A 41,921-nucleotide genomic window follows, 5' to 3' on the forward strand; every position below is an offset into this window, starting at 1 on the left:
GATCCGCGGCCACCACCACACCACGATGCTCGAACGTCGACCGCGACACCGCCGCCGACAACCCGATATCCGACAACGACACCTCGTCGCCGGCCACCGAGGCCGCCGAGGACTCGGAGGCCGCCAAGGACGCCAACCGTTCCGCTTGAGCCCGCAACGCCTCCGCCGACCGCGCCGACACCACCACCGGCACCACCGAGGACTCGACCGGCTCCCCCGACACCGGCTCGTCCCCCGCGGAGACCGATTCCGCGGCCGGCTCCGGGACGATCTCGGGCGCCTGTTCGAGAATGACGTGCGCGTTGGTGCCACTGATCCCGAACGACGACACGGCCGCGCGCCGGGGCCGCCCGGTCGCCGGCCACGGCCGCGTCTCGGTCACCAGCTCGACCGACCCGGCCGACCAGTCCACCGCCGGTGTCGGCGCGTCCACGTGCAACGTCTTCGGCACCACTCCGTGCCGCATCGCCATGACCAGCTTGATCACCCCGGCCACCCCGGCCGCGGCCTGGGTATGCCCGATGTTCGACTTCAACGAGCCCAACAACAAAGGCTGATCGTCCGAATCGGCCGACCGCGCCTGCCCGTACGTGGCCAACAGCGCCTGCGCCTCGATCGGGTCACCCAACCGGGTGCCCGTGCCGTGTGCCTCCACCACGTCCACCTCGGCGGGCGAGAGGCCGGCATTGCTCAGCGCCTGCCGGATCACCCGCTGCTGGGACGGGCCGTTCGGCGCGGTCAGGCCGTTGGAGGCGCCGTCGGAGTTCACCGCGCTGCCCCGGATCACCGCGAGCACCGGCAGCCCGCGCTGTCGGGCCACCGACAACCGCGCCAGTACCAGCACCCCCACGCCCTCGGAGAAGCCGGTGCCGTCCGCCGCCGCCGCGAACGCCTTGCAGTATCCGTCCGGCGCGAGCCCACGCTGCCGGGAGAACTCCACGAACACGCTGGGGCCGGCCATCACGGTGGCGCCGCCCGCGAGCGCGATGTCGCATTCCCCGCTGCGCAGCGACTGCTCCGCCAGGTGTATCGACACCAACGACGAGGAGCACGCCGTATCCAGCGTCACCGCCGGCCCCAGGAGGCCCAGCACGTAGGAGATCCGCCCCGAGGCGACGCTCGTGGTGCCGCCGGTGAGGACGAAGCCCTCCAACTCCGCCGGCGTCTCCCCCGCGCGGGGCATGTACTCCTGCGGGATCACCCCGACGAACACGCCACCCGAACTGCCCCGGAGCGACGTCGGATCGATCCGGGCGTTCTCCAGGGCCTCCCACGAGGTCTCCAGCAGCACCCGCTGTTGCGGATCCATCGCCAACGCCTCACGCGGCGAGATGCCGAAGAACTCGGCGTCGAACCGGCCGGCGTCGGGCAGGAATCCGCCCCGGGTGAGGTAGGTGGTGCCCGGCGTCTCGGGATCCGGGTCGGACAACCGGTCGATGTCCCAGCCGCGGTCGGTCGGGAATTCGCTGAGGGCGTCCTTGCCGTCGCGGAGCAGTTCCCACAGGTCCTCGGGGGTGCGCGCGGCACCCGGGAAGCGGCTCGCCATGCCGACGATCGCGATCGGCTCGCGCGCGGCGGCCTCGACATCGCGCAGTTCCCGCTGTGCTCGCTGCAGGTCCGTGGTGACCCGCCGCAGATACTCTCGAAGCTTCTGCTCGTTGGACATCCCGGGCAGCCCCCTTCCGTTCGGACGTGCAAGATCACGCGATGTCGAGTTCGCCGTCGATGAAGTCGAATAGTTCGTCGTCGGAGGCCGCGGTGAAGTCGCGCTCCTCACCACCCGCGTCCTCGGGTGCCGCGAGTCGGCGCAGCACCTCCTGCAACTGCTTGGCCAGCACCGCTCGTTCGTTCTCGTCGAGGTCGGTCACGGCGAGCCGGTCGAGTTCCGTCACGATCGAGCGCACCGTCGTCTCCTCGGTGGGCACGAGCAGTTCGTTCAGGAAGCCGGCGAGTTCGGCCGGTGTCGGGTGGTCGAACACGACCGTCGGGGGCAGCCGCAGTCCGGTGCCGTTGCCGAGTCGGTTGCGCAGTTCCACCGCGGTCAGCGAGTCGAACCCGAGTTCCTTGAACGCGCTGTCCGCGTCGACCGCTGCGGCCGTACTGTGCCCGAGCACGACGGCCGCGGACTCCCGTACCAGTTCCAGTAGTTCCCTGCGCCGTTGCCGTTCGGGCAACTCGACGAGCCGGTCCGCGTGGCTCGCCGCGGCAACCGCCGCCACGACCCTGCGGCGGGTCGGTCCGGCGGAGTCCAGCGCGAGCAGCAGGTCCGGCACCGCACGGCCGCTCTCGCGCAGCCGGGCCACGTCGACGGGCGCCGCCAGCACCACCGGACGGTGCAGGTGCAGTGCGGCGTCGAACAGGGCAGGGCCCTGCTCGTCGGAGATCGCCCCCAGGCCCATCCGGGTCAGCCGTTCCCGGTCGAGTTCGCTCATGTGGCCGGTCATCGCGCTCTCCCGGGCCCACAGACCCCACGCGATCGAGGTGCCCGGCAGGCCCAGCCCGCGCCGATGTTCGGCGAGACCGTCGAGGTAGGCGTTCGCCGCGGCGTACCCGCCCTGTCCCGCGTTGCCCAGCACCCCGGCGGCCGAGGAGAACAACACGAACAGGGCCAGGTCGTGGTCGCGGGTCAGCTCGTGCAGATGCCACGCGGACTGTGCCTTCGCCCGCAGCACGGTGTCCAGATCCGCTCGGGTCAGCGCCTCCAGCACGCCGTCCGACATCACCCCGGCCGCGTGGATCACCCCGGTCAGCCGGTGTGCCGAACCGACCAGCTCCGCCAGCGAGTCCCGGTCGGAGACATCACACGCCGGCACGGCCACCTCGGCGCCGGCCGCGCGCAGGTCCGCGACCAGTTCGGCCGCGCCCTCCGCCGCCGGGCCGCGTCTGCTCGTCAACAACAGCCGGCGCACGCCGTGTTCGGCGACCAGGTGCCGGGCGATGAGGCCGCCGAGCACTCCGGTCCCGCCGGTGATCAGCACGGTGCCGTCGGGGTCGAGCGGCGCGGGCACGGTCAGCACGATCTTGCCGATGTGCCGCGCCTGGCTCAGGTGGCGGAACGCCTCCGGCGCGCGGTGGACGGGGAACGTGGTGAGCGGCATCGGCCGCAGCGCACCCTCGTCGAACAGGACCCGGATCTCCTCCAGCATCTCGCCGATGCGCTCGAAGCCGGCCTCCATCACGTCGAACGCCCGGTACCGCACCCCGGGATACGTCTGCGCGATCTCCTGCGCGTCGCGGATGTCGGTCTTGCCCATCTCCACGAACCGCCCACCACGCGGCAGCAGCGCCAGCGACTCCTCGACGTGCTCGTGGGCCAGGGCGTTGAGCACCACGTCCACCCCGCGCCCGCCGGTGCTCTCGGTGAACCGCGCGGCGTAGCCCAGGCTGCGGGAGTCGGCGAGGTGGTCGTCGTCGAATCCCCACGCCCGCAGCACGTCCCGTTTGCCGGCACTCGCGGTACCGAACACCTCGACGCCCCAGTGCCTGGCCAGTTGCAGGGCCGCGAAGCCCACCCCGCCGGTCGCGGCGTGCAGCAGCAGGGATTCGCCCGCCCGCAACTCGGCCAGGTCCGCGAGACCGTAGTAGGCCGTCAGGTGCACCACCGGCACTCCGGCGGCCTGCGCGAACGACAGGCGTTTCGGCATCGCCACGACGAGTCGGCGATCGGAGATGGTGACCGAGCCCAGTCCGCCGGTGAACAAGCCCATCACCCGGTCGCCGGGGGCCAATCCGGTGACCTCCGCGCCGACCTCCAGCACGATCCCGGCGCCCTCGCCCAGCGACGACCAGCCGTCCTGCGCCACCATGCCCAGTTCCAGCAGCACGGCCTTGAAGTTCAACCCGCCCGCGCGCACCGCGATCCGCACCTCACCCGCGTCGAGCGGGCGCAGCACCTCGGGGCACGCGGTGAGCGACAGGCCGTCCAACTCGCCGCGATAGGTCAGAGCCAGGCGCCACGGCTGATCCTTGGGCTCCGGCAGCGCCGGCGAGGCGGACGCCCGGACCAGCCCGGGCACCGCGCCGACGCCGGCGCGGAGCACCAGCTCCGGATGTTCGGCGACCATCGCGGCCGGCAACGCCTGCTGCGTATACGGGTGTCGGTCGACGTCGAGGTGCCGCAGCCGACCCGGGTGCTCGGTGCGCGCGGTGCGCAGCAGTCCGGTCACCGCGCGATGTGCGGGCTCGTCCGCCCGGGTGAGCACGACGAGCGGGACGTCCGCGAGCCGCGGCTCGGCAAGCCACTCACGGACGAAGTCCAGCGTGCGGCCGACGACCTCCGCCGGTTCGCCGGTGGGGCACGTCCACAACCCGGCGGTCGCCGCCGTCGCCGACTCCGGACGGTCGTCGCCCGAGAGCGCGACCCAGCCCTGCTCCGCGGCCGGCTCCGGCAGTTCGACCGGCACCAGGTCCAGGCCGAACAGCGCCGAGTCGTCCACCCGGGTCCGTCCGAACGCGCCCGCGTCCACCGGCCGCAACGCCAACTCTCCCACCGAGGCCACCACTTGGCCGGCCTCGTCGGTGACGAGCACGGCCATCGAACTCGGCCCCACCGGGGTCAGCCGCACTCGGACCGTCCGGGCGCCGGTGGCGTGCAGGTGCACGTCGGTCCAGCCGAACGGCATCCGCAGCTCCTGCGCGCCGCTCAGGCCCGCCGCGTGCAGCGACGCGTCCAACAGGGCCGGGTGCAGCCCGAAGCCGGCGATGTCCTGCTCCTCGGGCAGCGCGACCGTCGCGTAGCTCACGTCGCCGTCCTGCCACGCGGCGCGCACGCCGCGAAATACCGGGCCGTAGCGGTAGCCGCGGTCGGCCAGGGACTCGTAGAACCCGTCCAACGGCACCGCGACCGCGCCCGGCGGCGGCCAGGCGGTCAGGTCACCGGGCGCGGCGGGGCTCTCGGCGGTCAATACGCCGCTCGCGTGCCGGGTCCAGTCGTTGCCTCCGCTCGGGCCGGTGTACATGCTCACCGGCCGGCGGCCGTCGGTCTCGGCGCCGATCAGCACCTGGAGGTCCAGGTCGGTGTCGAGGACCACCGGTGTCTGGATGGTCAGTTCGGCCAGGTGCCCGCAGCCGACGCGGTCGCCGGCGTGCAGGGCGAGTTCGACCATCGCGGTGCCGGGCAGCAGCACCGATTCGCCGACCCCGTGTGCGGCCAGCCAGGGCTGGGCGGTTCGGGACAACCGGCCGGTGAGTACCGTCGTGTCCGCGTCCGCCGAGCGCAACACCGCGCCGAGCAGCGGGTGGTCGGCGCGTTGCAGGCCCAGCGCCGAGGTGTCGCCGACGGCCGCGAGCTCCTTGAGCCAGTAGCTCCGGCGTTGGAACGGGTACGTCGGCAACTCCGCCGAGACGGGCGGTATTCGCCAGTCGACGTCGACGCCGTGCACGTACGCCCTGGCCAGTCCGGCGCGGAAGCGGGCCGGCCCGTCCTCGTCGCGGCGCAGCGACTCCAGCACGAGCGCGTCGGACGCCTGCGCCTCCTCGGCCGTCTCGCCGATCGCGGTGGTGAGCACGGGGTGGGCGCTGACCTCGACGAACGTTCGGTGGCCCGAGTCGAGCAACGAGCGGGTGCCGGCGGCGAAGCCGACGGTGCGGCGCAGGTTGCGGAACCAGTACTCGGCATTCAACTCCGGTCCGCCCAGCACCTCGTCGGTGACGGTGGAGTGGAACGGGACCCGGGCGGGTCGCGGTTCGATGCCGGAGAGCGCCGTGACGATCTCGTCCCGCAGGGCCTCGACGTGCGCCGAGTGCGAGGCGTAGTCCACCGGGATGATCCGCGCGCGGATCTCCTCGGCCGCGCAGGACGCGACGAGGTCGGCCAGGTCGGTGGGGGTGCCCGAGACGACCGTGCTGCCGGGCCCGTTGATCGCGGCGATCTCCACCGCGCCCGCGTACCGCTCGATCCGGTGGGCGACGTCCGCGGCCGGGAGTTGTACCGAGGCCATGCCGCCGGTGCCGGCCAGTCGCGTGATGGCCTTGCTGCGCAGGGCGACGACGGCCGCGGAGTCCGCGAGGGAGAGCGCGCCGGCCACGTGGGCGGCGGCGATCTCGCCCTGGGAGTGGCCCAGTACCGCGTCGGGCACGATGCCGTGGTGTTCCCACAGGGCGGCGACCGAGATCATCACCGCCCACAGGGCCGGTTGTACGACGTCGACCCGGTCCAGGGGTCCGGCCAGCGCGTCGCGCAGGTCCCAGTCGACGTGCGGCGCCAACGCCTGGGCGCAGTCGTCCAGTCGGGCCCGGAAGACGTCCGACTCGCGGTAGAGGTCCAGGGCCATCCCGGACCACTGCGAACCCTGACCGGGGAAGACGAACACCGTCTTGCCGCGTGCCCGAGCGGCGCCGAGCAGCACGTCCGGGGACGGCCGCCCGTCGGCGAGTGCGAGCAGTCCCGCCGAGGGGTCGGCGGCGGTCACGGCCGCGCGGTGCACCAGTCGGGGTGCCCGGGTGGCCAGCGCGCCGGCCACGGGCGCGTCCGGGTGCGCCGCGAGGTGCTCGTGCACCTGGCGTGCCCTGGCCGCGAGCGCGGTCGGCGAGGAGGCGGACAACAACAGCGGCACCGTCGCGGGCGCGGGCCCCGAATCCGGCTCGGCCGGGTCGGATACCGGCTCCGCGGGGGCTTGTTCGATGATCAGGTGGGCGTTGGTACCGCTGATCCCGAAGGCCGAGACCGCGGCTCGGCGCGGTCGGCCGGTCTCCGGCCAGGCACGCGCCTGGGTCAGCAGTTCCACCGCGCCCGACGTCCAGTCCACCGCGGGTGTCGGCTCGTCGACGTGCAGCGTCCGGGGCAGCACGCCGTGTCGGAGCGCCGACACCATCTTGATCACGCCGCCGACTCCGGCGGCGGCCTGGGTGTGTCCGATGTTGGACTTGAGCGAGCCCAGCCACAGCGGTTGCTCCCGCGGCCGGTCCAGGCCGTAGGTGGCCAGCAGCGCCTGCGCCTCGATCGGGTCGCCGAGCCGCGTGCCGGTGCCGTGTGCGTCCACGACGTCCACATCGGCGGGGGTGAGGTTCGCGTCGGCCAGTGCCTGGCGGATGACCCGCTGTTGGGACGGCCCGTTCGGCGCGGTCAACCCGTTGGAGGCGCCGTCGGAGTTGACCGCGCTGCCGCGGATCACCGCGAGCACCGGATGCCCCAGCCGCCGGGCGTCGGAGAGCCGCTCCAGTACCACCATGCCGACGCCCTCGGACCAGCCGGTGCCGTCCGCCGAGGCCGAGAACGCCTTGCACCGGCCGTCCTCGGCCAGCCCGCGTTGCCGCGAGAAGTCCACGAACGTGTCCAGCGACGCCATCACCGACGCCCCGCCGGCCAGCGCCAGCGAGCACTCCCCGATCCGCAGGGCCCGGCTCGCCAGGTGCATGGTGGCCAGCGACGACGAGCACGCCGTGTCGACCGTCAACGCCGGCCCCTCCAGGCCGAGCAGGTAGGCGATCCGGCCGGACGCGACGCTGGCCGCGCTCCCGGTGCCGCCGAAGCCGTCACCGCCCTGCCCGGATTCCTCCGCGCCGAGTCCGTAGCGCTGGCCGCCGTGGCCCATCAGTCCGACGAACACCCCGGTCTCGCTGCCCCGCAACGACTGCGGGTCCATCCCGGTCCGCTCCAGCGCCTCCCAGGACGTCTCCAGGAGCAGTCGCTGCTGCGGATCCATCGCCAACGCCTCGCGGGGCGAGATCCCGAAGAACTCGGCGTCGAACTCGGCGGCTTCGTACAGGAATCCGCCGCCGCGCGCGTAGAAGCTGCCCGGCACACCGGGATTGGGGTCGTACCGGCCGTCGATGTCCCAGCCGCGGTCGGTGGGAAAGTCGCCGACCGCGTCCCGGCCTTCGAGCACCAACTCCCACAGCCCGTCGGGCGAGACGACACCTCCCGGGAAGCGGCAGGCCATGCCGACGATCGCGATCGGCTCGCCGGCCGCCCGCTCCAGTTCCTGCAGACGCTCGCGTGTGTCCTGCAGTTCCCCAACCGCCTGCTTGAGGTAATTCCGCAGCCTGCCCTCGTTCTCCATCGTGTCGTCACTCCTCCGGCCGAGTACTCAACTGGGCCAGTCAACCCTGCGGGGGCGGTGGGCAGCCGGGTTCAGGAAACCCATACCGGGCCGCGAATCTGGCTCCCCGAACCAAGGAATCGGGTCCGTGCTCAGCCGGCGGCGTGGCAGAGCGTCGGCATGGTGTGCTCGTACGGTGCTTCGACGGGTGGGTCGAGCGTCACCGGTTCGAGCGTCATCCAGCTCGCCTGTCGTTGACCGTCGCCCCATCCGGGGCGGCGGCGGAACAACTCCGGCCGGGCCGCGGCGACCACCAGCAGCGGCATCGGCTCGGGCAGCCGAAGCAGGTCCTCGATGGTCTCCAGGGTCGCGCTGTCGGCCAGGTGCAGGTCGTCGGCGAAGACCACGAGCGGGCGGTGTTCGGCGAGCTTGGCCACGTTCGGGGTGGCCACCGGCCCGCCGGGTTCCAGCCGCACGGTCGCCGCGTCCTGGACGCGACGTTCGAACGCCGCGAGCAACCGCGACTTGCCGATCCCCGGGGCACCCAACACCAGCACCAGGTGCGGCCGGGCACGACGGCGCACGCGCTCCAACAGGCTGCTCAGCACGTCGAGTTCGGGCTCGCGGTCGAAGACCTCCGGCTGGGCGAAGGACTCGCGGCAGCGGCCCTTGACGGTCCAGCGCGGACGCAGGCCGCCCTCGCGGCCGTACCGGATCGCCGACCCGGTCAGCCTTCTGGTCCGACCGCAGACCACGATCTCGGCGTCCTCGCCGAACTGGAGCAGCGACTCGCAGTCGGCGAGCAGCGCGCCGTTGACCGGCAGTGGCTCCAGCAATGTCTGGCCGGGACGGACCGGAACCTCGCCCGTGGACACCGCCACCCGCAGCGCGGGCCGCTCGCCGTCCGGTACGTCGAGGCAGATCCGCTGTCGCAACGACATCGCGGCGTGCACCGCGCGTTCGGCGACCTGCTCGGCGCCGTCCTCGTGCGGCGAGGTGGGCCGGAACACGGCCAGCGTCACCGAGCCGGTCGATCCGGCGACCACGCCGCCGACCCGCTCCACCTCCTCGTGCACGGTCGTCGCGGTGCGCTCCAGCGCCTCGCCGATGTCGGTGACCCGACGGCCGGCCCCGAAGTCGGCGCGGATCAGCACGGCGCTGACCGTGCTGCGCACGCCGGGGGTCGGCGGGGCGACGAGCTGGACCGCCCTGCGCACCGGTGGCTCGGGCCGCTCCGCCGGCTGCCCGAGCCCGGAGATCACCACCGGTGGCGGCGGCCCCGCAGGTGCCGCGATGGCCGGGTCGTGCACCAGGATCGAGTGTTGCAACAGCCGTAGTTCGCGGCCGGGTTCCAGCCCGAATTCCTCGGCCAGCCGCAGCCGCACCAGCCGGTAGACCGCGAGCGAGTCGGCCTGACGACCACTGCGGTACAGCGCGAGCATCAGTTGGTGGCAGGCCCGTTCGCGCAGCGGCTCGGCCTCGACCATCGCCTCCAGCTCGCCCAGGACGGCCTGGTGGCGCCCGTTGGCCAGCTCGGCCTCGTAGTAGTCCTCCATCACGTCCAGGCGGGCGTTCTGCAACGCCGTCAGCTCCGCCCAGGAGTGCCCGCTCTCCACCAGGTCGGCCAGCGCCTCGCCGCGCCACAGGGCGAGCACCTCCCCCAAGGTGACCGCCGCGGCGGCGGGGCGGCCGGCCGCGAGTTGCGCCCGGCCGGCCTGCGCCAGGCGGTGGAACCGGAACATGTCGACCTGTTCCGGGTCCACCTGCAACTGGTAGCCGTGCGAACAGGTCAGCAGCGCCGGCGGACGCGCGTCGTCACGCGCGTGCTCGGCGAACATCACCCGCAGGCCGCGAACCGCGTTCTGCAGGATCTTGCGCGCCGTCGCCGGTGTCTCCTCCGTGCCCCACAGACCTTCGAGGAGCTTGCTGGTCGCCACTTCGCGATTGGCGTTGAGCAGCAACAGGCCGAGTGTGGCTCGGCGTCGGTCGCCACCGATCGCGATCGGTTTCTCGTCGTCCATCAGTTTTAACGGGCCGAGCACCAAGAACTGCAAGAGATCCCCCGTAGATCGTTCCTGTTCAGCGGTCGACCGAGCGATGAGCCCCGGTTACAGCCATTCCGCTTCACGGCCGTCGACGTTCGGTTCCGGCGTAAGGACGCGCATGGTGGTGGGCGCGTCCTGCCGGACCGGCTCCAGATGCAGGCACTCGGTTCCCTCGGGCGGCGAGAACGAGTCCAGGCAGGCACAGGTCGCGGTGGTGAACCCCGCGAACCGGTAAGCCACTTCCATCATTCGGTTGCGTTCGGTGCGCCGGAAGTCGGCGACCAGGTGCACCTCGGCCCGGGCGGCGGCGTCGGTGAGCCAGCGCAGCAGTACCGCGCCCGCGCCGAACGAGACGACCCGACACGAGGTCGCCAACAGTTTGATGTGCCAGGCACTCGGGGTCTTCTCGATCAACATCACCCCGACCGCGCCGTGCGGTCCGAAGCGGTCGCTCATCGAGACCACCAGCACGTCGTGGCTCTCGTCGGACAGGAACGAACGCAGCGCGGCATCCGAGTAGTGCACGCCGGTCGCGTTCATCTGGCTGGTCCGCAGAGTCAGTTCCTCGACCCGGGTGATCTCCTCGTCCCTGGCCTTGCCGATCCGCATCACCAGGTCGAGCGAGCGCAGGAACTCCTCGTCGGCGCCGTGGTATTGCTCCCGCTCCCGGTCCCGCTCGAACCCGGCCTGGTACATCTGCCGGCGCCGGCGCGCGTCGACGGTGACCACCGCCGGGCTGAACTCGGGCAGGCCGAGCAACACGCCGACCTGTTCGGCCGGGTAGCAGCGCACTTCCGGCAGGTGGTACTCGACCTCGGCGCGCTCGGTCGGCAGGTCGTCGATGAACGCGATCGTCTTGAGCGAGAAGTTCAACTGCTCGGCGATCCGGCGCACCGACTCCGACTTCGGGCCCCAGCCGATGTGCGGCAGGACGAAGTACTCGGCGAGGCCGAGCTCCTCCAGCCGCGCCCACGCCTCGTCATGGTCGTTGCGGCTGGACACCGCCTGTAACACGCCCCGCGCGTCGAGTTCGACGATCACCTTGCGCACGACGTCGTCGACCTCGACATGGCCGTCCTCGACCAACGTGCCGTTCCACAGTGTGTTGTCGAGATCCCACACCAGGCACTTCACGACCGGTTGTGTTTCGGACATCTTCGCCCCCGTTTCTGCGACCGCTCAGCCCGCCGCCGAGGCGGCGTGCTCAGCGAGGATCAACTGGCAGATCTCGTTGCTGCCTTCGATGATTTCCATCAACTTCGCGTCCCGGTACGCCCGCTCCACCACGTGCCCGCCCGCCGCCCCCGCGGAGGCGAGCACCTGCATCGCCGAGGCCGCGCCGCGCGCGGCGTTCCCGGCCGCGACGTGCTTGGCCAGGACCGACGCCGGTACCTGCTCCGGCGAACCCGCGTCCCAACTGCGGCTCGCCTGCTCGCAGGCGAACGTCGCCGTTCGTTCCGCGGCATAGAGCTCGGCCAGGTGCCGGGCGACGAGCTGGTGTTGCAGCAGCGGCTTGCCGAACTGCTCCCGGGTCGCCGCGTGTCGAGCGACGGCCGCCAGGCACGCGCGCAGGATTCCCACGCAGCCCCAGGCCACCGACAGCCGGCCGTAGGTCAGCGCGATGGTGGTCAGCATGAGCGCCGGTTGGCCGGCCACCGCGAGCAGGTTCGCCGCGGGCAACCGCACCTCGTCCAGCTCCACGGTGGCGTGCCCGCCGGCCCGGCAGCCGAGCGGTTCGGCCACCCGGGTCACCCGGACACCGGGCGCCGACGTCGGCACCACGGCGACCGCGGCGCCGCGCTCGTGGCGACCGAACACCAGGATCCAGTCGGCGTACGCGGCGACCGTGATCCACGTCTTGGTGCCGTCCACGACGATCTCGTCGCCGTCGCCCCGAATCTCGGTGGCCATCGCGGCGAGATCGCTGCCCGCGCCCGGCTCGCTGAACGCCACCGCGGCCAGTTCGCCGCCGGTGAGCCGGCCGATGTACTCGGTGCGCTGTGCCTTGTCACCGAACCGTTGGATCGTCCACGCGGCCATCCCCTGGGAGGTCATCACGCTGCGCAGCGAGCTGCACAACGCGCCCGTGTGCGCCGCGAGTTCGCCGTTGGCCGCGCCGGACAGGCCCAGCCCGCCGAAGGTCGGGTTCGCCTCGGCGCACAGCACGCCCTTGGCGCCGAGTCCGCGCAGGACGTCGATCGGAATCTCGCCCGCCACGTCCCACTCGCCCGCGGCATCGGCGACCGTCTCGGTCACCAGGGCGGTCAGGGCGTCAAGCACCGTCACCACCGGTGCGCAGCCGGGTCACCAGCGAACTCATCGAGCGCACGGTGCGGAACTTGTCCATGGCGAGGTCGGCACCCTCCACCGCGACGCCGAACGTGCTCTCCACGAACACCACCAGCTCCATCGCGAACAGCGAGGAGACCGCGCCCGAGGCGAACAGGTCCACCTCCGGCTCCCAGGTCAGCCTGGTCTTCGCCTGGAGAAACTCGCCGATCCGCTGCTCGATGTCGGCGACCGTCAGATCCGTTGTCTGGTCCGTCATGGGAAAAGTCCCTTCCTATTGCACCTTGTTCTTGCGTGCCAACGTGATGCCGTCCGCCATGACGAGCATGGACAGTTCGACCCTGCTGTCGACCAGGAGCGCGGCGTTGAGCGCGCGGATGGCCTCGGTGTCGGCGTCGTCCGCCTCCGGGTCCGCGACCCGCCCGAAGTAGAGGGTGTTGTCCAGCACGATCAGGCCGCCGGGCCGCAGGTGGGTCAGCGCCTCTTCGTAGTAACGCGCGTAGCCGGTCTTGTCGGCGTCGACGAAGACCAGGTCGAAGGTCTCCGGCCCGTGCTCGGCGAGCAGGTCCACCATGGTCTGCGCGCCGTCCCCCAGCCGCAGTTCGATCCGGTCGCAGACCCCGGCCCGTTCCCAGTACCGCCGGGCGATCCTGGTCCAGCGCTCGCTGATGTCGCAGGTGACGATCCGCCCGCCGGGCGGCAGCGCCCGGGCCATGCACAGCGTGCTGTAACCGGTGAAGGTGCCGATCTCCAGCACCCGGCCGGCGCCGGTCAACCCGACCAGCATGGCCAGCAGTTGCCCCTCTTCGGGCATCGTCACCATGGCGCTGAGCGCGGGCATGAAGGCGGTCTCGGCGACCAGGTCGCGCAGGATCTCGTCGTCGCGCAGGGACACCGACCGCACGTAGTCGAGCAGGCGCTCGTCCACTTCCACCTGGCCGGCCATCAGCGGACGCCGTACTCGTAGAAGCCACGCCCGGTCTTACGGCCGTGGTTGCCCTCGGCGACCTTGCGCAGGAGCAACTCGCTGGGCCGGCAACCCTCGTCCCCGGTGCGCTCGTAGAGCACCACCAGGGAGTCGACCAGGTTGTCGATACCGATCAGGTCGGCGGTGCGCAGCGGGCCCGTCGGGTGTCCGAGACAGCCCTCCATCAGGGCGTCGACGTCCTCGACGCCGGCCCGCCCCTCCTCGACGATGTTCGCCGCGTCGTTGATCATCCGGTGCAGCAGGCGGCTGGTGACGAAGCCGGCCCCGTCCCCGACCACGATCCCCTTGCGATCCAACGTGGCCAGCAGGTCTCGCACGGCCGTCATCGCCGCCTCGCCGGTCCGCGGCCCCCGGATCACCTCGAGCGTCCCGATCAGGTAGGGCGGATTCATGAAGTGCACGCCCAGCAGGGAGTCGGGGTTGGGTACCTCCCCCGCCAGTTCGTCGACCGGAATGGACGAGGTATTGGTGATCCGCAGCGTGCCCGGCGCGACCACGGAGGCGATCTCCCGGTGCACCTTGGCCTTCAGCTCGGCCACTTCGGTGATCGCCTCGATCACCCAGGTCGCATCCGCCGCCGCCACCGCGGAGTCGGCGAGTTCCAACTCGCCGATCGGCCCGCCGCGCGGGAGCGCGCCCATCATGTGGGCGAGCCGAAGCTCGTCCCGTACTCGCTCGCGGGCGTTGCCCAGCCGTGCCGGATCCACGTCGACCAGGACGACCGGCACCCCGCGCCCGACCGCGAGGGTCGTGATCCCGATTCCCATCACTCCCGCGCCGAACACCGCAAGCTGCGGCGCGCGCCCGTTTTCGGTCATCGGTCGACCACGCCCGCCCGTCCCGGAACGGCGAAGGGCTTTCTGAACCCCCGACCGATATCACGAACGACAGACCCGCTCATAACCACCCCCGGTTTGCGTGTGGAAAGTTTGCGTGCGGAAAGATCGCGTGCGGAAATACTTTCGGAAGGAATTGTGCACATCAAGAGAGTGTCCACTCGTCGAGACAAGCGAACACGAGAATAATGGATCGTCAGGTCGACCGAGTCGCATCTTTGCGACGCCGACTGCAAGGCCGCCCTGGGTACGAAATCCTATGCCACCCCGCACCCGGGGAAAATGACCAGTGAATGAATTCGAGCAGGATTCTCCATGCGCAACCTACCTCGCCGCCGTGCCCCCGAAACCCCGCTTGTAACGCTCGGGTGGACCGGTGACGCAAGGGATGAACGGATCGACGCGGCCCCCTTGGTGTTCGGCTGGTGTTCGGCGAACATCCCGCCGTTGTGCGGTTGCGACTCCCTACAGTGTGTGACAGAAGCGCTGCGGACTCCACCCCCCGACCCGCTCATCAAGCTGCACTTCCACTTGAGGAAACTCACGCACCCTGCACTTGACCAGCACACGGGTACCCGGTCATGCGCCGAACGGTCCCCGCGGCGGGCGCGCGCCGACGGACGGGTCGAGGGGAGGGCGCGGCCGCGCCGCAGCCGGCCAAGGGGTGGACGGAACCGGCCACCGCTACACGTCCTCCGCCAGGTTCGCCTCCTTCACGAGGTAGCCGAACTGGAACCGGCTCGTCGCGCCGAACATCTGCATAACCTGGCCGATATGTTTACGGCAGGTGCGGACCGACACGCCCAGACGCCGGGCGATGGCTTCGTCCTTCGCGCCGGAGATCAGCATCTTGACGATCTCCTTCTTCATGTCGCTGCTGATGACTTCGGTTTCGGCCCGTCGACTGTCGAAATCCTTCGCGGTCGCCCAGACGTGCTCGAAACAGGAGTAGAGAAAGTCGATGAGCGAGCGCTCCTGCACGACCACGGCACCGCCCTCGTCGCCGCTCGCGAGGATGTACGCCGAAGAGCGGTCGAAGATGTATATCTCGCCGAACAGCGCTCCGGCCGTCCGCAACTCGGCACCGGCGTCGACCAACTTCCCCGCATACTCGCGGATCGGTATGTCGAACCGGGCCGCGTGCTGGTACAGGACACGCAGGCGCACATCCCGGCCGAGCAGTCGGAAATTCCGGGTCTGCGCCTCGATCGACTCGTCGATCGGCCGCCCGCCGCGGGGCTGCATACAGACGACCTCGTGCGAACTGTGCGCCGCCGCCTCGGAAAGCAGCAATTCGACCGTCTCGGGTTCCTTGACCACGTCGAATGAATTGACATTCCGATCGCCGAACCTGCTCGACCGAAACAGCAGCGAAAGTCGGGCCAGCTCGTTCCGGAGCTGGCCCGTCGCCATCTTCCAACCGAGCAACTCGCGCTCGCTGCGCGTCAGGAGCCGGGAGGAGGCCATACTCGGGTCCGCCGGGACGAACCAGGCGTCCTGGTGACGGGACGGTTGAATGAGCCGAAGTTCCAGGAGTTCGGCCACGATCTCCTCACCCCGGCCGGGACTCTCGAATCCGAACTCGTGCGTGACATCGTCGACCGCGAATCCGTCCTGGCCTAAACTCCATTCATAAACTTCGAATATTCCGGCACCCGGTTCGGGAAACAAAGGCACTCCCAGTGAACTAAGCATTCCTTCCATTTACCTCCCGGAAGGATACCCGAGCAGCGTTCAATGTCTCTACCATTTGGCCGGTATATAAAAATTAATCCCTAATGAGCCATTCTCCGCCATGGTGAGCGATATGCGAGAGGAAAGACCGTTCCCGCTGCCCCGTTTCCGCCATTTCCGCCGGCGGCACGACGACACGCGGCGCGGAAGGTGTGGGCAAGCATGGCGCGCACGACCTGCCGATACCAGTGCGAACGACGGTGGATCTGCCGCGGGTTCGGCCCGCGCGGCGCCGACGCCGACCCGCGTGGGGGTCGTGTGGCGGGCGATTCGGGCGGGACGAACGAGGCTGCCGGGCCGGTCCGCGCCGGTCGCGCGCCGGTGCGGGCGGGCGCCTGCGCCGCGGTACGGCGCTGCGGGGCCGCGCGTTCGGGGGCTCGGCTACGGCGGTGCGCTCGCGTGCCTTCGGGCAACGGCGAGGCGTGGTCGGCTCGCCGTGCGTCCGCGGCGCGAGATGCGGGCGGCGCGTACGCCTATCCGGCGGTACTCGGGGCGACCGACACCGTCCGGCCGCCGGCGCCGGCTCCCGCTCCGGGTGCGGCCCCGGCCGCGACCGGTTTCGCGCTCTCCCGAAAGGACCCGAACAGGCCGCGATGAAATACCAACGGCTCGGGCTCGTCCGGATTCACTCGCAGCCCGGTGACCTCGGCAATGATGATGACGTGGTCCCCGGCGACATGCTCGACGTCGATCGAACACGACATCCAGGCGAGCGCGTCACACAATTGCGGGCCGGCCGCCGACTCGCTCCACCGGACACCGGCGAATCGATCGATGTCCTTGACCGAGAACTGCCGACACAACTGCTCCTGGTCGCTGCCGAGGATGTTGACGCAGAATCCGCCGTTCTGTCGAAGATCCACCAGCGTCGCCGACGCCTCACCGACACACAACATGACCAGTGGGGGATTCAACGAAACCGACATGAACGAATTGCACGCCATACCGACGGGCCGGCCGAACGGGTCGGTGGTGGTGATTACCGTTACCCCGGTCGGCAGGTATCCGAGGGTACGCCGGAAATCCGTCGTGTCGAACGGGGCAACCATAACCGACTCCTCGCGTAGCCACTCCTCGAAGCATAATGAGCACTCCGAGTACCGCGTTGGGACGAGCCACCAAGAACTCCGCCCCGATTTGGCTCGCCGGCGCAGTCGGCGACCGGGCCGAAGGTGGACACCGGCCGACCCGCCCCGAATCCCGGTATCGCCGGAGCGGGCAGCGGGTCCCGGGAATGCGAACGGGCCGACTCGACGAATCGAGCCGGCCCGCCGCGTGCACCGAAATCACCGGTGGGTCGCTTCCCCACGTGGTGGGTCACGCTCCGGACGGCCGGTCACTTCTCCAGATCGGGACGCACCCGCAGGGTCAGTGCCGACGCGGCGTCCAACGACGTCTCGTTGATCGCGTAGACGACCCCCACCGTGTCCGCGTCCGCCCACACACACGTGGGCAGCGCCTTGCCCCCCGAGCGGATGCTGGTACAACGCACCACACCGCCGAGGGCGCCGGGAGTCATCTCGCGCACGTTGCCCATGTCCGCCGACTTCTCCTGCGCACCGTCCTGCATGCCCTCGATGATCTGATCCATCACCGTCGTCGGCGACAACAGCGGCGAGGGGTTGGCCATCACCATCACCAGCGCGGTCGGGGTGGTCGCCCCGGCCGGACCGTAGGCGGCGACCTTCGAACCGGCCACCGCCTGCCGCCGGATGCTGGTCTGGAGCGGATAGACGTCGTCGCCCATACGATCGAGGCCGCCCGCCCGCGCGGGGGTGTCCACCCGGCGCTTGGCCGTCGACGCCGTGCTCGTCGGCCGAGGCGGCGCCGGCGGCGCCGAAGTGGGCCGCGTGGTCGGCCCACCGGTCACCGGCGCGGAAACCGACGACGCGGGCTCGGCCACCGAGTCCTTGTCATCGGAGGAGAACGCCCCGGTCGCCCCCAGCACGGCGACCGTACCGACCGCCAGCACACCGACCACGGCCGTCACGATCAGAGCGACCTTGGGGCCGCGGCGCTCCGGCGGCAGCGGAGGGCCGTATCCGGGCGGCGGCCCGTACATCGGCTGCCCGGGGGCCCCGTATCCGTAGGGGTGGGCGCCCGGCTGGTGGACCCCGGGCGGCGGACCGTAGGGCCCACCGTACGACTGACCGGGGGGCGGCGGTGCCCCGTATCCCGGCGGCGGCCCATAGGGCCCACCACCGGGCGGCGGCTGCTCGCCCCCGGCCGGATGCTGAAACGACACGATCCACTTCCCCGCTACGACAACGACGTCGATCGACGCGTCGCCATCCTGCCCCACCTCGACAAACCGCCAACAAGGTGGTCCCGGCCGCCTCCCGCAGAGCGTCCGTCGAGCCCGCGCCCGGCGCGGGTTCCACGTCGGGCGGGGGGTGATTGTCGGCGGGAACCGGCCGGGGTCGGTACGGTGATCGACGCGGCGTTGCGTCGAGGGTGCCGGATCGCGGTCGCGGCACGGGGTGGATTCGGGACAGGAACACGGGGGGCGCGATCGTCATGACGCACTCATTGCCGGGGCAGGGTCGGGGCCGCGGGCCGACACCACGACCGGGACCGACACCACAACCGTGGGGCGGGGCGACGGAGCCGCCCGCGGCGAACCGGCCGGCCGCGCCGCGCAAGGTGCGGGTGATCGTGGTGTGTGTGCTGATCACCGCGGCATCGGCCGCCGTGATCGCGTTCCTGGTGTTGTGGTTGCACAACGTCGGCCAGTCGGTGGGCCCCCTGGACCGCGGCGACCTCAAGAAGGACCTGCCCGGTCCCCGCGACGTCGGCCTCGGCGCACCGGTGCTACCCGGTATCGCGGGAGGTGGCGCGTGAGCACCCCGCGGCACCCGCACGACCCGGACGGCGCGCCGAACCGGCAGGACTCGCAGGACCCGTGGGACGAGCAACGCCGGGCCCGGGCGGGGCAGTCCACGCCCCCGGGGTTCGCCCCGCCGGCGTCGCCCGGGACACCTCCGCCGTTCGCCCCGCCGGCCCAGGCCCAGACGCCACCCGCGTTCGCCCCGCCGTCGGATCGGACCGCACCCCAGTCGCCGGGCCATCCTCACAGCCGGCCTGCCGCCCCCGACCCGGCCCAACCACAGCCCCGACCCGCGCCGTTCCCGAACGCCTCCGGCGGCGGCTTCGTCGCCAACCCCAACCTGCCGCTGCACGACCCGCATCCGCAGCCCACGCCCTACCCGCACGCGCACCCGCACCCGCACCCGCACCCGCACGTAGCCGGGTATGTCGGCCCGGCCGGCCCCGGTTCGCCGCTCCCGCCGACGCCGGCCCCGATGCCGCTGCAACCCGCCGCCTCGGCGCACCACTTCGTGTTCGGACCGCCGCTCGCCCCGGACCGGGTCCGGCCCGCGCGCGATCGGCCGATCCTGCTCCGCGGCACGATCCTGGCCCTGGTGGTACTCGCGATCGCGGGTGTCGGCGCGGTCCGGCAGGCCGTCCGGCAGCCCCAGGGCTACGACAACGTCGGCGAACGCGTCACCGTCGCCTGGGCGTTGAAGGAGGGTCGGGACGGCCCCAAGCCCCCCGACAACGCGGTCGCCGACCCGCGCACGCTGGAGGGCACCTGGTTCCAGGGCGACACCGTGGTCCGCTCGGAACGTGCCCGGGTGGTGGCGTACCGCGTGGACAGCGGGGCCACCGTGTGGGAGAAGCCGCTCCCGAACGGTGCCGCGATGTGCGCGGCCGGCACCGAGACCGACGGCCCGATCGCCGTCGTCGTCTACGGCCTCGGTACCGCGTGCGACCGGATCGCCGGCATCGACATCACCTCCGGCACCGAGGTGTGGAGCAAGCCGCGCCCCGCCAAGGACACCCCCGCCCGCGAACGCCTGGCCGTCTCGCGCGGTGTCGCGGTCAGCGGCGACACCGCGTTCCGGATCAAGGACGGCGCTCAACTGTGGGTCGCGGACCGCACCTTCGCGGCGGGCTGCCACGTCACCGGCTTCCGCGGCGGCCCCGCGCTCGTCGCCAACGGACTGTGCGGGACCACCGACGCCGTGTGGGCGGTCGACCCGCTCACCGGCAAGCCGGCCTGGGTGCACAAGCTGCCCCGGGACGGCACCGTCGCCAAGGGCGGATCGCCGGTGGTCGCCACCTCCCCCGTGATCGTCGACGAGCCGAACGCACCGGGCGGGCCGACGCGGCTGATCGTGTTGTCCGACCGGGGCGAGCCCGCCTACCCGATCGAGGCCGGCGGCCCGCTGATCGGCGACGCGCGCGGCACCGCGCCGCGCATCCTGGCCGACGACCGCACGATCTACGTTCCCGGCAACAACGGCCGGTCCGTGCACGCGTCCAGCACGCCCGGGGCCAACCAGATCATCGCGATCGACCGGGCGAGCGGCCGCGTGCGCTGGATCTCCGCGCTGCCCGCCGCCGTCAAGGTCGTGGGCGTGAGCGTGGACAGCAAGGCCGCGCCGATCGCGGTGGACCGGGACGGCGGCCTGCGGGTATGGGTCAACGCCCGAGGCAGCAAGCCCCCGCGCCTGGTCCACTTCGACCCGGAAACCGGGCACATCCGCGTACTCGACGAGTATCCGCTGCGCCTGGGCGTCTCCGTCGCCGAGACGATGCCCAAGCCCTTCGAACACGACGGCCGACTGTTCCTGGTCGAGGAGAGCACCGCCGGCCTCGGCTACCGCGTGATCACCAGCGCGCGAAGCAAGGACTAGCCGCGGCGTGTCCTCGATCGCCCGTCGGGCTCCACGACGCCCGGCGGGCGATCGAGGACCCGCCCCGGGCGTACCCACCCGCGTCCGGGGCCGGGTGGTCGGCCTCGGCGGCTACCTCGGTCCCTGCCTCGGTCCCTGCCCAGGTCCCTGAACCGCGTCTCGGGTCTGCGGCGAGCGTGACCCCCACGGGCCGCTGCGCCAGGTGATGCCGTTCCAGCGGCCGAGCCGGCGGATCTCCCAGATGCTCAACCCGGTGATGATCAGCGAACCGCCCACGCCGACCACCGCCTTGATGTTGCCCGGCACGATGTCGGAGCCCGCGAACAGCGGGTTGTCGGTCTTGACCAGCATGTCGGTGAGCGCGAACGTCCAGGCCAGCCACATCGCCATCAGCGCGGGCAACATCGGGTGCCCGTCCGCCGCCGAGAACAGGTGTTGCGCCACCTGCCAGATGGCCACCAGGGCGAACCCGAAGACCCAGATCCCGGCGACCATGGACACCCACGACAACACGAGCTGCACCACGGTCCCGTCGGTGCGCAGCGTGTTGGTGTCGGCGCCGAGTCCCGCGCCCTTGCGGCACCCCCAGGCCAGGGCGATGCCCAGCACCGGGACGATCAGGAACAACCCGACCGAGCGGATCGGATGGATCAACTGGCGCATGGTCAGCGACCGCAGGTGCGGCCGGGCGCAGAGCACCAGGAGGCAGCCCATCAACAGGATGCCGACGATGCCGTACAGCGGCAGCAGCACCAGCCGACGCACCATCGCCGAGACCAACTCGGCGACCACCTGGGCACCCTGCACCTTGGTGGTGGCGCCGGAGGCGTGCGTGCGCTCCTGGTACAGCCCGCGCAGGAACACGGCCAACACGATGGTCAGGCCGAGCCACGCGCGTACCCGGTTGAGGTTGCCCATCAGCCCGTCCGGCTTGCCGATCCGGTGCGACGGACGCAACATCCGGTGCGCGAGCACGCCCGGAACCACCACCGAGGCGACGTTGGCGATCCAGCGCCGCTCGATCTGCGCGGGTGTCTCGACGGCCGCGTGCGCGGGTGTGTGCCCGGGTGCGTATGGGTGTGGCAGCGTGGATGCGTGCTGGCCGGCATGGGCCATCGGTCGGAACCTCCCCGCAGAACGACCGGCTCGGGCCGCACCACGTTAGCAACGCCCACCGCCTGCCACGCGCGCCCGGCCGCCATCGGTCGGCCTGGGCCGCGCGGCCCGGCCGCACCACCCGCGGATCTCAACCCGCGGCGGCGCCGATCCGGGGCGCGATGCCGGCGAGTTCGGCCAGGCGTCGGGCCGAGTCGAGGCGACCCGGTCGGTCGTACGAACTCGTGGTGACCAGGAACTCGTCCGCGTCGGTGCGGGCGAACAGGGCGGCCAGCCGGGCGGCGACGGTCTCGGCGGTGCCGTGGATCTGCTCGCGCAGCGCCGCGTCCAGGTGTTCCCGCTCGCGGGTGCTCGGTGTGCCGGCGCGAATGCGCTCGGCCGGGATCAGCGGCGGGAAGGTGCCTCGAGTGCGTGAATACGCGGCGGCCCATGCCTCGGGCAGCAGCAGGTCGTGGGCCGCCTCCTCGGTCTCGGCGACCGCGACCGTGCCGGCCGCCACGACGTAGGGCCGCGCCGACCACGCGGACGGGCGAAACGCGGTCCGGTAGCGCTCGATCGCGCGCAGCATGCGCTCCTCGCCGATCGCCGCGGCGACCACGAGCGGCACCCCCGCCCGCGCCGCGTGGTCCGCGCCGGCCCCGGTGGCCAGCACGAAGGGGGCGGGGCGCAGTCCCTCGGCCGGTCGGGCGTGCACGCCGGGATGCGCGTCCTGGGTGCCCAGGAAGTAGCCGAGCAACTCGGCCAGGCGGTCCGGAAAGTCCTCGGCCGCGTCCTTGCCCCGACCCAGGGCCGCCCGAATCCCGTCGGTGAAGCCCACCGAACGACCCACGCCCAGGTCGATCCGCCCGGGATACAACGATTCGAGCACGCCGAACTGCTCCGCCACCACCAGCGGTTGGTGATTGGGCAACATCACCCCGCCGGTCCCGACCCGAATCCGCTCGGTGACCGCCGCCACCGCGGCGGCCAACACGGTGGGTGCCGACCCGGCCACGCCCGGCACGCTGTGATGCTCGGCGACCCAGAACCGGTGATACCCCAACCGCTCCACGTCCCGCGCGAACGCCACGGCATGACGCAACGCGGAGGCCGGATGCTCCCCGTCCAGGGTGAGCGACCTGTCGAGCACGGAAAACCGGACCCCCGGCGGCACAACGTTCACACCACCCCCAACGCCGCCCCGGCCAGGGAATTCCCGAGGCGGTCGGGCGGCGGGGGCGGCGAGCGGGGTGGGCCGCGCCGGGGGGTCCGGCGGTGGGGATCAGTCGCGTACCGCGCCCTCCGGGCGGTAGACCATCAGGCGGCGACCCTTGGCGATGCGGAGTTGGGACGCGCCGGGGCGGACTTCGCCGTCGACGGCGAGTTCGGCGCCCTCCTGTATTTCGGACAGGCGCATCGTGCGGGTCGTGGACGCCTCGTACACGCGCGAGGTGCCGAGGGTGCCGGAGAGTACGGCGGCCACCAGTCGGGTGCGGGCCAGCGGTCGGGAGGCGTCGACGATGCGTACGTCCAGGAGGCCGTCGGTGAGGTCGGGGCGGTAGGTGGGCGCGAAGCCCTCCGGGGCGTATTGGCCGTTGCCCAGGAACAGCAGCCACAACGAGCGGGGACGGCCGTTGACCCGCATCTTGACCGGACCCGCGTCCCGGAGCACCCGGACCAGGCCCACCAGCATGGCCGGCCACTTGCCGATCTTGCCCTCCAACTCCTCGCGGAAGCGCACCAGATCGGGGTAGACGCCGAGCGAGAAGGTGTTCAGGAAGAGCTCCGGGCCCAGTTCCTGCCCGTCGTCGGAGAACGGGTGCGAGTGGTCGCGCTGCAACTCGGCGACGTCCACCGACACCGCCTCGCCCGCCGCGAGCGCCTGCGCGGTGTCGTCCAGTCGGGTCAGGCCCAGGTCGCCGGCGAAGTGGTTGAGCGTGCCGGCGGGGAAGACCGCGAGCGGCATGCCCCGATCGAGCGCGATCCGCGCCGCGCAGTTCACGCTGCCGTCGCCACCCGCGACGCCCAGCACCTGGGCCTCCCGGGCCGCCTCGCACAACAGCGCGACCAGATCGCCGTTCTGGCCGCGCTCGACCACCTTGGCGGCCGGCAGCAGTTCGCGCAGGCGCTGGGCGGCGTCGCCCTCGGGGCCGGCCGAGGAGTTGACCACGACCACCAGGCCGTCCCCCTCGACCAGGGCCGGCACCTTCCCGCGCGGCGGCGGCGCGGACGCCGCCTCCACCGGCCGGGTCGGCCACCAGCGCAGCGTCACCGCCGCCAGGCCCGCGCCGAGCGCCGCGCCGGCCAGGACGTCACCCGGATAGTGCACGCCGGTGTACACCCGGGAGAAGGCCACCGACCCGGCCAGCGCGCCGGCCGCCACGCCCAACGGACGCGACTCCAAAGCGACTCCGGTGGCGAAGGCCGCCGCGGAGGCCGCGTGCCCGGACGGGAACGACGTCGTCCACGGCTGCCTGCTGAGTCGGCGGGCCATCGGCACCGCGTCGATCACCGGCCGGGGCCGGCGTACCCAACTCTTGAGGACCACGTTGGTCACGGTCGACGCGAGCGCCACCGAACCCAGTCCGCGCAATGCCGCCCGGCGCCCGCTGCGTCCACCGGAAAGCGCCATTCCCGCACCGGTCACCGCCCACAGACGCGAATGGTTGGCCGCGCGCGACAAGGCGGGCAGCGCCTTGTTCGCCCACGGCACATGATGCGTTGCCACCCACGCGAAGGCCGCCCGGTCGGCGGCATGGATCTTTCCCATGGCGCCATCACTACCCGTAAGCGGTCCCGGACACCACGACCTGCGTCACATCCGGAGCGCCTCGGACACCTCGGACAGTTCGACCGGGTACTCGATGCGCTCCAGCCAGGCCGCGGGCCACCCGTCGAGGCCGTGCACCGCGCCGATCATCGCGCCCGTCAACGCGGCGATCGAGTCCGAGTCGCCGGAGGTGGCGGCGGCCCGGGCCAGCGCCGACCTCGGGTCGTCCGGATACAGCGCGACACACGACACGGCCGTGGCCAACGCCTCCTCCGCGATCCAGCCGGCGCCGGTGATCCGGCACGGATCCGACCGTCGATCGCGCTCCAGCAGCGCGCTGTCCAACCGGTCCAGCACGCCCAGGCATTCGTCCCAGCCGCGCGCGATGAAGCCCTCCGGTGTGTCCGCGAACGGGCCGCGCCACAGGTCCTCGCCGAGCCAGTCGGCGTGGTAGACCTCGCGCTGCGCCTCGGCGTGCGCACGCAGGTACGCGGGCAGGTCGGCGATCGACACACCGGTACGCAGCGCGTGTACCGCGGTCGCGGTCAGGTCCGAGGCGGCCAGTGCGGTGGGGTGACCATGGGTGATCGCCGCCTGGAGCTGCGCCGCACCGCACCGCGCGGCCTCGTCGAGGTGGTCGACCAGGCCCAGCGGGGTCACCCGCATGTTCGCGCCGCAGCCCTTGGAGCCGCGGCGGGTCGCGTCGATCCAGCTCCGGCCGGCGGCCAACTCGGCGCACGCGGACATGCACGTGTGCCCCGGCGCGCGGGTGTTGTCCGGGGAGTCCCACCAGGTCAGGAACCGCTCGATCAGCAACGGCGCGAACTGCTCGGCGGTCAGCACCCACCCGTTCGCCCGCGCGTGCGGCCCCGCGTTCGTCCGCGCGTCGATCAGCGCGTGGGCCACCGCCAGGCCCATCTGGGTGTCGTCGGTGACCAGCGCGGGCGTGCCTTCCAGGTCCATCGGGCCGGGCAGTTCGTATCGGCGCACGATCTGCGCGTAGGACAGGAATTCCGTCGGCGCGCCCAACGCGTCCCCGTACGCCAGGCCGAACATGCTCCCGCGCACCCGCTCCGCGTTCCCCACCATGTGGCACCACCCTTCGTCGAGGTCCCAGCCTGCCGGCCGGGCGGCTCGCGTCCGGATCTTTATGCGGGCCGGTGACGGGCACGCGGGGCGGGGCGGCGGCGGGGCGGCGATCCGTGCAGGGGTGGGACACACCGCCCCGAAAGGGTTCGAAATCGTGGCCCCGGGGCGAAGCTTGAAGGCATGGACGTACTCTCCGGCCGCATCCTGTTGCGCCCCCTCGACCTCGATCGTTCGCTGGCCTTCTACCGCGACGTGCTCGGACTCGCGATCGCCCGCGAGTTCGGGACCGGGACACATCGCGGGACGGTGTTCTTCCTCGGCGGCGGGTTCCTGGAGGTCTCGGGCACCGCGACGGAGACCGGGCCCGGCTGCGCGGATCTGCGGTTGTGGCTCCAGGTGCGGGACTTGGGCGTCACCCACAAGGAACTCCTGGGCAGGGGCGCCACCGTGCTGCGCGAACCGCGCCGGGAGGAGTGGGGGTTGGACGAGATGTGGATCGCCGATCCGGACGGGGTGCGGATCTGTGTGGTGCAGGTGCCGGACGAGCATCCGATCCGCTATCGACCGGGCATCTGACCCGACGCGACCCGGCATCCGACGGGACGTCGGCGGCCGTCGCGCGAGCCGCCGGACACCGCGGTGCGTGGCTTGGGCAAACCCGATCGGCCGGTATTCCCGGGCCTCTTGACGGCCTCGGGCGGCGACGACACACTCAAGCTACCAGCCGGTAACAATTCGACGATGTCCCGGGGGCCACCACCCATGACCGCCTTCAACCTCGCGCTGAACGAGGACCAGACCACCATCCGCGACTGGGTGCACACCTTCGCCGCCGAGACGATGCGCCCGGCCGCCGCCGAGTGGGACGAGCGGGAGGAGACCCCCTGGCCGATCATCCAGGAAGCCGCCAAGATCGGACTCTACTCCCTCGACTTCTTCACCACCCAGGCGTTCGACCCCACCGGCCTGAGCATGCCGCTGATCATGGAGGAACTCTTCTGGGGCGACGCCGGGTTGGGCCTGGCGTTGACCGGCACCGCGCTCGCCGCGGCCGGCCTGGTGGCCAACGGCACGCAGGAACAGATCATCACCTGGGCACCCGAACTGTTCGGCACCACCGACGACGTCCGAGTCGCCGCGTTCTGCTCCTCCGAGCCCGACGCCGGTTCCGACGTCTCCTCGATGCGCACCCGCGCCGAATTCGACGAGGCCACCGGCGACTGGATCCTCAACGGGGTCAAGACCTGGGCCACCAACGGCGGCATCGCGCACGTGCACGTCGTGGTCGCCACCACCGACCCCGCCCTCGGCTCGCGCGGCCAGGCCAGTTTCGTGATCCCGCCGAACACGCCCGGGTTGTCCCAGGGACAGAAGTTCAAGAAGCACGGGATCCGCGCGTCGCACACCGCCGAGGTGGTGCTGGACCACGTCCGGGTCCCCGGCGACTGCCTGTTGGGCGGCAAGGACAAGCTGGACGAGCGGCTCGCGCGCGCCAGGTCCGGCACGTCCGGGCGCTCGAACGCGGCGATGGCCACCTTCGAGTCGTCCCGCCCGGCGGTCGCCGCGCAGGCGGTGGGCATCGCGCGCGCCGCCTACGAGGTGGCCCTGGAATACGCGCAGGTCCGCGAGCAGTTCGGCCGGCCGATCATCGACAACCAGGGCGTCGCGTTCACCATCGCCGACATGCGCACCCGGATCGACGCGGCCCGGCTGCTCACCTGGCGGGCCTCGTGGATGGCGGCGACGAACCAGCCGTTCACCGCGGCCGAGGGCTCGATGTCCAAGCTGTACGCCGGCGAGACCGCCAAGTGGGTCACCTCCGCCGCGATGCAGATCCTCGGCGGCAACGGATACACCCGCGAATACCCGGTCGAGCGCATGCACCGGGACAGCGCGATCTACACGATCTTCGAGGGCACGAGCGAGATCCAGCGGCTGGTCATCGCGCGGACGTTGTCGGGCGTACCGATCCGCTGACGAACGAACAGGTCAGAGCCTCTTTGGCCCTCAAGAAGCAACGCCCGGCCGCAATCAGCGGACGGGCGTTGTTTGGCTTTTCAAGATCAGTTGGGAGACAACTGGGAGACGAGGTTCAGCCAACTCCGGAAGCGGTCTCGTCCCCGGCTGATGCGGTGCAGGATCGCTCCCACCGCGCCTGCAACGCCTGGGCGATGGACACCTCCATCGCTTCGGTCACGTGCCCATACACGCTCTCGATCCCCTGGAGGATGTGCCCCAGGCGCTCCTCGACGGCCACCCGCGGCATAAGGTCCTCGTCGAGCCACACTTTGTGCCCATGTCTCAACCCGTGCGGGATCATGCCGCTCCCCGCGAGCCCTTCCACCGGAGGGATCTCCGGGAGCGCCCCACGGCCTCGCGTCGGCGGAGCTGCGCACCGACCGTCGACGAGCGGCCGCCAGAAGAACGTGTAGAAATCGCCGCCGGCCAGAAGTTGCCCTCCTTTGAGGGCGGTGAACAGGGTGGGAGCCGTGTGGGTCGACAACAGCCTGGAGAGCAGGTCGGCAAGGAAGGGCGGCAGGAGGATCGAGCGGGCGCTCCCGTACTTCGGGTCTGGGAACTCACGTGCCCCCTCGATGTATTGGAATTGTCGAGTCAGGTTGATGCGCCTGCCGTACTCCTTGCCGAGGAACTGGCAGTCCTCCCGCTTGATCCCGGCAATTTCACCCATACGCATGCCCGTGTACGCAAGGGTCAGGACGATCGCGTAGCCCATCTCGCCGTTCGGAGCCCACCGGATTCGTGCGTTCTCGGCCAGGCTGAGGGCTTGCTCCGGTGATGCCCACACCTTTTCGTCTTTATCCTTGCGGACGTACCGCCCGCGTCGGCGCTTGCGAGGGGGGATGGGGCTCCGCGGGATGAGCTTCTCCTCGACTGCGTCGTCGAGCAGCATCCGTAGCACCGAGATGATGCCGTCGACGTAGTTCTTGGAATAGGTCTTGCGAAGTTCCTTCTCCCAGGCCCGAAACGCAAGCCCGGTGATCTTCCGCAACTGCACCTCGCCCCAGCGCGGGAGGATGTGTCCATCCAACCGCTTGCGGTACTCGTACTCGCTCTTGGGTGCTACGTCGATGGCGGGGAGCCAGCTTTCGACGAATGTCCCCAGTGTGATTTCGCCGTCGCGAGGATCGATGAACACTTGGCGACGGACGTCCGTCTCCTGTGCTCGACCGTAGTCGAGTGCGTCTTGCTTCGTTGCGAAACCTGGCTCGGACGCCCATGAACCGTCCGGCGATTGGTATCGAACGCGCCAGGGCTTGGCCCCTTTTCCGCGCTTTTCTGCATATGCCATGCATCACCCCTGCGCGCTGTGCGCGATGGGTTGGGGCGGGTGGCCCGCCGCCAGGACGGGCGGGCCTCCCGCAACGGCTTTACGGGGTCGTAGTCAAGGGAAGGCGATCGGGCATCCGGCGCAGGCGCGGCGACAGTCCACGCCCTGCGCTCGGAGACCTGCGATGGCTGTATCCAGAGCATCCGCGTCGGTGAGAACGCGCGGTGTCAGACCACACAGCCGGACTCCCTTGTGCTTTCCCTCGGTTACGACTCCCGTGGTGCTGTAAATCGCGGGCCCCATGGCCACGATCATGCCGACCGGCATAGTGCCTCCTTGCCGGCTCGTACCCCCAAGTGGCGCACTCGATCGTCGCATGGGACCGCGCAGTTTCTCGCAGTTACTCGCAGGTTCGTGCGGTCATGTTTGCAACAAAAGCATAAAGATAGCTAAAGGTGATCAGTTGATCACGATTCGATGCGCTATCCGTCGCCTCTGTCGGGCTCGGCGACCAGTCCCCTGCGGCGCATCTCCTCGATGAACGCACTCGACGCCCGCTGGATGTCCGCGCCGGTGGCGGTGGGGATGGCGTGCACCATCGTGTCGGTCAGGATGCGACGGATCTCGTCCTCGTCGCCCGGGCGCCAGAAAGAGTCGTCGGCGCTCTTCGACACCTGCTCCGGACCGTTCGGGACAACTCTGTCCGGGTCCGCCTGCGTGTTGGCGTATGGAAGAAGTGTCGGTTCGCCGCCCTTCATGATCGCGTCGGCGGAGCCGGGGGCCCAGCCCACGACTCTTTCGGCGGCGGCCAGGTTCATGTCGATCGTCTCGGCGGTCCCCTTCTCGATGTGCATCCACGTTGTCTGTGTCATGTGGGCCGCTTTGGCGGCGGCCCCTTTCCTGAGGCCGCGAGCGATCCGGGCCTGGGCGAGGTGTCGACCCAGGCGCTGACGCGGGGTCTCGGCGTGCGTCTCTGCCATGGGGCTCAGTGTCGCAGTCACACGCAGGCACAGCGAGCCCTGTCCGGTGAACAGACCGGAAACCGGCACTGCTGGCCAGATCTCGCAGTCTGCGGCCGATAATGCGCGGCGAGTGAGCGCGATTCCTCGCGGTCGCCACGAGTAACTGCGAGATACTGCGAGAAACCGCTAGACGAGACTGCGAATGACTGCTAGTTTTCTGGCATGCACCAACCCGCAACGATCGCGGTGAGGGGCAGTCGAATCCGCGAAAAGCGGCAGGTCAGAGGCATGTCGATACGCGAGCTGGCAGCCATCCTGGGCGTCCACGTCAGCTACGTGTCGAAGCTCGAAACCGGCAGCCGCAAGCGGATGAGCCCCGAGAAGTACGTGACCCTCCGCGATGCCCTCCACATGACGGACAAGACCCTTCGTGCACCCATCACGAACGCAAAGAAGGAGGTAACAAGTGAACAACATCACCTCGACTCCGGTCCCGGAGGCGGGCCCTGTGGCCCTGTATGACCCGGAAAGCGCCGCCGAGCGGCTCAAGGAGATCGGCATGAAGGTCTCCGGGCGCTGGCTGCGGGACGGCGTGAACCACGACGAGTTCCCGCACACCCGAGCCGGCCGAAAGCTGTTCTTCAGCGACGCGCACCTGGCCGCGATTCAGGAAATGAAGTCCCACGACAACGGCGTGAAGCCCAACCGCCGCAAGTCCCGGACGAGTTGCCCGAAGCCCCGTAGCCGGGCGCTCAGTTCCGTCTGACCTTCGCTTTCTCCCATCCATGCGCCACGTCCTGGCGTTAGCCATGCCCGAACCGGCTGGCCGAGATGCCCGAGAACGCGAGTGCGGGCCGCGACCGATGGCACGGCGCGACCCGCTGACCCACCACCACCGAAGACGTTGATCCGAAGGAGTGGCAGGACCTATGCAGACTACCGAACCGATTCCCCCGGAAACCGTCGCCGACCTGCTCGACAAAGCGGCCGACCTGATCGAGACGCAGGGCCTGCTCCGGCACGAAGGCTGGATCGACCTGCACGAGCACGGGCCCCTGGGCGCCTCGACCGCCCTGTTCGTGGCCGAGACCGGCAAGGTCCTGGTCCACCCGATGCCCCCCGTGGTGTTCGCCGCGCTCCAGTTGTGCGCCTACGCGGAGGGGGACCTGGACACGTGGGCGGACAACGTCGCCGAGGACGCCGGCGAGGTGGCCGCGCTGCTGCGGTACGTCGCGGCGTGCGAGCGGGAGGTCGAGGACCAGACGGCCGACGAGGTTGCGGGAACTCTCGCGGGTGACCTGGTCGGGCAGGGCGAGCGGTGGCGGGCATTGTGCGCCGCCGGCCGGAACCCGCACGCGCTGCCGGTGGCGGTGGCGGCATGAGCGCCTACGTGTTTCGCGCCGAGGGCTTGACCGAGACTCAGCTCGACGGGCTCGCGTGCGTGCTGTGTGGGGTGTCGTACCCGCGGGTGTCGACGCCGATCGGCATCGTGCCGGGCCGCGGCCAGGTCTTCGTGTGCGACCCGTCCTGCCCGACGATTCCGGGCGTGCGCCGGTTGACGGTGGCGGAGTTGCTGGTGCAGCCGGACCCGTGTGACCCGTCGCCGGACGAGGTGGCACCGGCGGGTGTGGCGTGGGCGTGGCGGGATTCGTGCCACTGCAAGACGACGGACGACGCCTACGAGATCGAGCATCGGCTGTCGTGTGCGCGGCCGGGTTGGTACCTGGTCGGGCCGGGGGCCGAGGGCGGCGAGTGGTTGGGGTCGTGGCAGGCGATGGCGCAGGTGTTCGCGGAGCGGTGGATCGCGGCGCACGCGGTCCGGCCGGTGGCCAGCGACACGACGACCGGGGGGACCCGATGACGACGACCAACCTGCCCGACTTTGCCGATGTATTCCGGCGGGCGGCCGAGGTGATCCGCCGAAACGGCTGGACTCAGGAGACCCTGTCTGCCGCCGATCCGGTCCGCGGCGACGTGCCGGCGGAGTGTGCGGTGTGCGCTGACGGCGCCCTGCGGCTGGTGATCACGGGGGCCCCGGAAGGCCAGAGCCCGGTTGCCCATGAGGCCGAGCGCGCCTTCATTGCCCTCGTGCAGATGTCGGGTGATCCCCGTCAGATCCCGATGGACGTGATCGCTACCTGGAACGACGCTCCGGAGCGCACGGCCGATGAGGTGATCGCGGCGTTCGAAACAGCCGCGGTTGCGGTCGCGGCCGGTCGGTTGATGGCGGGCCGGGTGTTTGTGCCCGAGTGGACGCGGATCGCGGATCGGCGGTGGGCTCTCAGGGTCGGCGACGTGCTGTGGTCTCTGGATCTGCGCGAGGACGTTGACCCGGCCGGCTGGTATCTGGCGGGTCCGGGGCGGTTCACGCAGAGCGTGTGGGTCGCTCGGCATCTGGCCGGGGCGTGTGACGTCGGCACTCGCACGATCCGCGAGTACATCGCGGCCGAGTCGGGCGGTGCGGCGTGAAAACCCCCGAGTTCCGGCGCGGGGACCTGCGCCGGCGTGGATGGCACGCGATCCACCCCGAGCGATACGAGCGCATCGTCGATGACGTGCTCTGGGCGCTCGACGACCTCGACGACACCGAGATCGGCCCGAACGACCCCGGGCCCGGCTGGTACCTGTACGGGCCCGGCCCGTTCGTGGACGGTCGGTTCCTCGTGTGGTCCGACACGGTTCCGACGGCGGGTGCCGACGCCGTGATCCGGACCCACCGTTATCTCGCGTGCGACTGCTGCGGTCGGGTCGGCAGGGTCCGCAACATGGCCGGTATCCGGCTGTGCGCGGGCAACACCACCGGGCTCGGCGGGCCGTGCCCGACGCCGAGCGAGACCCCCGCGTGACCGCCCCGACCGCCGCCGTCCCGCCCCCCGGGGCGGCGGCCCCCACCGACACCCGCTGCGCGCGCTGCGGCGGATCCACCGTCGAGCCCACCGACCCCGCCCAGTGCTGCTGGGGCTGCGGCGGCGCGGGCCTGGCCGCTGACGAGGCCGCCGACATCTACAGGGGAGAACCGTGACCGCCCGCAAGAAGGCCGAACCCGCGCCCGCGTCCACAGGCGAGGACCGCATCCCCAAGCCCTCCCAAGGCTGGTACCGGGTGCCCGGCAGCGGCGAGAAGCTGCGCCGCGTCACCACCATCCTGGGCCAGGGATACCCCAAGCCCGAGCTGGTGTTCTGGTCCGCGAACCTCACCGCCGCCGACGCGTTCGCCACGCTGCCCCGCCTCGTCGCCGCCTCGCTGCGGCCCACCGACAAGGAAGCCGCGTACGACTGGCTCCGCAAGGGCCACATCCGCAAGAAGGACGAACGCTCCGACATCGGCACAGCGGCCCACACGCTCGTCGAGGCGCACGTCCTGGGCAAGCCGCTCCCCGAAGCACTCCTGAACGACCGGCAAATGGCCCCCTACCTGCGGCACTTCCTGACGTTCGTCGACGACTGGCAGGTCACCTTCGAGGCGTCGGAGATGACCGTCGGGAACTTCACCCACGGATACGCCGGGAAGCTCGACTACCTCCTGCGGTCGCCCCTGATCGCCCGCCTTCTCGACGTCCCCGCGGACACCGTCCTGCTGGGCGACACCAAGACCGGCGGCGAGCTGGACGAGAAGGGCGTGTACCCGGAAGCCGGCCTGCAGATGGCCGCGTACCGCGGGGCCGAGGTCGGGTGGTTGCGCGACGGCACGCGAATCCCGCTGCCTCCGATCCACAGCGTGGGGATCGTTCTGCACCTGCGGCCCGAGGGCTACCGGGTGATGCCGCTGGCCTGCGGTGACGACGTGTTCGCCGCGTTCTTGCACGTGCAGCAGGTCGCCGAGTTCAAGCGGGTCCTGTCCAAGTCCGTCGTCGGCGCTCCGCTGAGCCTGCCGGCCCTCACCACCGAAGGGGCTGCGGCCTGATGCCCATCCTCGACCTTCAACAGCGGATGCGTCAGCTCGGCGAGATCCGCATCGGTCACACCATCGACACCGGGCGCACCCGCAAGGACGGCAAGCCGCTCCTCCGTCCCGCAAAGCTCGACAAGTTCCGGTTCACGTCGCCCTCGCGTCCGCTCCTGGAGCAGGTGGCCGCCCTGTACGGCGGAACCGTCCAGGCGTGGACTCCGGCGAACGGTGCCGCCGCCGAGTACGAGGTGTACTCGACGAGCAGTCGTCTCCCGGTCCTGGTGCCGCCGAAGAATGCGTTCTCGCAGTGGTACGAGCAGTACAAGGGCGCGCGGTGCGTGCGCCGCTGTGACGGAGCGACCGAGCAGAAGACCGACAAGCCGTGCCTGTGCGACATGGCCAAGCGGGACTGCGCGATCACGACCCGGCTCAACGTGATGCTGAAGGATCTGCCCGCACTGGGCATCTGGCTCCTGACCACGCACGGCTACTACGCGGCGGTCGAACTGCCTGCTGCCGCCGAGTTGTTGGCCATGACCAACGGCTACGTCCCTGGGTGGCTCGGGATGGAGCTGAAGAAGGTCATGCGCGACGAGGGCCCGGCCGAGTTCATGGTTCCCACCCTCGATGTGGAGATCACGCCGACGGCGCTGATGTCCGGCCGAGTCCCCGGGATCGGGCCGAGTCCCGAGCGGGCGGTCGCCGCGGGGGCTGAACGCGTGGCCATTGCTGCGGCGCCGGATTACGCGGCTCTCGCGTCGGTTGCCGCGACATTCAAGGAGGTCGTCGAGGTTCGCCGCCAAGCCGAGGCCGCCGGGCACCTCACCAAGGATCTGGACGAGCGCCTCAGGGCCATCGGCGAGCCGCTCCGCGCGGCACCGCAGGCCCCGGCCGCCGATCAGGCCGAGACTCCGCCTCCGCAGCCCGCCCCGGAACTTGAGGTCGTCGACGCCGAGGTCGTCGACGACGACCCGACCGACGTGTGGTTCCAGGTCATGGCCGTGGCCGGCCGCAAGGGCTGGGACACCGACCGCCTCAACGGCGAGTTCGCCGCCGCGTACGACGGCCTCACCCCCGGGTCGGCGACCGCCGGCCAGCTCCGCGCATTCCTCACCAGCCTGAAGGGTTCGAAGTGACGACGCATCTGAAGGGCGCCCAGGCGCTCGTCGAACTCCTCACCGAGGCGCCCGCATGGCTGCCCCCGGTCGTCGGCTGGGAGATCGGCGCGGCCACCGAGGCCGACCCCCGGCACGTGATGGGGCAGCTCGACGACGAGGCCGTCGGCAAGCGCACGCTGCTGCGGAAGCTGGCCGAGGAGACCGGCGGCGAGTTCCAGGAAGGCGAGCCGGTCGGCGAGCGGGACGGCTCCCACTTCCGCAACCTCGGCGCCGAGTTCTGGTTCGCGGGCGCGCGGTTCACGGTATGGGTGCTGGTCATCGAGTACGTGGCGGTGCCCTCGTGAGCTGGCACCTGGAGCGCATGGCCGCGTTCGACACCGAGACCACCGGGCCGAATCCCGAAACCGCGCGGATCGTGTCCGCCGCGATCATCGGCGTCGGCGGCGGCAAGCCCACCGACCCGGCGACGTGGCTGGTCAACCCCGGCGTGGAGATCCCCGCGGAGGCCGCCGCCATCCACGGCATCACCACCGAACGCGCGGTCGCCGAGGGCATGGAGGCGAAGCAGGCGGTCGAGGAGACCGCCACGATCCTCGCCTCGTACATCGAGGACCGCACGCCGATCGTCGCCTTCAACGCCAGGTTCGACCTGACGTTGCTGGACCGCGAGTGCCGCCGGCACGGGCTCGTCCCGCCGACGGAACGCAGCCTGCACCCGCCGCTGGTCATCGACCCGTACGTCATCGACAAGCAGCTCGCGCGACGCAAGGGCAAGCGCACGCTGACCGCGCAGTGCGAGCACTACGGGATCGTCCTGGGCGACGACGCGCACGACGCGACCGCCGACGCCCTGGCCGGGGCACGGCTGGCGTACAAGCTCGCGTGCCGCTACCCGGGGAACCTGCAGGTGCGGCTGAAGGACCTGCACGGGCTGCAGCAGTCGTGGGCGCACGACCAGGCGGTGAGTCTGCAGGCGTACTTCCGCCGCACGGATCCGGATGCCGTGGTCGAGGGTGCGTGGCCGCTCGTGCCGTACACCGGAGGCGAGTCGTGACGGGCCGTCTCGTCACCCTGCTGGGCCGGGTCTCCCCGGCCCGGCGGGGCCCCCGCGCCCCTGTCGCGGTCGAGGGCGGTGTCCACGTCGTCACCTCGCTCCCGACCCGCGTCCCGCCCCGCCCGCACCGCGCGCCCGGCCAGTGCCTCGCGGACGAGGACTGGTACGTCGCCCCCGGGTCCCTGTGGGAGCCCGTGCCGACCGGCCGCCACCGGAGGCCCCGGTGATCCTCGACGCCGCCCTCTTCTACCTCGCGTTCCTGGTCTGCGTCGTCGCCGTCATGCGCGCGACCAAGGCCCGCAACCACGCCGAACGCGACGCCGACCGAACCCCCACGTCCCGGACGGAGGAACCGTGACCCACCGAACCTGCCGCACCTGCCGACGCACGCTGCTTTTGGATGCCTTCGTCGTCGACCGGCGAAACCCGACCGGCCACACCGCGGAGTGCAAGTCCTGCCACCGGGACCGAGGCCGGCGAAGCGCCCGCCGCGTGCTCGCCCCGGACACGGTCCTGGACGTCGACGAGGTCGCCGTCGAGCGCGCCGTCGCCGGGGATCCGCCCGGCCGGATGACCGCCGACGAGCGACGCGTCGCCGTCCGCGTCCTCACCGAACGAGGCATGGCCCACCGGGAGATCGCCCGAACCCTGCGGGTGACCCCCCGCACGGTAACCCGGGCGCGGCACTACATGCGGACCGTCCCCCCTTTCTGCCCGAACTGCGTGGGCGACGCCTGCCGCTGGCACCCCGAGAGGACCGCAGCATGACGTACCGAGTCATCCTCACCGGCTCCCGCTGGTGGACCCAGAGCATCGCCATCCGCGCCGTTCTCGGCGACCTCCAGATCGAACACGGCGGCGACCTGGTCGTCGTCCACGGCGCCTGCCCCACCGGAGCGGACGCCCTCGGCGACCTGATCGCCGACGAGTTCGGCATCCGCCGCGACCCGTTCGCCGCGTACTGGGACCACTGCGCGCCGATCTGCCCCAGGAAGCCCCATCGCAAGATGCGCAAGCCCGGGGACGTGCACCACCCGGGTGTGCTCCCGGACTACTGCCCCGGCGCCGGCCCGCGCCGCAACCTGGCGATGGCCGAGCGCGGAGCCCGCGAGTTCGTGGCGTTCGCCGCGGCCGAGCGATCGTTCGGCACCGCCAACATGATCAAGCTCGCGCGGGAACACGGAATCGGTGGACGCAAGTGGGTGCCCGGCGGCGGCGCTCCGGTCCTGCTGCCCGCCCTGGCTCGGCGAGGTGCCGCATGACCGCCATCGACGACATCGCCCACGCCCACACCGCCGTTGCTCGCACCCTGCGCGGCGTTCGCCCCGACCTCGCGGTCACCGCCTACGGCATCCCCGCCCCGCAGGGCAGCAAGCGCCACGTCGGCAACGGCCGGCTGATCGAGTCCTCGAAGCGCGTCAAGCCGTGGCGCGAGGCCGTCCGGCTCGCCGCGCACGAGGTGTTGGACGCGACCGGTACCGGGCCGCTCGACGGACCGCTCGCGGTCGAGTTGACCCTGACCGTGGTCAAGCCCGCGTCGGCTCCGAAGCGGCGCACGACGTGGCCGATCACCCGCTCGTCCGGCGACCTGGACAAGCTCATCAGGTCGACGTTCGACGCGCTCACCGACGCGAAGGCAATCGCCGACGACTCTCGGATCGTCGAGGTCACCGCGACGAAGGTCTACCCCGGCGAGGGCTACGACGCGCTGGAACGGCCGGGCGCGGTCATCCGGGTCTGGCGCATCGGCGGTGGCTCGTGACGGCCCATCAGCTCGACCTCCTCGCCGACCTCGGCCCACGCAAGTGCCGCGCCTGTGACCGGACCGCAACCACGCGCCTCGTCTGGGCCTCCGACCTCCTCCGATCGTGCTACGCGCGGCCCGACGCCCGTGACGCCTACCGCGCGACCAACGGCCGTTACCCCGCGCTCGTCGGAGAAGGTCTCGACGTCTGCCGGCTGTGTGTCTCCTACTACCGGGGCATGTTGACCCACCGCGACACGGTCGTCTACGGCACCGGCGTCCGGGAGGCGGCGTGACCGCCCACCAGGACGACCTGTTCGGCGGTGCGATCACACCCGCGGTCCTCGCCGGCACACGCCCGCCCGCTTCCGACGACAGCGCGGGGGTTCGCCGCACCAAGCGGCAGATCGCCGACGTCGCCGCCGGACGCCACCCCCTCACCGGCGGCGGCCTCAACCCCATGGCCCCCGCGAACGCCCTCGACAAGCAGGCCCTCGGCCTGCGATGCGGCTCCTGCGTCCACCGCGTGTTCCAGCACGGCTACGGCAAGACCTGGCCCAAGTGCGACGCCTTCGGACCCAAGTACCTCACCCACGGCGCGGCGACCGACGTCCGCGCCTGGTGGCCCGCCTGCGGCAACCACCAAACACAAACCCCCTGATTACCCGCACCACCGAGCGAAAGGCCACACCATGCCCCGACTCCCCAAGGACGCCGTCCCCGAGGTCAAGCTCGACGCCTCCGGCGGCGCCGTCGAAATCAGCCTCACCCGCGACCAGCGCCGCGAACTCTTCGAAGCGCCCGACTCCACCGTCATGGCCGTGGTCGAGCTGACCGCGAAGAAGTACACCGGCACCGCCGCGAGCGAGGAGAAGGCCCCGCAGGTCGTCGTCCGCGTCACGTTCGCCGAGACCGCCCGCACCCCGGACGAGGAGCGGGGTCTGCGCGAGGCCATGCGCGCAATGTTCCGGCGGCGCAAGCTCGACGGCACCCTCGACGAGGTCGGCCCCGGCCCGCGCGACCCGAGCCTCTACCTCGACGAGATCACCGAACGTCTGCCGTCCGAGGCGGAGTTCCGGACCCACATGGACGCGTGACCGGCCGCCATCCCCACACCGGGGACGGGCGATCCACCTGCCCCCGGTGCTCGGCCCCGGTCCTGAACAGCCCCACCGACGGGCGCCTCGACGCGGACCCGCACCTGTACGGCCCCTACATCCCCGACGGCGGATCCATCACCGCCCGACAGGCACTCGCCGCACTCGCCGCCGGCACCCCGGCCGGCCACCGGCGGCACGAATGCCCGCCGCCCACCTGCACGCAGCTCACGCTCATCTGACCGAGGAGTCCCGTGGACAACGTCCATTACCTGCGCGAGGACGAGGGACCCCTGACGCGCCTGCCGCCCCACGACATCGACGCCGAGATGCGCATCCTCGGACTGTCCATGTACGACCCCGCCGAGCACGAACGCGCGTGCGCGCTCATGGAACCGGGCGACTTCTACCGGTCCGCCCACGAAACCCTGTGGCGGGCCCTGTCCCGCCTCCACGCCGAGGGCACCCCCACCGACCCGATCGCCCTCAACCACGAGCTGTCCCGCACCGGCGACATCAAGCGCGTCGGCGGCGCTCCCTACCTCCACACCGTGTACTCCCAGGCCGCCGTGGTCGGGCAGGCCGGGTACTACGCGAAGATCATCCACGAGCACGCCGAGACCCGGGCCGAGATCGCCCTGGGCACGCGGCTCATGCAGAACGGTCACTCGGCCGACCACGACCCTGCCGAAGCCGGAAAGCTGATCACCAAGTTCATCGAGAAGCGGACGAAGTCCGCGCTGGACATCGCCCACCCGTGGGCGCCGCTCGACCTCACCGACGTCGTCGAGGGCAAACAGCTCAACGCCGCACCCGAGTTCCTCCAGCGCGACGACGGCGAATCCCTCCTGTACGCGGGCAAGATCCACTCCGTCTCGGGGGAGTCCGAGTCCGGCAAGACCTGGCTCCTCCTCCTCGCCTGCGCGCAACTCATCGGCGCCGGCGGCGTCGTCCTCTACCTCGACTTCGAAGACAGTGCCGCAGGCATCGTCGGCCGTCTCATGGCGCTCGGCATCCCCGCCGAGATGATCCTCCAGGGCCTGCGGTACTGCCGGCCCGACGTCCCGATCGACGACGCGGCCCGCTCGGTGATCGGCGCCGTGATCGAGCGGGACCGGCCCGGCCTGTGCGTCGTCGACGGCGTCACCGAGGCCATGAACCTCCACGGCCTGGAACCGCTCAGCAACTCGGACGCCGCCACCTTCTACACCGCGGTGCCACGGTTCGTCGCCAACATGGGTCCGGCCGTGGCGATGATCGACCACGTCGTCAAGGACAGCGAGAAGCGCGGCCGGTACGCGATGGGCGCCCAGCACAAGCTCGCCGGCATCGACGGCGCGGCCTACCTGGTCGAGCCGATCAAGCCGTTCGGCTATGGGGCCCACGGCATCAGCCGTGTGCGAGTGGCCAAGGACCGGCCGGGTCGGGTGCGCGAGCAGGCCGTCGGCGCGGTGATCGGCGATCTGCAGATGTTCTCGGCCGAGGACCGCTCGGTGCGCGTGGAGTTGCGGTCCCCGCGGCCGTACACCGACGACGACACTCCGACGCTGTTCCGGCCCACGGCCCTGATGGAGAAGATCTCCCGCGCGGTCGAGGAGAACCCGGGCCTGACGAAGTCGGCCCTGGAGGCGGCCGTCGACGGCAAGAACGACGTGAAGCGGCTGGCGCTGGAACTCCTCATCGCGGGCGGGTTCGTGGAGGTTCGCGGCGGGGCCCGGAACGCGCATCTCCACACCTGTCGCAAGCCGTTTCGCGAGGCGGCCGACACCCCGGGAACGACCCTGCCCCACCCTGCCCCTGATCTTGAAGCGGAGTCGGGCAAATGAGGCATTCCCGGTTCGCGACGACCCTGCCCCACCCTGCCCCTTCCGAGGGGCAGGGTCGAATCGGGGCAAAGGGGACGCATTTCTGATGCTGTGTCAGATTCAGATTTCCATGATCAGGGGCACGGTCAAAACCCACTCCCACCAGCACAAACACCAACCCCGAACGACCCTGCCCCGACCGTGCCCCCACCCTGCCCCCGATCTTGCTCCAGACCCGAAAACGACCCTGCCCCTCCCTCCTCCCTTTAGGGAGGGGCGGGGTCGTGGGACTGGTCGCCGGCCCGAAAGCGAGAACCCCATGCACCACCCCCTGACCCCCCTGGAACGAGACGTCCACGACCTCATCGCCGAAGCCCTCATCACCGACACCGACACCAGCCTCGCCGACCTCGCCCGCCACATCGTCGCCACCGTCCAAGGCCCCAGCCCCATCACCCCGAAAACCCACGCACTCCCCGAAGACGCACGACACATCGCCCGACACCTCGAAGCCACACACAAGGAGCACTGACCCGCACATGGCCGGAGACACCCTCATCACCGTGATCGGCAACCTCACCGCCGACCCCGAACTCCGCTTCACCCCCAGCGGCGCCGCCGTCGCCAACTTCACCGTGGCGTCCACGCCGCGCACGTTCGACCGTCAGACGAACGAGTGGAAGGACGGCGAACCGCTCTTCATGCGCTGCTCCGCATGGAAGCAACTCGCGGAGAACGTCGCGGAGTCGCTCACCAAGGGCACCGGCGTCATCGCCCAAGGCCGCCTCAAGCAGCGCTCCTACGAGACCAAAGAAGGCGAGAAGCGCACCGTCGTCGAACTCGAGGTCGACGAGATCGGCCCCACCCTCAAGTGGGCCACCGCCAAGATCACGAAGGCCGGCCGCACGAACACCGCCGGCGGCAACACGCAACGCCCGCCACAGCAGGCCCGGCAAGACGACCCCTGGGCCAACGGCGGCCAGCAGAACAGCGGATGGACCGCACCCGCCACCACGGACGACAACCCCCCGTTCTGACCCCGCCCGGCCGGGCGCCCCGACACGAGCGCCCGGCCCCACCCCCACGGAGCCCCAGTGACCGACACGACCCACGGCATCGAAGGCCGCTGCCAGCGATGCCGCCAAATCCGCAGGCTCTTCCCCTGGCGCCCGCCCCGCATCCCCGTCGACTGGACACAGGGCCCCGTCGCCATCCAGCTCTGCCAGCGATGCCGAGACGAGCAGTACGAGGAGGAGGCCGAGCTGATCGACGAGCACGCCGACGAGGAGGAGGTGTGGCACCGCATGGACACCCACCTCGCGTTCGCCGCCCGACCCATCGCCACCGCGGCGACCGGACGGGCCGACGACCCCGCACCCACCACCGGGAGCACCACGTGACCGACGACGCCATCGCCGCCGTCCGCCGAGCCCTCGCCA

The 41,921-nt window shown here is 71.0% G+C and carries 45 protein-coding genes; 28 read left to right on the forward strand and 17 right to left on the reverse strand.

The features are described 5' to 3' along the window. The 11 genes from ABZ374_RS41670 to ABZ374_RS41720 form a co-directional block, all read right to left on the reverse strand. On the reverse strand, nucleotides 1-1,666 hold a 1,666-nt coding region (locus ABZ374_RS41670), incomplete at its 3' end, for a beta-ketoacyl synthase N-terminal-like domain-containing protein (RefSeq protein ID WP_360322508.1). 34 nt (nucleotides 1,667-1,700) lie between these two features. Further along, nucleotides 1,701-8,000, reverse strand: coding sequence for a type I polyketide synthase (locus ABZ374_RS41675; RefSeq protein WP_360322511.1), 6,300 nt, complete (start codon nucleotides 7,998-8,000; stop codon nucleotides 1,701-1,703). A gap of 131 nt (nucleotides 8,001-8,131) precedes the next feature. Next, nucleotides 8,132-10,000: a BTAD domain-containing putative transcriptional regulator gene (locus tag ABZ374_RS41680; protein ID WP_360322514.1), complete on the reverse strand. Its 1,869-nt coding sequence runs from the start codon at nucleotides 9,998-10,000 to the stop codon at nucleotides 8,132-8,134. 87 nt (nucleotides 10,001-10,087) lie between these two features. Next, a complete protein-coding gene (locus ABZ374_RS41685) occupies nucleotides 10,088-11,179 on the reverse strand; it encodes an HAD-IIIC family phosphatase (RefSeq protein WP_360322517.1) in 1,092 nt (363 codons plus the stop codon). Nucleotides 11,180-11,203: 24 nt separating this feature from the next. Then, nucleotides 11,204-12,313, reverse strand: coding sequence for an acyl-CoA dehydrogenase family protein (locus tag ABZ374_RS41690; protein ID WP_360322520.1), 1,110 nt, complete (start codon nucleotides 12,311-12,313; stop codon nucleotides 11,204-11,206). Continuing rightward, entirely contained in the window at nucleotides 12,297-12,572 is a 276-nt protein-coding gene (locus tag ABZ374_RS41695; protein ID WP_360322523.1) for an acyl carrier protein, read from the reverse strand. The genes ABZ374_RS41690 and ABZ374_RS41695 overlap by 17 nt, the downstream gene beginning before the upstream one ends. A gap of 15 nt (nucleotides 12,573-12,587) precedes the next feature. Beyond that, the gene (locus ABZ374_RS41700; protein ID WP_360322526.1) at nucleotides 12,588-13,259 is read right to left on the reverse strand and encodes a class I SAM-dependent methyltransferase; all 672 of its coding nucleotides are present in this window, start codon (nucleotides 13,257-13,259) and stop codon (nucleotides 12,588-12,590) included. Beyond that, nucleotides 13,259-14,119, reverse strand: a complete 861-nt coding sequence (locus ABZ374_RS41705) for a 3-hydroxyacyl-CoA dehydrogenase family protein (protein ID WP_360322529.1) — start codon at nucleotides 14,117-14,119, stop codon at nucleotides 13,259-13,261. Before ABZ374_RS41705 ends, ABZ374_RS41700 begins: the two co-directional genes overlap by 1 nt. A 702-nt stretch (nucleotides 14,120-14,821) precedes the next feature. Beyond that, nucleotides 14,822-15,682, reverse strand: a complete 861-nt coding sequence (locus tag ABZ374_RS41710) for a helix-turn-helix transcriptional regulator (protein ID WP_360322532.1) — start codon at nucleotides 15,680-15,682, stop codon at nucleotides 14,822-14,824. Nucleotides 15,683-16,344: 662 nt separating this feature from the next. Beyond that, entirely contained in the window at nucleotides 16,345-16,920 is a 576-nt protein-coding gene (locus ABZ374_RS41715) for a flavin reductase family protein (protein ID WP_360322535.1), read from the reverse strand. A gap of 287 nt (nucleotides 16,921-17,207) precedes the next feature. Then, entirely contained in the window at nucleotides 17,208-18,116 is a 909-nt protein-coding gene (locus tag ABZ374_RS41720; RefSeq protein WP_360322538.1) for a hypothetical protein, read from the reverse strand. Between the two features lie 272 nt (nucleotides 18,117-18,388). Between ABZ374_RS41720 and ABZ374_RS41725 the strand changes: the two genes are divergently transcribed. Together ABZ374_RS41725 and ABZ374_RS41730 are read left to right on the forward strand one after the other, a co-directional pair. After that, nucleotides 18,389-18,712: a hypothetical protein gene (locus tag ABZ374_RS41725; protein ID WP_360322541.1), complete on the forward strand. Its 324-nt coding sequence runs from the start codon at nucleotides 18,389-18,391 to the stop codon at nucleotides 18,710-18,712. Next, complete coding sequence (locus ABZ374_RS41730) at nucleotides 18,709-20,571, forward strand: PQQ-binding-like beta-propeller repeat protein (protein ID WP_360322544.1); 1,863 nt, start codon at nucleotides 18,709-18,711, stop codon at nucleotides 20,569-20,571. Before ABZ374_RS41725 ends, ABZ374_RS41730 begins: the two co-directional genes overlap by 4 nt. Nucleotides 20,572-20,682: 111 nt before the next feature. Here ABZ374_RS41730 and ABZ374_RS41735 read toward each other — a convergent pair whose 3' ends face one another. The 4 genes from ABZ374_RS41735 to ABZ374_RS41750 all read right to left on the reverse strand — a co-directional run bounded on the left by ABZ374_RS41735 (nucleotide 20,683) and on the right by ABZ374_RS41750 (nucleotide 25,525). Then, nucleotides 20,683-21,687, reverse strand: coding sequence for a hypothetical protein (locus ABZ374_RS41735; protein ID WP_360322547.1), 1,005 nt, complete (start codon nucleotides 21,685-21,687; stop codon nucleotides 20,683-20,685). A gap of 130 nt (nucleotides 21,688-21,817) precedes the next feature. Beyond that, nucleotides 21,818-22,849, reverse strand: coding sequence for an MsnO8 family LLM class oxidoreductase (locus ABZ374_RS41740; protein WP_360322550.1), 1,032 nt, complete (start codon nucleotides 22,847-22,849; stop codon nucleotides 21,818-21,820). Between the two features lie 99 nt (nucleotides 22,850-22,948). After that, entirely contained in the window at nucleotides 22,949-24,436 is a 1,488-nt protein-coding gene (locus ABZ374_RS41745) for a phosphatase PAP2 family protein (RefSeq protein ID WP_360322553.1), read from the reverse strand. A 45-nt stretch (nucleotides 24,437-24,481) separates the two neighbouring features. After that, nucleotides 24,482-25,525: an ADP-ribosylglycohydrolase family protein gene (locus ABZ374_RS41750; RefSeq protein WP_360322555.1), complete on the reverse strand. Its 1,044-nt coding sequence runs from the start codon at nucleotides 25,523-25,525 to the stop codon at nucleotides 24,482-24,484. A 180-nt stretch (nucleotides 25,526-25,705) separates the two neighbouring features. Between ABZ374_RS41750 and ABZ374_RS41755 the strand changes: the two genes are divergently transcribed. Continuing rightward, nucleotides 25,706-26,101 (forward strand): VOC family protein, encoded by a 396-nt coding sequence (locus tag ABZ374_RS41755; protein ID WP_360322558.1) that lies wholly within the window; start codon nucleotides 25,706-25,708, stop codon nucleotides 26,099-26,101. Nucleotides 26,102-26,287: 186 nt separating this feature from the next. Beyond that, complete coding sequence (locus ABZ374_RS41760; protein WP_360322561.1) at nucleotides 26,288-27,502, forward strand: acyl-CoA dehydrogenase family protein; 1,215 nt, start codon at nucleotides 26,288-26,290, stop codon at nucleotides 27,500-27,502. Nucleotides 27,503-27,617: 115 nt separating this feature from the next. Here ABZ374_RS41760 and ABZ374_RS41765 read toward each other — a convergent pair whose 3' ends face one another. Beyond that, nucleotides 27,618-28,835: a hypothetical protein gene (locus ABZ374_RS41765; RefSeq protein WP_360322564.1), complete on the reverse strand. Its 1,218-nt coding sequence runs from the start codon at nucleotides 28,833-28,835 to the stop codon at nucleotides 27,618-27,620. Between the two features lie 461 nt (nucleotides 28,836-29,296). Continuing rightward, entirely contained in the window at nucleotides 29,297-29,794 is a 498-nt protein-coding gene (locus tag ABZ374_RS41770) for a helix-turn-helix transcriptional regulator (protein WP_360322567.1), read from the reverse strand. Between the two features lie 204 nt (nucleotides 29,795-29,998). On the opposite strand from ABZ374_RS41770, the gene ABZ374_RS41775 reads away from it, so the two are divergent. The 24 genes from ABZ374_RS41775 (at nucleotide 29,999) to ABZ374_RS41890 (ending at nucleotide 41,882) form a co-directional block, all read left to right on the forward strand. Continuing rightward, entirely contained in the window at nucleotides 29,999-30,298 is a 300-nt protein-coding gene (locus tag ABZ374_RS41775) for a helix-turn-helix transcriptional regulator (protein ID WP_360322570.1), read from the forward strand. Beyond that, nucleotides 30,243-30,542, forward strand: a complete 300-nt coding sequence (locus ABZ374_RS41780) for a hypothetical protein (RefSeq protein WP_360322632.1) — start codon at nucleotides 30,243-30,245, stop codon at nucleotides 30,540-30,542. The genes ABZ374_RS41775 and ABZ374_RS41780 overlap by 56 nt, the downstream gene beginning before the upstream one ends. A 163-nt stretch (nucleotides 30,543-30,705) precedes the next feature. Next, nucleotides 30,706-31,158 (forward strand): hypothetical protein, encoded by a 453-nt coding sequence (locus tag ABZ374_RS41785; RefSeq protein ID WP_360322573.1) that lies wholly within the window; start codon nucleotides 30,706-30,708, stop codon nucleotides 31,156-31,158. Then, a complete protein-coding gene (locus tag ABZ374_RS41790; RefSeq protein WP_360322576.1) occupies nucleotides 31,155-31,637 on the forward strand; it encodes a hypothetical protein in 483 nt (160 codons plus the stop codon). The genes ABZ374_RS41785 and ABZ374_RS41790 overlap by 4 nt, the downstream gene beginning before the upstream one ends. Further along, nucleotides 31,634-32,245: a hypothetical protein gene (locus tag ABZ374_RS41795; RefSeq protein WP_360322579.1), complete on the forward strand. Its 612-nt coding sequence runs from the start codon at nucleotides 31,634-31,636 to the stop codon at nucleotides 32,243-32,245. The genes ABZ374_RS41790 and ABZ374_RS41795 overlap by 4 nt, the downstream gene beginning before the upstream one ends. Beyond that, complete coding sequence (locus ABZ374_RS41800) at nucleotides 32,242-32,622, forward strand: hypothetical protein (RefSeq protein ID WP_360322582.1); 381 nt, start codon at nucleotides 32,242-32,244, stop codon at nucleotides 32,620-32,622. The genes ABZ374_RS41795 and ABZ374_RS41800 overlap by 4 nt, the downstream gene beginning before the upstream one ends. Beyond that, complete coding sequence (locus ABZ374_RS41805; protein WP_360322585.1) at nucleotides 32,619-32,798, forward strand: hypothetical protein; 180 nt, start codon at nucleotides 32,619-32,621, stop codon at nucleotides 32,796-32,798. The genes ABZ374_RS41800 and ABZ374_RS41805 overlap by 4 nt, the downstream gene beginning before the upstream one ends. Beyond that, nucleotides 32,795-33,679, forward strand: coding sequence for a hypothetical protein (locus ABZ374_RS41810; protein WP_360322588.1), 885 nt, complete (start codon nucleotides 32,795-32,797; stop codon nucleotides 33,677-33,679). Before ABZ374_RS41805 ends, ABZ374_RS41810 begins: the two co-directional genes overlap by 4 nt. Then, a complete protein-coding gene (locus ABZ374_RS41815; RefSeq protein ID WP_360322591.1) occupies nucleotides 33,679-34,800 on the forward strand; it encodes a hypothetical protein in 1,122 nt (373 codons plus the stop codon). The genes ABZ374_RS41810 and ABZ374_RS41815 overlap by 1 nt, the downstream gene beginning before the upstream one ends. Next, nucleotides 34,797-35,126: a hypothetical protein gene (locus tag ABZ374_RS41820; RefSeq protein ID WP_360322594.1), complete on the forward strand. Its 330-nt coding sequence runs from the start codon at nucleotides 34,797-34,799 to the stop codon at nucleotides 35,124-35,126. The genes ABZ374_RS41815 and ABZ374_RS41820 overlap by 4 nt, the downstream gene beginning before the upstream one ends. Next, nucleotides 35,123-35,836: an exonuclease domain-containing protein gene (locus ABZ374_RS41825; RefSeq protein WP_360322597.1), complete on the forward strand. Its 714-nt coding sequence runs from the start codon at nucleotides 35,123-35,125 to the stop codon at nucleotides 35,834-35,836. The genes ABZ374_RS41820 and ABZ374_RS41825 overlap by 4 nt, the downstream gene beginning before the upstream one ends. Continuing rightward, complete coding sequence (locus tag ABZ374_RS41830; RefSeq protein WP_360322599.1) at nucleotides 35,833-36,063, forward strand: hypothetical protein; 231 nt, start codon at nucleotides 35,833-35,835, stop codon at nucleotides 36,061-36,063. Before ABZ374_RS41825 ends, ABZ374_RS41830 begins: the two co-directional genes overlap by 4 nt. After that, a complete protein-coding gene (locus ABZ374_RS41835; RefSeq protein ID WP_360322602.1) occupies nucleotides 36,060-36,194 on the forward strand; it encodes a hypothetical protein in 135 nt (44 codons plus the stop codon). The genes ABZ374_RS41830 and ABZ374_RS41835 overlap by 4 nt, the downstream gene beginning before the upstream one ends. Further along, on the forward strand, nucleotides 36,191-36,604 hold the full coding sequence (locus tag ABZ374_RS41840; protein WP_360322605.1) for a hypothetical protein: 414 nt from the start codon (nucleotides 36,191-36,193) through the stop codon (nucleotides 36,602-36,604). Before ABZ374_RS41835 ends, ABZ374_RS41840 begins: the two co-directional genes overlap by 4 nt. Then, the gene (locus ABZ374_RS41845; protein WP_360322608.1) at nucleotides 36,601-37,098 is read left to right on the forward strand and encodes an SLOG family protein; all 498 of its coding nucleotides are present in this window, start codon (nucleotides 36,601-36,603) and stop codon (nucleotides 37,096-37,098) included. The genes ABZ374_RS41840 and ABZ374_RS41845 overlap by 4 nt, the downstream gene beginning before the upstream one ends. Continuing rightward, a complete protein-coding gene (locus ABZ374_RS41850; RefSeq protein ID WP_360322611.1) occupies nucleotides 37,095-37,598 on the forward strand; it encodes a RusA family crossover junction endodeoxyribonuclease in 504 nt (167 codons plus the stop codon). The genes ABZ374_RS41845 and ABZ374_RS41850 overlap by 4 nt, the downstream gene beginning before the upstream one ends. After that, nucleotides 37,595-37,876, forward strand: coding sequence for a hypothetical protein (locus ABZ374_RS41855; RefSeq protein ID WP_360322614.1), 282 nt, complete (start codon nucleotides 37,595-37,597; stop codon nucleotides 37,874-37,876). Before ABZ374_RS41850 ends, ABZ374_RS41855 begins: the two co-directional genes overlap by 4 nt. After that, a complete protein-coding gene (locus ABZ374_RS41860; RefSeq protein ID WP_360322617.1) occupies nucleotides 37,873-38,241 on the forward strand; it encodes a hypothetical protein in 369 nt (122 codons plus the stop codon). The genes ABZ374_RS41855 and ABZ374_RS41860 overlap by 4 nt, the downstream gene beginning before the upstream one ends. Before the next feature lie 31 nt (nucleotides 38,242-38,272). Then, nucleotides 38,273-38,677, forward strand: a complete 405-nt coding sequence (locus ABZ374_RS41865) for a hypothetical protein (RefSeq protein ID WP_360322620.1) — start codon at nucleotides 38,273-38,275, stop codon at nucleotides 38,675-38,677. Continuing rightward, nucleotides 38,674-38,919: a hypothetical protein gene (locus ABZ374_RS41870; protein ID WP_360322622.1), complete on the forward strand. Its 246-nt coding sequence runs from the start codon at nucleotides 38,674-38,676 to the stop codon at nucleotides 38,917-38,919. The genes ABZ374_RS41865 and ABZ374_RS41870 overlap by 4 nt, the downstream gene beginning before the upstream one ends. Before the next feature lie 12 nt (nucleotides 38,920-38,931). Continuing rightward, nucleotides 38,932-40,503, forward strand: a complete 1,572-nt coding sequence (locus ABZ374_RS41875; RefSeq protein ID WP_360322624.1) for a DnaB-like helicase N-terminal domain-containing protein — start codon at nucleotides 38,932-38,934, stop codon at nucleotides 40,501-40,503. A gap of 298 nt (nucleotides 40,504-40,801) precedes the next feature. Then, nucleotides 40,802-41,014 (forward strand): hypothetical protein, encoded by a 213-nt coding sequence (locus ABZ374_RS41880; protein WP_360322626.1) that lies wholly within the window; start codon nucleotides 40,802-40,804, stop codon nucleotides 41,012-41,014. Between the two features lie 7 nt (nucleotides 41,015-41,021). Further along, complete coding sequence (locus tag ABZ374_RS41885; RefSeq protein WP_360322628.1) at nucleotides 41,022-41,519, forward strand: single-stranded DNA-binding protein; 498 nt, start codon at nucleotides 41,022-41,024, stop codon at nucleotides 41,517-41,519. Between the two features lie 57 nt (nucleotides 41,520-41,576). Further along, a complete protein-coding gene (locus tag ABZ374_RS41890) occupies nucleotides 41,577-41,882 on the forward strand; it encodes a hypothetical protein (RefSeq protein WP_360322630.1) in 306 nt (101 codons plus the stop codon). Nucleotides 41,883-41,921: the final 39 nt, after the last annotated feature.

Origin of the sequence: Embleya sp. NPDC005971 (assembly GCF_040629175.1) — a bacterium.
In the GTDB taxonomy this organism is placed as follows: Bacteria; Actinomycetota; Actinomycetes; order Streptomycetales; family Streptomycetaceae; genus Embleya.

Excerpts from the sequence above, each read along its gene's own strand:
- ABZ374_RS41675 (WP_360322511.1), bottom strand. The coding sequence starts at position 8,000 with ATGGAGAACGAGGGCAGGCTGCGGAATTACCTCAAGCAGGCGGTTGGG.
- ABZ374_RS41680 (WP_360322514.1), bottom strand. The coding sequence starts at position 10,000 with ATGGACGACGAGAAACCGATCGCGATCGGTGGCGACCGACGCCGAGCC.
- ABZ374_RS41685 (WP_360322517.1), bottom strand. The coding sequence starts at position 11,179 with ATGTCCGAAACACAACCGGTCGTGAAGTGCCTGGTGTGGGATCTCGAC.
- ABZ374_RS41695 (WP_360322523.1), bottom strand. The coding sequence starts at position 12,572 with ATGACGGACCAGACAACGGATCTGACGGTCGCCGACATCGAGCAGCGG.
- ABZ374_RS41700 (WP_360322526.1), bottom strand. The coding sequence starts at position 13,259 with ATGGCCGGCCAGGTGGAAGTGGACGAGCGCCTGCTCGACTACGTGCGG.
- ABZ374_RS41705 (WP_360322529.1), bottom strand. The coding sequence starts at position 14,119 with ATGACCGAAAACGGGCGCGCGCCGCAGCTTGCGGTGTTCGGCGCGGGA.
- ABZ374_RS41715 (WP_360322535.1), bottom strand. The coding sequence starts at position 16,920 with ATGGTTGCCCCGTTCGACACGACGGATTTCCGGCGTACCCTCGGATAC.
- ABZ374_RS41725 (WP_360322541.1), top strand. The coding sequence starts at position 18,389 with ATGACGCACTCATTGCCGGGGCAGGGTCGGGGCCGCGGGCCGACACCA.
- ABZ374_RS41735 (WP_360322547.1), bottom strand. The coding sequence starts at position 21,687 with ATGGCCCATGCCGGCCAGCACGCATCCACGCTGCCACACCCATACGCA.
- ABZ374_RS41745 (WP_360322553.1), bottom strand. The coding sequence starts at position 24,436 with ATGGGAAAGATCCATGCCGCCGACCGGGCGGCCTTCGCGTGGGTGGCA.
- ABZ374_RS41750 (WP_360322555.1), bottom strand. The coding sequence starts at position 25,525 with ATGGTGGGGAACGCGGAGCGGGTGCGCGGGAGCATGTTCGGCCTGGCG.
- ABZ374_RS41755 (WP_360322558.1), top strand. The coding sequence starts at position 25,706 with ATGGACGTACTCTCCGGCCGCATCCTGTTGCGCCCCCTCGACCTCGAT.
- ABZ374_RS41760 (WP_360322561.1), top strand. The coding sequence starts at position 26,288 with ATGACCGCCTTCAACCTCGCGCTGAACGAGGACCAGACCACCATCCGC.
- ABZ374_RS41765 (WP_360322564.1), bottom strand. The coding sequence starts at position 28,835 with ATGGCATATGCAGAAAAGCGCGGAAAAGGGGCCAAGCCCTGGCGCGTT.
- ABZ374_RS41770 (WP_360322567.1), bottom strand. The coding sequence starts at position 29,794 with ATGGCAGAGACGCACGCCGAGACCCCGCGTCAGCGCCTGGGTCGACAC.
- ABZ374_RS41775 (WP_360322570.1), top strand. The coding sequence starts at position 29,999 with ATGCACCAACCCGCAACGATCGCGGTGAGGGGCAGTCGAATCCGCGAA.
- ABZ374_RS41785 (WP_360322573.1), top strand. The coding sequence starts at position 30,706 with ATGCAGACTACCGAACCGATTCCCCCGGAAACCGTCGCCGACCTGCTC.
- ABZ374_RS41790 (WP_360322576.1), top strand. The coding sequence starts at position 31,155 with ATGAGCGCCTACGTGTTTCGCGCCGAGGGCTTGACCGAGACTCAGCTC.
- ABZ374_RS41795 (WP_360322579.1), top strand. The coding sequence starts at position 31,634 with ATGACGACGACCAACCTGCCCGACTTTGCCGATGTATTCCGGCGGGCG.
- ABZ374_RS41815 (WP_360322591.1), top strand. The coding sequence starts at position 33,679 with ATGCCCATCCTCGACCTTCAACAGCGGATGCGTCAGCTCGGCGAGATC.
- ABZ374_RS41845 (WP_360322608.1), top strand. The coding sequence starts at position 36,601 with ATGACGTACCGAGTCATCCTCACCGGCTCCCGCTGGTGGACCCAGAGC.
- ABZ374_RS41850 (WP_360322611.1), top strand. The coding sequence starts at position 37,095 with ATGACCGCCATCGACGACATCGCCCACGCCCACACCGCCGTTGCTCGC.
- ABZ374_RS41865 (WP_360322620.1), top strand. The coding sequence starts at position 38,273 with ATGCCCCGACTCCCCAAGGACGCCGTCCCCGAGGTCAAGCTCGACGCC.
- ABZ374_RS41880 (WP_360322626.1), top strand. The coding sequence starts at position 40,802 with ATGCACCACCCCCTGACCCCCCTGGAACGAGACGTCCACGACCTCATC.
- ABZ374_RS41885 (WP_360322628.1), top strand. The coding sequence starts at position 41,022 with ATGGCCGGAGACACCCTCATCACCGTGATCGGCAACCTCACCGCCGAC.